The following is a 55192-nucleotide window of genomic DNA, read 5'->3' on the forward strand; positions in this document are numbered from 1 at the left end:
ACTTCGCCAAGCGGCTGCTCGACAAGGGATTCCATGCGCCGACGACCTACTTCCCGTTATTGGTACCGGAGTGTCATCTGATCGAGCCGACGGAGTCCGAAGCGAAAGAGGAGCTCGATCGTTTCATCGCCGCCATGGAGGAAATATTGAAAGAGGCGCGCGCCAATGCCGAGATCGTGAAGGGTGCGCCGCATACGCTGCCGGTAAAACGCCTGGACGACGTGCGCGCGGCGCGTGAACTCGACCTTACATGGAAACGGGCCGGCTGACGCATGACGCTGCTGAAAGATTTGTTGAATTTGGGTCGCATCTGGCGTGCGGCGGGTTATTCCGCCGCCGGGTTCAGGGTGGCGTTGAAAAACGAGGCGGCGTTCCGACAGGAATTGGCGCTGTTGGTAATGCTCGCGCCGCTTGGGCTTTGGCTCGGACGCGACGGGGTGGAGCGGTCACTGCTGGTCGGCAGTCTGATGCTGGTGCTGCTGGTCGAGTTGCTGAATTCGGCGATTGAGGTGGTGGTTAATCGAATCGGCCAGGATCGGCACGAACTGTCCGGGCAGGCCAAGGATCTGGGGTCCGCGGCGGTTTTTGTGGCGCTGTTTCTCGTGGTGGTGGTCTGGGCGCTGGTGCTGGCCGACCGTTATTTCTGATCGATTAAAAATAATTTTATGCTCGACGCTATCCACGGTTTTTTCAATCATCCGCTCGCGCGGAAGATATTTCTCAAACTTCGCTACGTGTTGTTTCTGGGGGTGCTGGCACTGCTGGCGCTCAACGCGGATGTTTCACGGTTGCTCCCCGCCTTTCTGATTTCGCTCTTCGGCGAAGCGATCCAGCTCTGGTCTTTCGCTTCGCTGGTGAAGAACGAACAACTCACGGCGCGCGGACCTTATGTGTTGGTGCGTAATCCGATGTATCTTGGACGGTTCTTCCTGATTCTGGGTATCGTGCTGTTGTTAGGCGATAACTACATCTACATCACCCCCGCCTATGTCGTTTTTTATTACTTTTATATGGTCAACCGCGTGGGCCGCGAAGAAAAACGTCTGGCGGGTTTGCTGGGGCAGCCGTATCGTGATTACTGCGCGCGCGTGAATCGTTTCCTGCCTGCGTTCGGCCGGCTGTTTGATCCCGCCGTGAGGTTTTTTAATTGGAATGTTTTATACCGCAACAATGGCCACTGGAACCTGCTGGCCATGCTGCTGTTTTACGGGGTGTTGGCCGGGTATTTGATTTATTTTCGTTGAAACGGAAAATTCACGGAATTCAGGAACGTTTTTTCTGGCGTTGGTCCAGCCACCAGGCAACCAACGGAAGTGTAAGAGTCGTGAATGGCAGGGCCGCCATCGCCAGATAAAGACTCAGCCGTGAAAGCCGACTCAGTTGTGTACGCAATTCCGCGCGCTCAGCCTTGGTCCATTTCAATCCATTACGTGGCTTCATTAACAGCGCCATCAATCCGGGGATCTGCGCTATTCCCTCGCGGATGCGGATTTTCTCTCTCGATTGAAGCATTCTGGCCGCTGTGAACAAGCGGCGGGCTCTCGGAACGAAGCCAAGACTGGTCGCCGGGGCGACGTCAGCGATAGCGACTTTGGTTGAGGGTTGTGGTTCCATGCGGGGTTACTTGGATAAGAGTAGCTCCCTGAGGAGCTCGCGTGTAAGTGATTGTTTTGCATATTCCATGCCACACGGGCTGCAGAATGACAAAAACAGGTGTAAAGACAGGTCTGTACGTGTGGGTGTTATGCTCAGGAATACTTATTCTCTGACCAGCGCGAAACCTTGCGCCTCCCAGCGGTTGATTCCGCCGGCGAGGCTGTATATTTTTTCAAATCCCATTTCCTGAAGCTTGTCCGCTGACGCGGCGCTGCATGAACCGTCCTGGCTGCAGAGTACCAACGATTTTTGACGTGCCTCGAGCAATCCATCTAACCACGAGCGGTTGGCGTCATCTGTCGCTCTTTCCAGTATTTCGCGTGAAATCTGTAGTGCGCCGGGTATATGTCCGCGACGAAATTCCGCGACTTCGCGCACGTCCAGGATCAGCAGGTCGTCGTGGTTTTCGATCATCTCGTCGAATTCCTCGATGCTGATCTCGCGCACACCGGTACGAGATTCACCCATGAAATTCTCCGGAGGTTATTGCCATCACGCCAATCGTTATTTTAGCGCTGTTTCAAATTCTGCCAGCTCGCTGACTGGCGCGGAGCAGGCATGCCCGGCGCAGACATAGGCCGTGACGACGTTTCGGGCCGTGCGTTCGGCCAGAATACCGGGCAGATTTTCAGCGTTGGCCGGTATCGCCAGCAGCACCCGATGCGGATGATAATGCCCGCTGGCGATGGTCTGCCATGGCCGCATTGCCTCGGCCGTTCCACGCAGCACGACTGTCTGTGGCGGTGAGAGCTGTTCCTCCAGCGCCAGCAGCAGTGCCCCGTGCGTGGAAGGCTGTTGCAGCATGCCCGAATACAGCGCCTCCAGAGTGCGCTCGGCGGCATGCAGATAATTGAAATTGCCGGTCAGGTGACCGAGTCGTCCGAGCACCAGCGCGGCGACACCGTTGCCGGAGGGGATGGCGTCATCCGATACCGGCTTGGGACGGTAGACAAGTTTTTCGTGATCGTCGCCAGTGAAATAAAAACCGCCGTGAATTTCATCCTCGAAGTGTTCGAGCACACTGTCCGCCAGCGCGATGGAAAAATCCAGAACGGAGCGGCGAAAACCGGCCTGCAGTAATTCGAGTGCCGCCGCAATCAAGAACACGTGATCGTCCAGATAGGCGTTGAGATGTGACTTGCCGTCCTTGTGAGTGGCCAGCAGACGCTGGTCGCGCCACAGCTGCGTACGGATGAAATCCATCGCGCGCTCGGCGGAGGCGATAAAATCGGGCCGCTCCAGCGCCCGGCCGGCGTGCGCCATGGACTGGATCATGAGTCCGTTCCAGGAGGTAAGAATTTTTTCATCGCGTCCGGGACGAACGCGCTGTTCGCGCGCGGCGTACAGTTTCTCCCGCGCCGACTCCAGGCGCGCGACCACCTCGTCTTCCGGGCACTGGAAGCGGTCGGCGATGGCGGCATGGTCGGCGCGTACGTTGAGGTGCCATTGGCCCTCGAAATTCGGCGTGTCCGGCAGACCGAAGCGCTGTTCCACCACGTCCCATTCTGCCGGCGTCAGCAATTTCCGGATTTCATCCGCCGTCCAGACGTAAAATTTGCCCTCGTGCCCTTCGGAGTCGGCATCCAGCGCCGAATAGTAACCGCCCTCGGGCGACTGCATTTCCCGCATCACCCATTCGGCGGTTTCGACGGCAATGCGCTGGAACAGTGATTCGCCGGTGGCCAACCAGGCATCGACATAGAGCATCAGCAACTGCGCGTTGTCATACAGCATCTTTTCGAAATGCGGAATTTCCCAGCGCTCGTCCACTGAATAGCGGCAGAAGCCGCCACCGACCTGATCGTAGAGCCCGCCGTGGGCCATGGCCGTCAGCGTGTGCCGCGCCATGTGCAGGGCATCCTTGTCCTCCGCGCCGTTGTGGGTGCTGTGTGCCCAGCGATGCAGGCATAATTCCAACGACGTGGGGTGCGGGAACTTGGGAGCTTTCCCAAATCCTCCGTAGCGTGCGTCGAACTGGTTTTGCAATTCAGCATGGGCCTGATCAAGCACTTCCGGGCCAAGGTGCACGCCGGGCGCGGGTCCCGGTGGTTGCAGACGCCCGAAGATATCGCGCAGGGAAAGGTTCTGTTCGCGGATGGCATCCGGTTTTTTCGCGTAGACCTCGGCCACGTGACGCAGCAGGTCGGTAAAAGCGGGCAAGCCATGCTTGGCTGTCTTGGGGAAATAGGTCCCGCCGAAAAACGGCATCTGGTCGTCGGGCGTGAGGAACATGTTGAGCGGCCAGCCGCCGGGGCGTTGCGCCAGGATCTGGTGCGCGGTCTGATAAATCTTGTCGAGATCGGGACGCTCCTCTCGATCCACCTTGATGCACACGAAAAGCTCGTTCATCACGCGCGCGACTTCTTCGTCCTCGAAGGATTCATGTTCCATCACATGGCACCAGTGACACGCCGAGTAGCCGATGGAAACCAGGATCGGCTTGTTTTCACGCCGCGCCCGCTCCAGCGCTTCCGCGCCCCAGGGGTACCAGTCCACCGGGTTATGCGCGTGTTGCTGGAGATACGGGCTGGTCTCGTGAATCAACCGATTGCCGGGATGATTGGTGTGTGTGGGTGTGCTCATGAAACAACATTCCTGACGCTGACCTTCGACTATATCGAATAGGGCCCGGATTGTCTTATAGTGGGCGCTCTAAGCTCATGGTTATTCGCACGTCTCGATACTGGTCTCATGCCTTCATCTGACCGATAATGCTGCGCCATGCTCGCACCCGATATTGATCCCGTCGCCATTCACCTCGGTCCACTCAAGGTGCACTGGTATGGACTGATGTACCTCATCGGCTTCCTCGGCGCCTGGTGGCTGGGCGTGTATCGTGCGAAGCGCCCCAATTCCGGTTGGCAGCCACAAGAAGTCGCTGATTTCATTTTCTATGGCGCGCTCGGCGTCATTCTGGGTGGCCGGCTCGGCTATGTCCTTTTCTACAATCTTGCCTATTACAGCAACCATCCGCTGGAGGTGTTTTACATCTGGTCCGGTGGCATGTCGTTTCACGGCGGCTTGCTCGGCGTCATCTGTGCCATGTGGTTGTATGCACGTAAAACGCGTCGCACGTTTTTTGTTATCGCTGATTTTGTTGCGCTGCTGACGCCGCTTGGTCTCGGCGCGGGTCGACTCGGCAATTTCATCAACCACGAACTCTGGGGACGTGCCACCGATGTTCCGTGGGGCATGGTGTTTCCCGGCGCCGGGCCACTGCCACGACATCCTTCGCAACTATATGAGTTCATGCTGGAAGGGATCGCACTTTTTGTCATTCTGTGGATTTATGCGCGCAAGCCACGCCCAACGTCCGCTGTTTCAGGATTGTTTCTGCTCTGTTATGGCGGGTTCCGGTTCCTGGTGGAATTTGCCCGCGAACCGGACGCGCACCTGGGCTATCTGGCCTTCGACTGGGTGACCATGGGGCAGGTATTGAGTCTGCCGATGGTATTGTTTGGGTTCTGGCTGATGTGGCGGGCCTACCGTAACAAAGCTTAGGCATGACACCGGTGTAACCATTTTCGGCGCCATCACCTCATGTTTTACGCAATCACCTTGAGAAGTTCAGTCGGTTATTGCTGTCATTGACGTTACCGGGAACGGACGGTATTGTTTGCCCGTAACAATAAGGTGTCTGGCTTCCTGCCCCGCCCAAAAGGGCCGGGGCGGCGCGAGCCCTACAATTCACTTTAAATATATTCTGGAGGAGGAAGAGAATCATGCGTATGCAATTTCTTGCGAAGATCGCGATCGCCGGTTTGGCAATGGCGTATCCGTTCGCATCCATGGCCAACGACTGGTATGCGGGAATCAGCTTGGGCCAGGCTGAAAACAAAACTAGGCAAGCGAAAATTACCGGCTCAAGCTTTTCCGGCACGATTGACAATGAAGATTCAGCCTGGAAGATTTTTGGAGGCTATCGTCTGTGGGATGAGTATGTCGCGGTTGAGGTGTCTTATATTGATCTCGGCACCACGAAGGCAACAGGTACTTCCAGCGGTTCAGCGTACACAGGTACTCATGAGCTCGAGACATTTACCCTGGGGCTCACTGGAAGGATCCCGATTACCGACCCGCTCGGCGTCATTATCCATTTGGGATTTTCCCGGAATGAATCGAAGCTCACAACCACGACGGGCAGTACCGGCACATTCGCCGGCGCGACCGATACTGAGTTTTTTGCTGGCCTCGGTTTGCAGTATGAATTTTCCGATACTATCGGGGCACGTATCGAACTAGAGCAATTTGTGGTGGACGCTTACAAAGTGAACTTTCTTAGCGCGGGAATCATCTACCGGTTCTGAAGCAGAATTAAGTTGTTAGTAATTTAAACGGCCGGGATACCCCGGCCGTTTTATTTTGGTTATCTGATCCAGACAGTTTTCACGTTTACAAATTCGCGCATCCCGTGCACGGATAGTTCGCGCCCGTAGCCGGAGGCCTTTACTCCTCCGAAGGGCAGGCGCGGGTCGCTCTTGACCATGCCATTGACGAAGCTTGACCCGGACTGAATGTGCCGCGCCAGCCGCTCGCCTTTTTTTACATCGCGCGTGAATACGCTCGCTCCCAATCCGTAACGGCTGTCGTTGGCGATGCGTACGGCGTCTTCTTCGTTCTTGGCGCGAATGACAACGGCCACCGGGCCGAATAGTTCTTCCTCGTAGGCGCGCATCCCGGGCCGGACGTGGTCAATGATCGTCGGTTCATAGAAAAATCCCGGTCCTGCCGCCGGCCCGCCGTGAAGCGCGAACGTGGCGCCCGCCGTAACCGAATCGGTCACCTGTTTGTGCAGCTGATCGCGCAGATCGGCGCGTGCCATGGGGCCAATCTGGGTGTCTTCGCGGACCGGGTCGTCCATGCGCAAGCTGTGGGTTTTGTGCTTAAGTTTTTCAATGAAGGTCTCGGCGATCGACTCTACCAGAATAAATCGTTTGGCGGCGATACAGCTCTGACCGCAGTTGAGAAAACGTGACGCGATACCGACATCCGCTGCCTGTTCCAGATCGGCATCGGCGAGCACGATGAAGGCATCCGAGCCACCGAGTTCCAGCACGGTTTTCTTGAGCGCGGCGCCGGCGGCGCTGGCGACTTTCCTGCCAGCCGCCTCGCTGCCGGTCAGCGTCACGGCATGAATGCGCGGGTCGGCGATGATTTTTTCCGCCTGCGCGGCGGATATCATGAGCGTCTGGAAAACTCCTTTGGGACATCCGGCCTTGTGAAAAATCTCCTCGATGGCAAGCGCACACTGCGGAACATTCGAGGCGTGCTTCAGCAGTGCTGTATTGCCCGCCATCAGGCTCGGTGCGGCAAAGCGAAACACCTGCCAGAAGGGGAAATTCCACGGCATGATGGCGAGCACAGTGCCGAGCGGCGGATAGCTGACGTAGCTTGAGCTTGCATCGGTCTGGATAATTTCCTGTCGGAGAAAGGCCTCGGCATGCTCGGCGTAGAACTCGCAGCCCCACGCGCATTTCTCGACCTCGGCGCGTGCCTCTCTGACGACCTTGCCCATTTCGAGGGTGATGATTCCGGCATAGTGTGCGCTGTTATTTCGCAGTTCAGCGGCGACGCTATGGAACAGCCGCGCGCGCTCAGCGAACGACGTTGCCTGCCAGCCCGGGTTGGCCGTCGCCGCACTGGCGAGGGCAGCTTCCACCCGCTGCTCGCTCCATGTGTCGAAGCTTTTCAACCGTTCGCCGGTGGTGGGATTGATCGTTTCCATGATTGATGGCAATAATCTTACCGTTCGGCGCCGCCTATTTCAGTTGTTCTTACCTATAATAAGGTTTCATGCAGAAATACTTCCTCTTTTTTCTGGTTATGTTCGGCCTGTCCGGTGCGATTCATCCCTCTTTTGCTCAGGAAATAACCGAGGAAGAGGAAAACCGCCGCCGCGATTATCTCACCGCGCTGGAGGTTTTGAAGGCCGGACAAACCATCCGTTTCAAGACACTCTACAGCCGACTGGATGGCTACATTCTGCGCGGTTATCTCGAATACGAATCCCTGAAAAACCGCGTGTCATCCACGCCTGCCGCGGACATACGGCATTTCCTCGCGGATAACAGCCAGGCGCCGATCAGCGACACCATTCGCAAGAAATGGCTGCGTGTACTGGCCGGCCGCGGCGATTGGCCCACCTTTCTCATGGAGTACCAGGACATCGAGGACGAGCCGGAATTACAGTGCATGCGACTGTCGCATCTGCTCAAGTCCAGCGAGCAGCAGGCGACACTCATGGCCGAGGCCGAGCAACTCTGGCTCACGGGCAAGCAGTTGCCGCGGGCCTGCGACCCGGTGTTCAGCGCCTGGAAAAAGGCCGGCCACATGACCTCCGAGAAAATCTGGGCGCGTATTCGCCTGGCGATGGAAGCGCGTAATCTGCGACTCGCCGGCGAGATCGCCAGCCATCTCGATCCATCCGAGAGGGTGTGGGCCCGGCGCTGGCAGGACATGCATCGCGATCCGGTGCGTGAGTTGCACAATATTTCCTATCCGGTCGAGACGCCGGTGGCGCGCATGGTGGTCAAGCATGGCATCGTGCGCCTCGCCTACCGCGACCCCGAGGAAGCGATGATCCAGTGGTACTTGCTGAAGGGCAAGTACCAGTTTTTCGGCGAGGACGATAATTATGTCATGCGTCATATCGGCATCCTGGCGGCGCAGGACCAGCTGCCCCAGGCGCTGGTGTGGTTGTCGGAGGTTTCCGCCGATCCCGCGGACGAATCGCTCCACCTGTGGCGGGTGAAAGCGGCACTGCGTGCCGGCCAGTGGGAGACGGCGAAGCGCTTCATCGCGGGGCTGAGCGAGGAGCAGCAGAGCGATAGCCGCTGGCGCTACTGGAGCGCGCGTATCCTTGAGGCCACGGGCAGCAAAAGCGAGGCGCGCAGCCTGTATAAAGGGCTGGCGCGCGACCGCAGTTATTACGGTTTCCTTGCCGCGGATCGCGTTGATGCGGATTACTCGATGCAACACGTCAGCACCGAGGCCAGCCCGGAGGAAATCAGCGCCATGCTGGCGCGTCCGGGCATCCAGATGGCGCAGGAGTTGTATCAGATGGGACAGGTTATCGATGCACGTCGTCAATGGATCTGGACCATGCGACGCATGAACAACCGCGAACTCGCGGTGGCGGCGGTGATTGCGCGCCAGTGGGGGTGGCACGACCGCGCCATCCTCACGGTGGCGAAGAGCGATCATCAGGACGATCTCGAGCTGCGCTTCCCCATTTTGTACCGGGACGCCATCGAGGCCAACGCCTCCGAGGCCGGCATCGATCCCAGCTGGGTCTATGGCGTGGTGCGCCAGGAATCCGCCTTCGTGGTCGATGCCCGTTCCTCCGCCGGGGCGCTCGGCCTGATGCAACTGATGCCGGCCACCGGCCGGCTTACGGGGCGCAAGATCAAAATGCCCATCCACAACAACCGCGCGATCCTGAACGTCGAGAACAATCTGCGCCTCGGCGCGAGCTACCTCAAGGAAGTGCTGGGTCGCAATAATGGCAACCAGGTGCTGGCCACGGCCTCCTACAATGCCGGCCCGAACCGCGTCAACAGTTGGGTGCCGGAGCACAACATGGAGGCTGATATCTGGGTCGAGTTGATTCCGTACAGCGAGACACGCGACTACGTGAAAAACGTCATGTCCTACACTACCGTGTACGACCATCGTCTGGGCAGTCGCCCGGTGCGCCTGCGCCAGCGCATGATGGATATCGAGCCGCGGGATAAATAATCCGTTTTCGCCGCTACACCCCGGAAAAAGCCTGATTTTCCGGCGCCGATCACACACTACAGCCGCCGTTTCCTGATCTACACTTTTCCTACAGGTTGTACTCCATGAATCCGTCCAGACAAGCCGGGGCGGCCCAGGGCAGGGGTCTACATTGAAAAAGGAAAGTCAAATATTTCTGCTGGAAAGCCAGCTACGCGATCGCGAATTCGAGATCGCCATGCTGCGAGAAACCGCCGAGGCCATCAGCGGCGAGCTCAGTCTTGATAATGTGTTTCAAGTGGTCGCCGACCATGCGCGCAAGCTCATCCTCGCCGAGACCGTGCTGATCCCGGTGCTGGACGAGAAACTCGCCCAATACACCTACCGCGCCGGCTGTGGAAAAAACGCCGATGAGATTGTGGGCCAGTCTCTGCCGCTGGACACAGGCGTCTGCGGCTGGGTGTGGCGCAATAAGCGTCCCTGGTGGCACGGCGTACTCAAAGAGCTGAGCGAGGAAGAACGAAACCGGTGGGAGAAAGAGGCGGGCACTATCATTCTTGTGCCGCTCATCGGCAAGCGCCATTTTCTCGGCGGCATCGCCGGCATCAACAAGATCGGCAGCAAGGACTTCACCCAGCGCGACCTCGACCTGCTCACGCTCTTTGCCCACCAGGTCAGTTACACGATCGAGAATGCCGAGCTGTTCGATCAACTGACCAAATCCAAGTTGCAGTCCGACGAATACCAGCGCGAACTGCAGGCCCTCAATACCGAACTGGAGCGGCGCGTCGCCCAGCGTACCACCGCTCTGGCTGACGCCGTGAAGGAGCTCGAGCACTTGGCGATGCACGACATGCTGACGGACCTGCCGAACCGTTCGCTGGTTGAGGACCGCTTGCAACAGGGAATCCATATCGCCAAGCGCGAGAAGAAAGTCATCTCGCTCATGATGATCGACCTCAATCGGTTCAAGGAGGTCAACGACAAGCACGGGCACGACGCGGGGGACAGCCTGTTGAAGCAGGTCGCCATGCGACTGCGGCGCATATTGCGGCAGTCGGACACCGCCGGCCGGCTGGGCGGCGACGAATTCGCTATCGTGCTGCCCTCGACGGACGCGGCCGGCGCCATGAAGGTGGCTGAAAAGTTGCTGAAGGTCATGGAATCGCCTTTCAAGGTCGGCGAAAACTCGCTCAGCATTGCTTGCAGCGTCGGTATCGCCATGTATCCGCAGCACGGGGGGGACGTCGCCGGTCTGTGCCGTAACGCCGACGTGGCCATGTACGCGGCCAAACGCAGCGGACGCGGATATGCCATCTATCGCCCGGGCGATGAAAAAAACATGATGTAATCCAGTTGGTTTTCCCGCCCCAGGAAAGTCAGCAATTCTTTGTAAGAATCCATAACAAAAGAATTCAAACCACGGGGCACGCAGGGAAAGGCAGGTAAAAGGGTAAGAACGTCTTCTGTTTTTCCAATATTTTTCACTCCCCGTGCTCCCCGTGGTTTAAGATTTCATCTTTTTTATTTTGATAAGACTCTATATATCTCGCGCGGACGCGAGCCACTGGTTTTGGCCACCGAGGCAGCGCAGAATGACCCGATGACCCTGCGCAAGATCTGTCTTCTCGGTGGCACCGGTTTTGTCGGTAGGCGTCTCGTCGCGCGCTTGTCCAAGGCCGGACATGACGTCGTCATCCTGACGCGCCACCGGGAGCGGCACCGCGATTTTCTGGTGTTACCCACAGTACGGTTGGTGCAAGGCGACGTGCATGACACGGGTTTTCTGCAACAACAACTCGAAGGCCGTGATACCGTCATCAATCTGGTCGGCATCCTGAACGAGAAGGGACGTTCGGGAAAAGGCTTCGCGCGGGCGCATGCCGAATTGCCGGAAAAAATAGTAATGACGTGCCGCGAAACAGGGGTACAGCGCCTGCTGCACATGAGCGCGCTGCACGCCACGCGTATGGCGCCGAGCCACTACCTGCGCACCAAGGCGCTCGGGGAAGAGGCGGTACTCCGCGCCGAAAGCCCGGATTTTCACGTCACCAGCTTTCGCCCCTCAGTCGTCTTTGGCCCCGGCGACGGTTTTCTGAACCGCTTCGCCGGTCTGCTGCGCCTGATGCCGGGCGCGTTCCCGCTCGCCTGCCCCCATGCGCGCTTCCAGCCGGTGTATGTCGAGGACGTGGTGCAGGCCTTTGTAAAATCGCTCGACAACCACAAAACCTTCGGGCAGCGCTATGACCTGTGCGGCCCGCAGGTCTATACCCTGCGCGAGATCGTGGAATACGTGGCAAGACTGATTAACAAGCGTGTATGCGTTGTAGGTCTTCCCGATGGCCTGTCTTTCCTGCAGGCCGCGATGCTGGAATATGTTCCGGGCAAGCCGTTCTCGCTCGACAACTACCGCTCGCTGCAAATCGACAGTGTGTGTGAAAAAGGTTTCCCCGAGGTTTTTGGAATTACCCCGGCAAGCCTGGAGGAAATCGCGCCTGGTTATTTGCGCCATTAAGGCTTTTCCGGAGTACCGTCGCGCGCTCGGCTTTTGGGAGTTTCGCGATTTCTTCCACTGCACGATAGAATGTTGTTAGATCGCCTTGCTGTTGTGCCAGCAGTTTCTGAAACGCCGTGACATATTTACTGTACATTCCGATCGCCGCGAGATGGGCATTGTTCAGGTCCTGAGAAAACCATTTGTCGTAGTCGGTATAACCGCCCCAGCTTGCTTTCAGTATCGCGTAATCATTTCGCAGTTCTCCGAATACCCGGGTCTTCGCCGCTCGTTTTTCTGTAGCGCTTAAATTTGTAATATAGGTTTCTGTGAGACGGGTTTTGTGTTGCAGTACCAGCGCGGTGAATTGATCGCGCCGCTGAATCTTCTGCCGATAGGCTTGTGCCTGTTGCGACGTACCGTGGCGCTCGAACCAGCGTTTCACGCCTTCCAGTTCCACCACGGTCGCGAAGGATTCGTTAAAGGCAGTGTCGCCGCTGACGTATAGCACCTGATGCGCCAGCTCATGGAACAGCAACCCGGCGAGATCGGCCTCGGAGCGGTGGATGAAGGTATTGAGCAGCGGGTCGTTGAACCAGCCGAGCGTGGAATAGGCTGGCACGCCACCGACATAGATGTCATGTCCTTCCTGTTTCATGTTGGCGGCGAATCTTTCTGCCTTGTCGCGCGCAAAGTAGCCACGGTAAGACACACAGCCGGCGAACACGAAACACCATTGTTTCGGCTCCAGTGACAACTCTGGCGTGGCGAAAACGTTCCAAACCACAAAAGGCCGTTCCAGATCGGCGTAAGTTCGATAACTGCGATTGTCCGGTAGCCCCAGCTCGCTGCTGGCAAAGTCACGCAGGCACTGGACCAGCTTAAGCTGCTGTCGGGTCTGCGGAGTAGTGACCGGGTCATTCAGTACTTCTTCGACCGGCCGGCGCTTGTTGAGGATTTCTATCTGCCCTGATATCGCATGCAAGTAATAGCCCGGATTGGCGCAGCCGGTGACAAAGGCGAGCAGTAATAGAGTGGTTGGCCGGAGGTAATAATTCATAAATCCTGCTTGGCGTCGGTGGCATCAACACATTAGCATGGCATTATGAAAACTTATCTCGTCGGCGGCGCGGTGCGCGACAAGTTGCTGGGCCTGCCGGTCCAGGACCGTGATTATGTCGTGGTCGGTAGCACTCCGGATGAAATGGTGGCCAAGGGCTTCAAGCCCGTGGGCGCCGATTTTCCCGTATTCCTGCATCCGGAAACGAAAGAGGAATACGCGCTGGCGCGTACTGAGCGCAAGTCGGGCCACGGCTACAAGGGCTTCAAGGTGTACGCCGCCCCGGACGTGACGCTGGAAGAGGACTTGCAGCGGCGCGATATCACCATCAATGCCATGGCCGAGGATGGGCAGGGCAATCTGATCGATCCCTTCAGGGGCGCGGAGGATTTGCACAACGGCGTGTTGCGCCATGTCTCGCCCGCCTTCGCCGAAGACCCGGTGCGCATTCTGCGTGTGGCGCGCTTCGCCGCGCGCTTCGCCGCGCGGGGGTTCCATGTTGCGCACGGCACCAACAAGCTCATGCGCGCAATGGTCGACTCGGGCGAAGTCGATCACCTCGTACCCGAGCGCGTGTGGACGGAACTCGAACGTGCTATCGGCGAGGACAAACCCTCGCGCTTCTTCGAAGCGCTGCGTGGTTGCGGAGCATTGGCGCGACTGTTTCCGGAGATCGACGCTCTCTTTGGCGTGCCGCAGCCGGAAATACATCATCCGGAAATCGACACGGGGGTTCACGCGATGCTGGTGCTGGATGCGGCAGCGAAACTCTCGCCCGACACGCGCGTGCGCTTCGCCGCGCTCATGCACGATCTCGGCAAGGGCAGCACGCCAAAACAGGAATGGCCAAAACATATCGGGCACGAAGAACGCGGCGTGGAGCTGGTGAAAAACTTCTGTCAGCGTTTCCGTGTGCCGAACGAACATCGTGACCTGGCCGTACTCACGGCGCGCTACCACGCGCATTGCCACAAGATTGCCGAACTGCGGCCGGCCACGGTGGTCGATACGCTGGAAGGCCTGGATGGGTTCCGTCGCCCGGAGCGGGTGGGACAGTTTGTGTTGGCCTGCGAAGCCGATTTCCGCGGCCGCACCGGCAGTGAAGAGAAGGCCTATCCACAGGCCGAGCTGTTTCGTCGTGCCTTTGAAGCTGCCCGTGCGGTCGACGCCGCCGCGATCGCCGCGCAGGGCGGGAAGGGTCCCGAAATCGGCGCGCGCGTGCGCGAGGCGCGAATCGCGGCGGTCAAAGCGGTATTATGATGCTTGAGTGATCGAATACCGTTGCAGTTCGAAGGAGATTTGTATGAAATTATTTTTTCGATTAATGGCATTTTCCACGGCTTGGTTGCTGGCAAGCGCCGTGATGACCGCCCCGAAGGCGATTGCTACGTCGGTGGCGGATCCGATGGCCAAGGTCGTTTGGCACGTGGATTTCGCCGATTCGCGCCGCCTGAGCGCCATGCTCCAGAACGTCAACAACATGGTGACGACCTACCAGAATAAACTGGAAGATTACGATATCCGTATTGTTTTTCTCGCTGGCGGCATCCGTTTTGTCACTCAAGACCCGCTCAAGGGCACGCCGTTCGTGGAAGATCCCGAATACAAGAAACGCCGGCCGGAGCTGATTCAGCGTTTGAAGCAGTTGCAGGAGATGCACGGCGTCAAGCTGGAACTGTGCGAAATCACGCGCGAAGCCCTCAATCTGGCGAAGGAGAAAATCATTCCCGGTGTGATGCCGGTGCGCTCGGGTGTGGTGCGTATCGCCGAGTTGCAGCATCAGGGCTTCGCCTACCTCAAGATCGAATAAGTCTTATGTCCAAAGCGATTTTATCCCAGTCAGTCACTACGTCCGGACCTGCCGCCATTCCGCGAATCGGTTTCGTCAGCCTCGGTTGCCCCAAGGCGCTGGTGGATTCCGAACGTATCCTGACGCAACTGCGCGCCGAGGGTTACGCCATCTCCCCCGATTACGCCGGCGCTGATCTCGTGGTGGTCAATACCTGCGGTTTTATCGATGCCGCCGTCGAGGAGTCGCTCGATGCCATCGGCGAAGCACTGGCGGAAAATGGGCGCGTGATTGTCACCGGCTGCCTCGGCGCCAAGGGCGATATCGTCAAACAGACACATCCGCAGGTGCTGGCGGTGACCGGTCCGCACGCACTTGAGGAAGTCATGCAATCGGTGCATGCGCACTTGCCGAGACCGCACGACCCCTACACGGATCTCGTACCGCCGGCTGGCATCAAGCTTACGCCGCGCCACTATGCGTATCTGAAAATCGCCGAGGGCTGCAATCACCGTTGCACGTTTTGCATCATCCCATCGATGCGTGGCGATCTCGTGAGCCGCGACATTGGCGAGGTATTGCAGGAGGCGGAAAATCTGGTGCGGTCCGGCGTGAAGGAGTTGCTGGTCATTTCGCAGGACACCAGCGCCTACGGCGTGGACGTGAAATACCGTTCCGGATTTTGGCAAGGCCGGCCTGTCAAAACGCGCATGGTGGAACTGGCACAGGCTTTAGGCAGTCTCGGTGTATGGGTGCGGCTGCATTATGTCTATCCCTACCCGCATGTCGACGAGATCATTCCGCTCATGGCGGACGGCAAAATCCTGCCGTACCTTGACGTGCCGTTTCAGCATGCAAGCCCACGCATTTTGAAACTCATGAAGCGCCCGGCCAGCGCCGAAAACAATCTGGCGCGCATAGAGTCCTGGCGCAAGACCTGTCCGGACATCACGCTGCGTTCGACCTTTATCGTCGGATTTCCCGGCGAGACCGAACCGGAGTTCAACGAGCTGCTCGATTTCCTGCGCGCGGCGCAGCTCGACCGTGTGGGCTGTTTCGCCTACTCACCGGTGGATGGCGCCACGGCTAACGCCCTGCCCGATGCCGTGCCGGAAGAAGTCAAACAGAAACGTTTGGCGCGTTTCATGGAAGTGCAGGCAAAAATTTCCGCGGATAAATTGCAGCACAAGGTCGGCAAGACCCTGACCGTGTTGGTGGACAGCTTTGAAAATGACACGGCGGTGGCTCGTTCCAGCGCCGATGCGCCGGAGATCGATGGCGCGGTTTATATAAAAAACACCAAAAATCTGAAATCCGGTGATTTTTGCCAGATCCGTATCACCCGTGCCGGGGAACATGACTTGTGGGCTGAGTCTGCGTGAAAAGCGGGTCTTTAAAAAGCACAGCATATTTGACTTGATGTGTGCAGGCTGACATGCGGACACCATGCTTGGTGCCGCCATAACTTCCGATATCCGTCTCAACTGTTTCTTTCGGTGTCTTGGTCGGGCGCATCAACTCAGAACTGGTGAATAGTCCTGCTTGGACACTACAACATATTCAATATCAATATTCTGCAACGCTCGCCAATTTTTAATGAAGTCACAGAAAGCCTTATGATGATCCAATTTAAGACAGCTACGAAATAGCTACGTTGAGGAAGTTGTACTCTGCTACTCATCACCCAATAGCTGCTTTCGACCCATAGCGGATGTTCTGCATGGCTTTAGAAAACAGTACCGAACCAAAAAGGCCTGCTCGCTGTGGGCTTTGGAGGAATATTATGCTTGTGCCGCCACGGGGCTATTGACACAGTAAAATTCGCACATAAATATGTGTCTTCCAAAGAAAACAATTAGGCCGTCAAATTCTAGTTAGTATTTATAAGCAAATATATAGCTATAACTCAGTAAAGGTAAGCCCCCGGCTTTGCCGGGGGACTCACCCCGGTTTGACCTATACGACGGTCGCCTATGAATCTCCGATCTCCACCAAGAGAAGGAGATTCATACGTGAAAGAGTATCAAAGTCTGAGTCATACCCGATGGGATTGTAAATATCATGTGGTGTTTATACCGAAACGAAGGAAAAAGAAGGTGTTCGGGGTGTTACGAAGGCACCTCGGTGAGATGCTGCACGAACTCGCCCGGCACAAGGAATCCAAAATCGTCGAAGGGCATCTTATGGCAGATCACGTCCACATGTGCATCAGCATCCCGCCCAAGCACGCCGTCTCGAATGTCGTGGGCTACCTCAAGGGCAAGAGCGCCATCCAGATCGCCCGAAAGTACGGTGGCCGGCGACGCAACTTCACCGGAGAGAATTTCTGGGCCCGCGGTTATTTCGTCTCCACGGTTGGGCTCGACGAGGCGATGGTGCGGGCGTACATTCGAAACCAGGAGGCCGAGGATGAGCGCTACGATCAAATGAAACTCGTGGAGTAGTTGCCGCCTTCAGGCGGCTCACGGTATTATGTGCGCCTTTGAGGCGCTCACAAAATAAGCCCCCGGCTTTGCCGGGGGTCATTTAACTTTAATCATCAATTTGAAGGTGGTATCACCATGAAAAAATCAGCAATTCTATTGTGCTTTATGCTTGGCATAATGCTTGTTGGGTGTGTATCAGCACCTCAGCCATTAACTGAACGTAACTCCCAGCTTACGCAGGGCAATGTGCAAATGAATTTGGTGGTCGGGAAAACCACAAAAGCAGAAGTATTAGAAAACTTTGGTTCGCCAAATGTTACAACAAGAGATGGTGCTGGGCGTGAAGTATGGTCTTATCAACGGGCGGCACAAGTATCTCAATCATCCAGCCAGTCAGGTTACTGGACAATTATTTTTGCTGGGCAGTCAAGCAAGGCATCGGGTTTTGAGAGTAGTTCAAGAATGATCACACTGATAATTAAATTCGATAGCAGTGATATTGTTACTGATTTCAGAAGTAGAACATCTAACTTTTAGGGGAAAAAAATGAAAACTATTAAACTCGCAATAATCTGGTTTTTTATAGTTTTAGCGGGTTGTGTTACCCCGACGGGGCCCACATTAACGCCTTTAGAAATTCAAAGTTTACAAACACGTGAATACGAACATAAAAAAGACGTCGTTTTTCCGAGCGTTATATCAGTGTTCCAAGACCTAGGCTATACAATCAAAAGCGCTGACAAAGCTACTGGGTTCATTACAGCAGAAAGCGCGGCTAAGAGCGATTTCGCCTCAAAATTCTGGCTAGGAGTCTCAAACGTCTCTCAAACATCTGCAACAGCATTTATTGAAGAAATTGGAAAAATAACAAAAGTCCGTTTGAATTTTGTTACTAGCAGTAAAAAATCATCTGCTTATGGTCAATCTGATAGAGATGATACGCCAATCCTTGATGCGGAGATTTATAAAAATGCTTTCGAGCGTGTAGAAAGCGCAATTTTTCTCAGGTCTCCCAACTAAAAAGAATACTGACAAATAGCTCTATTGGAAAACCTAAAGCATAGTTCGCTTCGCACTCTATGCTTTAGTTTTCATGTGAGTAACTTGTTAGATGGCCTTACACTCTGAACGTCTGCTTCTGGCCGATTGCGGACATTCGTTCTGATTCGAGGAGATTCGGAAAAGAGTCCGTACTCAAGTAACACTACAGCCTGTTTAAAAGCACTGAAGCCAAAGCCAAAATCGCCAGCCTTGCCTATACCGGCTCCCGATGAAGAAGTAGCGCTCATCCGAGCTACCAGCCCGACGCGGGATCAAAGGGTAATCCCGTCAAAATTCAGCGCTTCACAGTGAACCGTATTGCGGATGTCTGTTTTTCCGTCACGCAGGAGCAGCACTGTCTGCATGCCCGCTCCGCGGGCGGCATCGAGTTCTTCGGCGATGTCGGATAAAAAAAGAATATTGCCTGCGGGTAACCCGATTTTCTCTGAAATTTTTTGATATGCGCCGATCTCACGCTTGTTGCCGACGGTGGTGTCGAAATAGCCGGAAAAAAGCGGTGTCAGATCGCCGTATTCTGTGTGTGCGAACAGCAGTTTCTGGGCTTGGACCGAACCGGAGGAAAAGACATAAAGCCGCAGGCCGGCCCGCTTCCATTTTTTCAAATGGCGCACGGCGTCTTCGTACATGTGCCCCTTGAAGTGGCCTTTTTTGTAACCGTCTTGCCAAATCATGCCCTGCAGGCTTTTGAGCGGCGTGATTTTCTTGTCCTCGTCAATCCAGCGGATAAGCTGCTCGATGACTTCCATCTCGCTCAGGTTTTTCCCGCTGATTCTTCCAACTTCTTCCAGTTCCCGCTGCACGGTGGGTTCAGTCGCGTGGGTGCGCACGAACTCCGCCATGCGTTCGCGCGCGTACGGGAACAGTACGTCCTTCACGAAGGACAGCGACGACGTGGTTCCCTCGATGTCGGTCAGAATAGCTTTGGTCATTTCATGTACCCTTTTTTATAGTCGTCCGCGCCGATCCTGGAGCGTAAAGCCCGGCAACGATTCGCGCACGCCACGCGCCAGTGCGATTACTTTGTAGAGCTCGCCCATCTCATGCGGAAGCGTGAGTTTTTTGACTTGCTGTGTCAGCGTCAGGTGCGCGCGCGTATCGTTGGGGTCAGATGCGCCCATGATCTGCTCCATCCCGCTGCTGAGAAGAAATGCCGCCTGCGAGGTGTAACCGGCGAGCGCAAGCCCGGCCCCGGTAGCGGCCTCGGCGATGGCGCTGAAATCCACATGCGTAGTGATATCCTGCAAGCCGACAAGTCGCAGTGGGTCGTCATGGGCCTGATGCCGGTAGTGGCACATGAGCGTTCCCTGCGATCGCTGTGGGTGATAAAACTCCGAGCGCGGGAATCCGTAATCGATGAGCAGCATCGTGCCCTGCTTCAGGATGTCGGCGATGCTGCGCACCCAGGCCTCGGCGCACAGATTGATTTCCGAGGTGTAGCCTGCCGCCAATCCAAGCGGCTCAACGCGGGCTCGCACAGAGGCGCTGGCCGGTTTCTCTCGCCACACAAAGTGTTCGTTTTCCCATCCAACGTATAACTCGCTAATGTCGGTTTCCGTGACTTTGAAGCGAGTAACCGGCATGGCATCCAGCAATTCGTTTGCCACCACCATGCCGCGGAATTTGTCGGGAAGTTCGGCGAGCCAGCTGATGCGTCCGAATAGATGCGGTGCCTTTTGCCTTATGGTTTCGATCTGATGCGCGCGCAGGTCGGCGCTGAGTTCCAGAATAAGGTAATGTTTCGGAAGCTGGCCCAATGACTCCAGATCAAGCAGCAGGTCCGCGGCCAGCACGCCACTGCCGGCGCCAACTTCCAGAATATCGCCGCCGCCCAATTGCCTCAGCAAGGCCTGACACGGCCGCGCGAGACAGCGCGCGAACAGCGGGCCCAGTTCCGGCGCGGTCACGAAATCGCCTTGTTTACCGAATTTAGTTTTCCCCGCAGCGTAGTAACCGAGTCCCGGCGCATAGAGCGCCAGTTCCATGAAATGGTCGAAGGAAATTTCGCCGCCCGCTGCCGCAATCTCTTCGCGCAGGCGCTGCGTGATTTTGTCGTGTTGCGCCTGTTCCTCGGCCGTGAGCAACGGTAATCCGGGCGATTCGGGCTTTTTGGATTGACCGTTGTGAGGGGATGAATTCATTTTGAAAGACTATTGGCTCAAAGGCTGGCAACCGGTATTGTGCCGAATTCAGGAACTATACTGGGTTTTATGCCGGACAATCCCCTCGAAGGCAAGGTGGCCCTGATCACGGGCGGTGCGCATCGCATTGGTGCCGCCATCGCACGTCTATTGCACGCCCAGGGCATGAAGTTGGTGATTCACTATCACACCTCCGAAAAGGCCGCCCATGCACTGCAGGCGGAGTTACACAAGATCCGGCCGGAATCGGTAATGCTGGTGCGTGGCGACCTCAATAACGGCGAACGCCTGGCACGCAATCTGATATTTGAAACCGTCGAATCCTTCGACCGGCTGGATGTGCTCATCAACAACGCCTCGCGCTTTTACCCGACGCCCGTGGGCGAAGCCACCGAGTCCCAGTGGGATGATATTGTGGGCACCAACCTCCGCGCGCCGTATCTGCTCGCTCAGGCGGCGGTGCCGCATCTCAAGAAATCCGGCGGGAGCATCATCAACATCGCGGACATTTACGGCGATCGTCCTCTGATCGGTTACCTGATCTACAGCGTCGCCAAGGCCGGCGTGGTCATGCTCACCAAAGCCCTGGCGCGTGAACTGGGCCCGGATATACGGGTCAATGCCATCGCTCCCGGCGTGATTCTCTGGCCTGAGAGCGATCTCGACGAGATGTCCAAGCAACGGATCATCTCGCGTACGCCGCTCAAGCGTTCCGGGGATACTGACGACGTGGCGCGCACGGCGCTCTTTCTTATTCGCGATGCCGGCTTTATCACCGGACAAGTGCTGGCGGTGGACGGCGGGCGCAGTGTGGTGATGTAAGTCCTGTGCTTACTGCTTCGGGTCGAAATCTTTTTTCCCCATCTCTAGTTTTCCCGCATCGAACTGTTGCCACATCCGGGCGCAGGTGAGGCCTGTCTCGGGATGCCTCAACTTCGGCGCGATATCCGCCAGCGGTCGCAGCACAAAGGCATAACGCTGGACATCGGGATGCGGCAGGTTCACCTTGTCGTCGTGTCTTACCGTGTCTCCGTAGAGCAGCAGATCAAGATCGAGCGTGCGTGAACTGGAGCTGTTTTCCTGGCGCACGCGTCCAAGCCGGGCCTCGATCTGGAGAAGCGTTTCTTTGATATGTTCGATGGGATCAACGCTGTCAAAACCCGCCACAAGATTGAAAAAATTCTCGCCCTCGAATCCAATGGCCTTACTTTCATAAACGGGGGAAAGTGTGAGGGAGCCGTAGTGTGTGGCCAACTCGCGCACGGCGCCGCGGATGTTTTCTTCCTTGTTGATATTGCTGCCGATACCGACGTACACCCGTGGCACGGATTTCAGGCCTTGCCGCGTTCGATGATCACGCCCACGTCGGTGGCGCCGCGCACGGCGCCTTTCTTGTTGACGCGCACCCGTACCCACTGAAGCTTGAACTCGGTCAGCAGGATTTCCGCAATCTTTTCGGCCAGGGTTTCCACGAGCTGGAATTGCGAGTTGCCGACGAAATCAATAACACGCTTGGAAACCGCCTTGTAATTGAGCGTATCTTCGATTTTGTCACTGGCGGCCGCGCGGCGAATGTCCGCGGCCATGTCGAGATTGAGAATGATGGTTTGCTTGACGCGGCGTTCCCATTCCCAAATGCCGATGATGCACTCGATCTTGAGGTCGTGGAGGTAGATAATATCCATGGGCCGTCACTATAACGAAAAACTCCGCGTACTTTAAACAATGTGGCTATATTTTCTTCCGTTGCTGGCCTACCTGCTCGGCTCGGTGTCGAGCGCCGTGGTTATCGCCCGTCTCATGGGCCTGCCAGACCCGCGCGAGACCGGTTCCAAGAACCCGGGCGCGACCAACATCCTGCGCTACGGCGGTAAATCGGCGGCCATCCTGACGCTGGCGGGCGACATCCTGAAAGGAGTGATTGCCGTGCTCGTGGCGCAAGCGCTGACAGCGGACGCCATGATCATCACGCTGACTGGTTTTGCCGCGTTCATCGGCCATCTGTTTCCGGTTTTCTTCGGTTTCCGCGGCGGCAAGGGTGTCGCCACGGCGCTCGGTGTCTGGCTCGCGCTCAACCCATGGGTCGGGCTGGCTTTGATCGCTACGTGGGTGCTGGTGGCGCTGTTGTTCCGTTATTCCTCGCTGTCGGCCTTGATGGCGTCGCTGACCGCGCCGCTGTACGTGGCATGGTTGTCACCGAGCGCGCCGTATCTGGCGACCATGATCGTCATGAGCGCGATTTTGATATTCCGCCACCGCTCGAATATCCGCAATCTGATCGCCGGTACCGAGAACAAGATCGGACGTTAGTTCAGAGCCTCTAACAAAATGAAATAGACAGGATTAACAGGATTTTTCAGGATTTATAGGATTAAGGATTTTAAAAATTAAGAAATAATCCTGTAAATCCTGTCTGATTTTTTCTTTTTGTTGTGGGATTCTATGTTTTAACTTAAACCGTACCGATTTCCTCGATGCCCCAGCGCGCCCGCGCACCAAATGACAGTGGCTCATGTTGCCCCCTGGCCAGACGCAAATAGCCGGCGTAGGCGATCATGGCGCCGTTGTCGGTGGAAAATTCCGGACGCGGGAAGTACACGCGCACGCCGAGTTTTTCCGAAAGCTGTTTCAGGCGCTCACGCAGTTTCAGGTTGGCACTGACGCCGCCGGCCACCACCAGTTGTTTCGCGCCGCTCCGTTCCAGTGCCCACTCGCATTTGATGGCCAGCACATCTACCGCGGCCTCCTCGAACGAGGCGGCGATGTCGGCGATAAATGGTGGCGTGAGAGCCTGGTTTTTCACCGCGGTTACCACAGCAGTTTTCAGGCCGCTGAAACTGAAATCGAGCCCCGGATGCGCACCGTGAGTCTTGCGTCGCTCGGTCATGGGGCGCGGAAACGGAAATCGTTCAGGGTTTCCATCGTGCGCCGCCTTTGCAATCGCCGGACCACCCGGATAACCGAGGCCGAGGAGCTTGGCGGTTTTGTCGAAGGCCTCGCCCACGGCATCGTCCACGGATTCACCCAGAATGGTGTAACGCCCCAGCGCCTGCACATCGGCGAGCAACGTGTGTCCGCCGGAGACCAGTAGGGCGGTGAACGGGAACGCCGGCGGGTCCGGCTCCAGCATGGGTGAGAGCAGATGCCCTTCCATGTGATGTACGCCCACGGCCGGGATGTTCCAGGCGTAGGCCAGTGACCGGCCCAAGGCCGCTCCCACCAGCAGCGCTCCGGCCAAGCCCGGACCGGTGGTGTAGGCAATGCCGTTAATCTGGTCTGGGGTAGTTTTTGCTTCCTGCATGACAGCCCGAATCAACGGCAGGACTTTACGAATGTGATCGCGTGAGGCCAGCTCCGGGACCACCCCGCCGTAATCGAGGTGCAGCTCGATCTGGGAAAATAGCCGATGCGCCAGCAGGCCATTTTCGGAATCGTAGAGGGCGATGCCGGTGTCGTCGCAGGACGTTTCAATACCTAGAACCCGCATTATGTTTCCTCAGCTAAGACAGGCAAAATCCACGCGATGTGCAGGATGCACAAGTGCCGCGGGCGCAGGGATGCGCAGGAGCGGCCATAGTGACGATTTTACACGGGCAGGGCCCATAACACGGGCTAAGATGTACAAATCCGGCCGGAATCTATAGAATCGCCGCCTTTCCGTAACAGACCGGCCTGCCGAAAACAGGCCCATTTCAGAGGATACAGATGCCTTCCGTCCGGGTTAAAGACAACGAACCATTCGAAATGGCTCTGCGCCGTTTCCGCCGCTCGTGCGAAAAAGCGGGCGTGTTCACCGAGATGCGCAAGCGCGAGCACTACGAGAAGCCGACTGAAATCCGCAAACGCAAGGCTGCTGCCGCACGTAAGCGCGAGCTCAAGAAGCTCATGCGTCGCACCAATCCGCGTCCTCCCGCGCCCGCTGCCACCACCTCCTCCCGCCCCTGATTTGCTTTCCTCTCTTGGGCGATGAGCCTTAAGGAAAAAATCAAAGACGACATCAAGCAGGCCATGCGCGACAAGAATGAGTCGCGCCTGGGCACGCTGCGTATGCTCAGTGCCGCGATCCAGCGACGCGAAGTGGACGAGCGCATCCAGCTCGACGACACGCAGGTTATCGTCGTGATCGAAAAGCTGGTGAAGCAGGGCCGTGAGTCGATCGAGCAGTACGTCAAAGGTGGGCGTCAGGAACTGGCCGACAAGGAATCCAGCGAGATAGCCTTGTATCAGGCCTATTTGCCGCAGCAATTGAGCGAGGCCGAGGTCGACAAGCTCGTTGTCGAAGCCATTGCCGCCACCGGCGCGAACTCGGTCAAGGACATGGGCAAGGTCATGGGTGTACTCAAGCCCAAGCTCCAGGGTCGCGCCGACATGGGGCAAGTTGGAAGTAAAGTTAAAGCCAGGCTCGGCGCCGCCTGAGCTGCATCGCATTTCCCCCGGTAAAACCGCTCAAAAATTAATTACGTACCCGCGCATTGGCGGCCTGTTTAGAATAGCCGCATGGCCGGTCGCATCCCCAAGCAGTTCATTGATGAGTTACTGACACGTTCTGATATCGTGGATGTTATTGATTCACGCGTGCCGCTGCGCAAGGCCGGCAAGGACTATAAAGCCTGCTGTCCGTTCCATGAGGAAAAAACCCCATCTTTCACGGTGAGCGCCGACAAGCAGTTTTACCACTGTTTCGGCTGCGGAGTGCACGGTTCGGCCATTGGTTTTCTGATGGACTACGATCACATGAGTTTCGTGGAGGCAGTCGAGGAGTTGGCCGCACGCGCGGGTCTCACGGTCCCCAAGGAAGCGGGCGTGGCCTTCGAGAAAGACAAAGACACCGGCGCGGACCTGATTGAGCTGATGCGTGAGGCGGTGCGCTTTTACCGGCAGCAGTTGCGCGAACATCCCCAGGCCGGCCGGGCGGTGGAGTATCTCAAAAAGCGCGGCATCACCGGGGAGATCGCCAATGAATTCAATCTCGGTTTCGCCCCCGATGGCTGGGACAATTTGCTGCGCACCCTGGGCAAGGACGGGGAAAGTAGTCCTACTCGCTCCGCGAGTTCGTCTTTTCATAAGTTTAGTCGCGAGGCGCTGGTGCGCGCCGGCCTCGCCGTGAAAAAGGACAGCGGCGGATACTACGATCGATTCCGCGACCGCGTCATGTTCCCGATCGAAGATCACCGCGGGCGGATTGTCGCTTTTGGCGGGCGCGTGATCGATGATGTACAGGGAAGTACAAATGCCGCGGAAGACGGGATGTCGGGAGCGTCCAAGGGCGGTCCGAAATACCTCAACTCCCCGGAGACGCCACTGTTTCACAAGGGGCGCGAACTCTATGGGCTGTTTCATGCGCGCGACGCCATCAAGCGAGAGAACCGCGTCATGGTGGTCGAGGGCTACATGGATGTTGTGGCGCTCGCCCAGTTCGGCATCGATTTCGCGGTGGCGACACTCGGCACCGCCACCACGCGCGACCATCTCGAGCGCCTGTTCCGGCACGCGCCGGAGGTGATTTTCTGCTTCGACGGTGACCGCGCCGGACGCGAGGCCGCCTGGCGCGCACTGGAGAATGCCCTGCCCGTATTACGCGAGGGGCGCCAGATCAGTTTCCTGTTTCTACCAGATGGCGAGGACCCGGACACGCTCGTGCGCAAAGAGGGCCGTGAGGCGTTCTTGGCGCGCCTCAAGACGGCCCTGCCGTTGCCGGACTACCTTTTCGATAGCCTGTCGCGCCAGGTAGACCTGGGCCGTCTGGACGGACGTGCCCGGTTGGTGGAACTTGCCCGTCCGCTTTTGTCCAAAATGCCGGCTGGAGTGCTGCATCAGATGATGCTGGATCGGTTGGCCGAACTAAGCCGCATGGACCCGGGTAAATTGGCTGTAAGCGCCGGCGCCCCCGAGCTGCATGCTTCGTCCTCGCGTGTATTCCGCCCTGCCAGCAGCGGTCCGCGTGAGCCGCCTTCCGTAGTTCGCCTGGCCATTGCCATGTTGCTGCAGCGCCCCGATTTGGTACGAAATGTGCACAATGCGGATGCCTTGGCTGACCTGGACATGCCGGGGATAGCGTTACTGGTGGAATTGCTGAAGGTGGTAAAAACGACAGCAGAACCAAATACAGCCTCTATAATAGAGAATTTTAGTGATAGTGAGCACAAACAAAATTTGGCGAAGCTGGCATTCTGGCAGCACCCGGCCTTGGAGCAGGATCTTGAAACGGAATTTAGTGGTGTTATGAATCGTCTTGAAGAAGCTTCCGCTTGGCAAAAAACCGAACGGCTTTTACAGAAAAAGCATACCGGTGGGCTGAGTCAGACTGAAATGGATGAATTGGCACGATTATTGAGCCTCAAGAGAGATAATTCCCGCCTATCACCTTCTCGCCATTGAAAAGGTTGGGACAAGTAACCACTTAGGCTATACTTTCGCGTTTTTCGCGAGCTTTTACGTTTCAACACAACGCCTTAGACGGCGACACAGGTTATCAATTCATGGCAATGGATCAGGAAACACAACGTTCACAACTTAAAAAACTGATCATTCAGGGTAAAGCGCAGGGTTTTCTCACTTATCGTGAGATCAACGACCATCTGCCTGAAGATGTTCATGACACCGACCAGATCGAGGCGGTGGTGAACATGATCAACGACATGGGTATCGCGGTTTACGACGAAGCGCCGGACCCGGACACCCTGTTGCTCAAAACCACCGAAACCCCTCCGCCGGCGGAAGACGAAGAAGAAGCCGCGGAAGAGGCGGAGGCGGTTGTCACATCCGCCGTGGACAGCGAATTCGGACGCACCACCGACCCGGTGCGCATGTACATGCGCGAGATGGGCACGGTGGAACTGCTCACGCGCGAAGGCGAGATCGATCTTGCCAAACGTATTGAAGATGGCGTGCGTCAGACGACCGAGGCCATTGCCGCCTGCCCGGCCGCGATCGCCGAAGTGGTGCGCATGATGGATCTAGTCGAGATCGACCAGATGCGCCTGACCGATCTGGTGGTGGATTTCGTCGATCCTAACGCGGTCGACGCGCCCCCGCCCGAGCCCCTGGTTGTGAAGGCCGTGGTCGACGATGACAAGGATGATAAAGATGACGACGAGAGCAGTACCGACAGCGAGGAAGAGACTGGTCCGAACCGGGAAGAGGCGCTGATCCGTTTCGCGCGCATCCGTAAGCTGCACATCAGCCTGCTCAAAGCCATCGATAAAAATGGCGATGACAGCCCCGAGGTCAAGCGGGTTCAGTCCAAAGTCGCCGACGAATTCATGCAGATCAAGTTCGTCGCCAAGCAGATCAATCGCCTGGTTGAGTATGTGCGCTCGCTGGTGGAATTTGCCCGCAGCCAGGAAAAGGCCATTATGGATATTTGCGTCAGCAAGGCACGCATGCCGCGCAAAACCTTCATCAAGATTTTCCCTGGCCACGAAACCAACAAGCGCTGGGTGAAGAAGGCGATCAAGTGTGGTGAGGGCAATTCCTCGGTCATTGAAAACAATACCGACGCTATCCACGCCGCTCAGGACAAGCTCAAGAAGCTCGAAGTTCGTGCCGGCATTCCGATCGCGGCCCTCAAGGAAGTCAACCGCCGCATGTCCATCGGTGAGGCCAAGGCGCGGCGCGCGAAGAAGGAGATGGTCGAGGCCAACCTGCGTCTCGTGATCTCGATCGCCAAGAAGTACACCAATCGCGGCCTGCAGTTCCTGGATCTGATCCAGGAGGGCAATATCGGCCTGATGAAGGCGGTGGACAAGTTCGAATACCGCCGCGGCTACAAGTTCTCGACCTACGCCACCTGGTGGATCCGCCAGGCGATCACGCGTTCGATCGCCGATCAGGCGCGCACCATCCGCATCCCGGTGCACATGATCGAGACCATCAACAAGCTGAACCGCATCAGCCGGCAAATGCTGCAGGAAATGGGCCGTGAGGCCACGCCGGAAGAGCTGGCGAGCCGCATGGACATGCCCGAGGACAAGATCCGCAAGGTGCTCAAAATCGCCAAGGAACCGATCTCGATGGAGACGCCCATCGGCGATGACGAAGATTCGCATCTCGGCGATTTTGTCGAGGATGCCAATTCCATTGCGCCGCCCGATGCCGCGACCGGCAGCGGGCTGAAGTACGCGACCTCGGAAATTCTCGAGACGCTCACGGCGCGCGAGGCCAAGGTGCTGCGTATGCGCTTCGGCATCGGCATGAACACCGACCACACGCTGGAAGAGGTCGGTAAACAGTTCGACGTCACGCGCGAACGCATCCGCCAGATTGAGGCCAAGGCGCTGCGCAAACTGCGCCACCCGAGCCGTTCCGAGCATCTGCGCAGCTTCCTGGACTAATGAGATTTACTCCAACTTCCCCTCCCCCTTGACGGGGGAGGGGAAGGGGTGGAGGTGTGAAGTGCCATCAGCATCACGGGCCGGTATAATCCGGCCCGTTGTCTTTTGGGCCTGTAGCTCAGTTGGTTAGAGCAGGGGACTCATCACAATGGTGCGCTCATATCGAAAGGTATGAGATGAACGGGATGAATTCAGGGAAACCGTAGCAACCCAGTTGCCGGCAACCCTGAGCCAAGCCGGGAGTACACTTCCGGAAGGTGCAGAGACTACCTGAGGGCTTAAGTGCCCTTAATCACAGGCATCGAGCGTCCCGCGCCCGAACGACTCATCTGGATGCTGGTGTGTCGAGGGCGATGAGATAGTCCACTCCTGCTGGAAACAGTGGGGCAGAGTGAATCCCTTGGTCCTAGGTTCGAGTCCTAGCGGGCCCACCATTTTGTTCGGCGTATCCCTGCGCCTCACCCGCGCTTCGCGCGGGTTGTGGGGTGTGTCGGTTAGCGCGTCCGGATCACGGTTCGCGCTGTTCAAAAAAGGTTCGAGCTTCGGTTAAGATGGTCCACCAATTTACTCACAGGATCTGTCATCGCAGGCGGATCTCCATTTTTAATATTAATCGATCTGCATCATGAATCTGCCAAGCAGAAAGATCGTGGTATTCCGGGCGATGCTGCTGACGGCGTTGATCGTGATCACGCATCTCGCCACGACATCGGAGCAATATCCGGTGGTCGAAGACATCAGCGACAAGGCCAATCATATTTTGGCGTTTTACGCGCTGGCCTTATTGCTCGATTTTTCGTTTCCGGACCTGAAATTCGGGCTTGCCAAGGTGTCGGTCTTGCTGGGTTACGGTTTGGCGATCGAATTCATCCAATATTTCCTGCCGTACCGCTCAGCCTCGTTGTTCGACGTGGCGGCCGATGCCGCCGGTCTGTTGGTATACTGGTTTTCCCTGCCTGTCTTGAGGCAGGTTCCCTGGATTCGGACGCGCTGGGATTTTGAAACTGATAAAAACTGAAAAGATTTCACACGACTAATGTTCGCCATACGCATTATTGGAATATTGTTGCTGCTCCTGACGGCGGGATGTGTCGGGGTCGAGCGCGCGCCTCAGCAAACCGGCGCGCTACCGGATGCGCCGGTGACAGCCAAGCCCCCGGTCAGCGAAAGTATCTCCAGAAATGAAGTCCCGGAGACCCAGGCCCCGGTAATTCCTCCTCCATCCCCAGCCGTGGCGCCACAGAAGAAACCGAGTGCCACGACCGCCTCCGTGAAGTCACCCGCGTCGGCACCGGCGCTGGACCTCACGGCGCTGGAAACGCGGCTCAAGGAAACCAAGGCCATCGGCGTGTTCACCAAGATTACGCTTAAGAACCAGGTTGATGACCTGCTGGAACAATTCCGGGGGTATTACCAGGGACGGGTCAAAACCACGCTTTCCGAGTTGCGGCCGCCGTATGACCGGCTGCTCCTCAAGGTGCTTTCGCTATGCCAGGACGGCGATCCGGAGCTGGCCCGCGCAATCGTGGCGTCGCGCGAAGCGATTTGGGGCATCCTGGCCGACCCGGCCAAGTTTGCCACTCTCTAATCTGAAAGCAGGAGAACAGCGATGAAAAAATATATCAAAGCTTGGGCCGTGATGATGGCGATAACGGCGTTTTTCACTGGACCGGCGCGGGCGGCGGAAGACACGGCGCTCCTCAAGGACATGACATCCGTGATTGCGCTCCTGGGCTTGCCTTGCGGCAAGGTCGTCAGCGCCACCAAGCAGGGTGACAATGACCATATCGTGTCCTGTCAGGATGGCAACCGCTACCGGGTATTTCTGAATGCCGAGGGCCGGGTCGTGGCGGAGAAAAAATAAGCGGCTGGCAATAATAATCTGCCATTGCTGCCATGTCCCCGTTCTTCATCCAACACGCTTTGTCGTTTGCCCGGCGGAATTGAGCCGACGTGAAACTGACCCCGCAAGAACTGAATAAAATTTCCGATCTGACGCTTGAGCACTACAACCGCAATGCCGAGGATTTTCACGAAGGCACGCACGATCACGACGTCAGTCAGAATATCGCCGCGCTGTTGCAATACATCGAGGGTGAAGCGCCGTTCACGATACTCGATTTCGGCTGTGGACCGGGGCGCGACCTCAAGGTGTTTACGGGGCTCGGTCACCTCGCGGTAGGTCTGGAAGGCGCCGCGCGCTTCGCCGAGATGGCGCAAGCCCACGGCAGCGGCGAGGTGTGGCGGCAGGATTTCCTCAAGCTCGAATTGCCGGACAAGCATTTCGATGGTGTTTTCGCCAACGCCTCGCTGTTTCATGTTCCCAGCCAGGAGCTGCCGCGCGTGTTGCGCGAATTACACGCCACGCTGAAACCGCGCGGCGTGCTGTTCAGCTCGAACCCGCACGGCCGTAACGAGGAGGGCTGGAACCGAGGTCGCTACGGCGCGTTTTACGATCTGGAAACGTGGCGCCGCTACCTGTCCGCCGCAGGCTTCGAGGAACTGACCCATTACTACCGCCCCACGGGCGTGCCGCGCGAACAGCAGCCGTGGCTGGCGAGTGTCTGGCGCCGTACGAGTTAGCCTGTCAGGCGAACGAGGCTTTTTGCTTGTCGTACACGCACTGCACGGCCGCGTTGGACTTCGCGGTCTGCTCTAGGCCGTGGCACAATCCTTCCAGCGCTTCGCCCGGCACCACGAGCAGCATGTAGCCGTCGGGAATTTCGGTGAAGGTGCGCATGCCGGCGCAGCCGAAGGACAACACCGTCTCGGCGTGATGGTAAGCCAGCGCGAGCGCGCCGCAGGCCGGCCGCCCGGTGGTGCGCAGGCCCTTGCCGGAGTTCCAGTGCGCGCTGCCCATGGCTTCCTGAATCAGCATCACTTGCCGGCCGTCGATCCACAGCAGCACGAGTTCCGGTGTCGTAGCCGCCGCGCTGAGCGGCGTGTAGTGCCAGGCCTTGTGCTCGGGCAGGCGCGGCAGCGCCGGCACTTCTTCGGGCAGGATGTAGGAAACGCCGGTCATGGTTTGCACCAGCGCGCCCAGCGCCTGCATGTCTTCGCCCGCCAGGGAAAATCCCATGACATGCGCGCCCACCTTGCAGTTCGTGTGCGACGCGGCATCGGCGGTGAAGCGCGTCGTCTCGGCGCGCCGCCAGAAGCTACACGCCGATGGCGCGGGCACAAGTCCCGTTGTAACAGATTCGGAATCGCTGGCGCCCGAGACACCCACGGGATCGTGAGCGAGCTGCAATATTTTTTTGAGTTGGCTGTGTTGTTCTGCCGGCGTCATGAATGGTTCCTTGTGTTGGTTGACCGTATCGTGATCCTTGAAATCCGCGCCAAGCTAATCGTTACCGGGGGAAGATTCAACGCCACACTTGATACGCGTTTACTCCGCGGCCTTGGCCTAGGGAGGAATTGACGATGGAGGCGGTCTGACTCCTGGATGTCGCTATAAATAGCTAAAAGTGCCTTAAAAATGGTTAAAAATGATGTGTTGATGCCACACCCCGGGAGTGACTTATAATCGCGCCTGATTCCAATTACCCACGGCGACAACCCCGCCAGATAACCGGGCAAATAAACGCTTATGGCCCCCTCAAGGGTCAGGCCACAAAAATTACCGACACAGGAAAAAACCTCATGCCCATTAAGGATCGTCTCCATCGAAGTGAGCTTGCTGTTCCCGGGAGCAATCCGCGCATGCTCGAGAAGGCGCCCACGCTCGGCGCCGATATCGTTTTCATGGACCTCGAGGACGCCGTGGCGCCGGCCGACAAGGAGCAGGCGCGCAAAAACGTCATCCACGCCCTGCTGCACCACGACTGGTCGCGTTGCGCCGTGTCCGTGCGCATCAACGCGCTCGATACGCATTTCTGTTACCGCGACATCGTCGATCTCGTGGAGCAGGCCGGCAAGCATCTCGACACGCTGCTGGTACCCAAGGTCAACACCCCCGAGGACATCTATTACGTCGCCACCATGCTGTCGCAGATCGAGGCCGCCAAGGGCCTCAAGCCCATCGGCATCCACGCGCTGATCGAAACCGCGCGCGGCATGGCCAACATCGAGGACATCGCCGCATCCTGCCCTGAACGCATGGAAGCGCTGGTCTTTGGCGTGGCTGACTTCGCCGCCTCGACCCAGGCGCGCGTCACGCACATGGGAGGCGCCAATACAGATTATGCCGTGCTCACGCACCCGGAGGGCGGCAAGCGCGAGCGCCACTGGAACGACCAATGGCATTACGCGCAGGCGCGCCTCGTGGTGGCCTGCCGCGCCTACGGCCTGCGCCCGATCGACGGGCCCTTCAGCGACATCCAGGACCCGGACGGTTTCCGCTCCGCGGCACGTTCGGCGGCGGCGCTCGGTATCGAAGGCAAGTGGGCCATCCATCCCTCGCAAATCGCGCTCGCGAACGAAGTCTTCACGCCCACCGAGGCCGAGGTCACGCGCGCCGAGCGGATTATTGCGGCCATGGCCGAGGCCTCCAAGAAAGGCTTGGGGGCGGTGACGCTCGACGGCCGCATGCTCGATGCCGCCTCGATCCGCCAGGCCGAGGTCGTCATGGAGAAGATGCTACGAATCAAAATGGGTCAGGAGCAGCCGGCATGAATATCCATGAATTCCAGGCGAAGGACTTGATGCGTCAATACGGCGTGCCGGTGCCCGCGGGCAGCGTGGCGCACAGCACGGAGCAGGCGGCCGCCGTGGCCGAAGAACTCGGCGTCAGCCGCTTCGTGGTCAAGGCACAGATTCACGCCGGCGGCCGCGGCAAGGGCGGCGGCGTGAAGATCGCCCACTCTGTTGACGAAGTGACCGCGGCCACCGATGCCATGATCGGCCGTCCGCTGATCACCGCCCAGACCAGCCCGCAGGGACAATTCGTGCGCCGCGTGCTGATCGAGCAGGCCGTCGATATCGCGCGCGAGGCCTATTTCGGCATGGTCATTGACCGCGCCAGCCAGCGCATTACCCTCATCGCCTGCGACGGCGGCGGCGTCGAGATCGAAGAGACGGCGCGCAACGAACCGGCGCGCATCCTGCGCGAAGTGGTGGACCCGGCGGTGGGCTTGCTCGACTTCCAGTGCCGCAAGGTTGCCACGCATCTGGGCTTGAGTGGCAAACAGCTGCCGGTCGCGGTGAAAATGATGAAAGCGCTGTACCGTTGTTTTCGCGACAACGACGCCGTGCTGATTGAAGTCAATCCGCTGGCGACCACTCTCGACGGCCGCCTGCTGGCGCTGGACGCGAAAATGCAGTTCGACGACAACGCCATCTACCGCCGGCCGCATATCAGCAACCTGCGCGATTTCGACGAGGAAGACCCCAAGGAAGTCGAGGCCGGCGCGCATGGCCTCAACTACATCGCGCTCGAAGGCAATGTCGGCTGCATCGTCAACGGCGCTGGGCTGGCCATGGCCACCATGGACGCCATCGCCCTGCACGACGGAAAGCCGGCGAATTTTCTCGACGTCGGTGGCGGCGCCTCGCCGGAGAAAGTCACCAACGCGTTTCGGATTGTGTTACTGGATAAAAACGTTAAAGCCGTGCTCGTCAACATCTTCGCCGGCATCAATCGCTGCGACTGGGTGGCCGAAGGCATCGTGCGGGCCATGCGCGAACTCAAGGTCAAAGTGCCGGTGGTGGTGCGCCTTGCCGGCACCAACGTGGAACAGGGGCGCGCGGTCCTGGCCCAGTCCGGTCTGAAATTTCTTACTGCCAACAATCTCGACGACGCCGCGGCCATGGCCGTGCGCGCCACCAGCGGAGCTACTGCCCATGAGCATATTCATAAATAAATCCTCGCGTGTCGTGATCCAGGGCCTGACCGGCCAGCACGGCAGTTTCCACGCCGAGGAATCCATCAAGATCGGCACCAATGTCGTGGCCGGCGTGACCCCCGGCAAGGGCGGCAGCAAGCATCTCGGCATCCCGCTGTTCGACACCGTGCACGAGGCGGTGGCGAAAACTCAAGCCGACGTCGCCGGCATTTTCGTGCCGCCGCCGTTTGCGGCCGACGCCATCATGGAAGCCATCGACACCGGCATCCGCACGATTGTCGTCGTCGCCGACGGCATCCCGGTGCAGGACATGGTGCGCGTCAAGCGTTATTCCGCCGGGCGCGACGTGGTCATCGTCGGCCCCAACACCCCGGGCCTGATCACGCCCAATGAATGCAAGGTCGGCATCATGCCGGCGCATATCTACAAACCCGGAAAGATCGGCGTGGTCTCGCGCTCCGGCACGCTCAATTACGAAGCGGTCGAGCAAATGGCCGAATACAAGCTGGGGCAGTCCACCTGCGTCGGCATCGGCGGCGATACCGTCACCGGGACGGATTTTCTCACCGTCATGCGCGCCTTCAAGGACGACCCCGATACCGAGGCGGTAGTGATGATCGGCGAGATCGGCGGTAGCCAGGAGATCGAGGCCGCCGCCTGGGCCAAGGAACATCTCGGCAAGCCGCTGGTTTGTTTCATTGCGGGGATCACCGCCCCGGCACGGCGACGCATGGGCCACGCCGGCGCTGTGATCGCCGGCCCAGACGACACCGCCTCCGCCAAAATGGAGCGGATTGAAGCGCTCGGTGCTTACGTTGTGCGTAACCCCTCAAAAATCGGCGAGGCCGTGCACCGGGCGGTGCAGTAGCGTCATCACACGATCTATCGAATAACTAGATTGACGGTGCGGGGTCTTGACACCATGATGGTGTAATAAAAGGCACCGTTTAGGGTGTTCAATTTTAGTTAGGCGACCTCGACGGCTCGCATGGAGGATTAACGATGACCGCGACTGAGAAGCTCACCAAACTGCGGCTCGCGATAAATGAAAACCTCCGCGTGCAACGTGGCGGAGCCGACCCGGTTCCCTATATTGACGTTGGCAACGTCCTGAACGACATCGGATCACGGCAAAATCACGCAGTCTTCGCTCGCCGAGGATGCGGAAAAACCCTCTTACTGCACCACTCCAGCCGACGACTCGATTCATCTATCAAGTCGGTTTATCTGAACTGCGAGGACTTCAAACGGCACTCGTTTCCGAATGTGTTGATCGAAATCCTAGACGCCTTGTTTGGAGAGCTGGAGAGCCACCTAACCGGCTGGTTCGGCAAGAAGAAGCAGTCGCAGATCCTCATCGGAGAAATCCGAAAGGAATTCGGTCAACTCCGCACCAGGGCGGATATGCAGGAACAGAATGTCCGTGAATCAGTTGCTCGCGAGCACAACGCGTCAGCCAACGTAGGAGCATCTGTTTCTTCCGCTCCGGCTTCGCTGCGCGCTGGCGCTGGCACGGCCGAGAAGATGAAGGCCGAGACCGAACGAACGTATCGAACCCTAGACAACAAGATTCGAGAGCTCGACACGAATCTCCCGAACCTGAAAGCACAGATCCGCAAGTTCTTTGAACTTTCAACAGCGGTCAAGGGCGTGTTCCTTCAGATCGACGATTTCTACCACCTGAATCGAGTCGATCAACCCCTGGTTATGGATTACATCCATCGTTTGTGTAAAGACCTCCCTCTCTATTTCAAAGTGGCCACTCTCAAGCACGCATCGACCTTGTTCGCAGACCGTGATGGTCAACCGATTGGTGCCCAGGAACGCCATGACTACCAGCCGATCAACATCGACTTCACCTTCAGCGATTTCCGAACGACTAGGGATCAGAATCTGAGGATCTTTCACGAGTTTGGAACTCTCGCCGGAATGACCGCGGCCGAATTCGATACCCTCTTTAAGGGGGAAGGGTTTGTGCGGCTCGTACTTGCTGGTGGTGGAGTGCCGCGTGATTGCCTGTCTATGTTCCTTGAGGTGTTAGAAGCGGTCCAGTCGGCTGGTGGCGATGGTCGCATTGGGAAAGACGAAATTCGAATTCTGAGTCGATCGAACTTCGAACGCCGAATCGAGGAACTAAAGCAAGATTCTGAGGGGCGCGAGCAAGACTCGTTGATTCGAGGAATTTATGTGCTCCGCAAGTTCTGCATCGACCGCCAGACAAACGTCTTCCTCGTCTCCGAACAGATGATGCAGCAGGAAGATCAGATTCGCGGACTGATCTATCGACTCCTTGACTATCGGATTATCCATAGCGCCGGCTCAGCTTTGACCCACAAGTCGCAGGCCGGGACATTTCAGGCCTTTGCAATCGATATTGGTTGTTATGCCCACATGAGAAAACTCCACGGACGCTTCACAGAGCTCGATCTCGCGGATTCCTCCGCGAAGGAAAGAATGCGATCTGCTCCAGTCCTCGACGCTGCACTTTTCGACGAGCTGTGGAGGGGCGCGCCCGCCAACACAGAGAGGGCCTTACTTGAGGAAGATGGGGAAACTGCCTAACAAGCCGATGAAGCCGAGGAAAGATGGGGTCAGCGAGGAAAGATGGGGTCAGGTCTTGCATTAACACATCGATCAAGTCGTCAGAGTTGTTGAAACCTTACGCGCTCACTCCCTGATGTACGGTATTTTCCCGGCGGCCAACACATCCTCGACGCGCCGCGCACTAAGCTTGCTGCATTACGGAACCAGACTCAGGCCGCGCGCCGCAACGGTTTAATCTTCCTGCGCGCTTTTTGTTCCGCCTGCCACAAATCGTAAGTGGCCTGCATCCGCAGCCACGACTCCGCCGATCCGCCCAGCGCGGCTGCCAATCGTAAAGCCATGTCCGCGCTGATTCCGGCCTTGCCGTTTAACACGCGCGACAAAGCCACGCGCGTTACGCCGATGTGCTTGGCGAACTTCGTCACCGTAATCCCGGTGTCGGCGAACACCCCATCTTTCAGTACCTCGCCGGGATGCGGGGGGTTGTGCATTCTATGCATGACATGTCTCCTCAATGGTAATCGCGATAATCCACGAGCACGGCGTCTTCGCCTTCGAAGGCGAAAGTCAGGCGCCAATTCTTGTCTACCCAGACCGCCCAATGACCATTCAGGTCGCCCTTGAGCGCGTGACACTTCCAGCCGGGCAGATTCATGTCGCTGGGCGTCTGCGCTCCATCGAGGCGCGCAAGCTGCAGACGCAAGCGCTGCGCGTGCGCCGGCTGGATTCCAGCTTTACTTCCCGTTCGAAAGAATCGCTCCAATCCTTTATGCCGGAAGCTCCTTAACATGTTGAAAGTGTATAGCGTAGGTATACAAGCGTCAACGCCCAGGATCGTAAGGCGGATTCGGCGCCCCGTGCTCATGGGGTGTCTTTGAAGACTATCAAGGCGTATCTTAAACAAGATTGACGGCGCGCTAAGAACTAGACACCATCCTCACTCCACATCAGCAAGCCCGACCGCCGCCGCATGCACGACCAACCCCTGAAGATTCTGCACAGCGTCTTCGGCTACGAACGCTTCCGCGCGCCGCAAGAAGAGGTGATCGGCACGCTCATGGCCGGTGGCGATGCGCTGGTGCTCATGCCCACCGGCGGCGGCAAGTCGCTGTGCTTCCAGATCCCGGCCATCGCCCGCGCCGGCACCGGCATCGTGGTGTCGCCGCTGATCGCGCTCATGCAGGATCAGGTGGCGGCGCTCACCCAGGCCGGGGTGCGCGCGGCGTTTCTCAATTCCACGCTTGATGCCAGCCAAGCGCGCGCGATCGAAGCCCAGCTGCTGCGCGGCGAGCTCGACCTGCTGTACGTCGCGCCCGAGCGCCTGTTGCTCGATCGCACCCTGGATTTGCTCGCCCACACGAAGCTCGCGCTGTTCGCCATCGACGAGGCGCACTGCGTCTCGCAGTGGGGCCACGACTTCCGTCCCGAATACATGGGGCTCAATGTGCTGCACGAGCGCTTCCCCGACGTGCCGCGTATCGCGCTCACCGCCACCGCCGACGAACCGACGCGCCGCGAAATCATCGCGCGCCTCAAGCTCGAAGATGCGCGCGTCTTTATCAGCAGCTTCGACCGCCCCAACATCCGCTATCGCATCAACCAGTCGGGCAACGGCCCCAGCGCCCGCGACCAACTGCTGCGCTTCATTCGCGACGAGCACGCCAACGACGCCGGCATCGTCTATTGCCTGTCGCGCAAGCGCGTGGACGAAATCGCCGCCTGGCTCGCCGCGCAGGGCCTGGCCGCGCTGCCATATCACGCCGGCCTCGGATCGGAGGTGCGCGCCGCCAACCAGTCGCGTTTCTTGAATGAGGAGGGCGTCATAATAGTTGCCACCATCGCCTTCGGTATGGGCATCGACAAACCGAACGTGCGCTTCGTCGCGCATCTCAACCTGCCGAAGAGCGTCGAGGCCTATTACCAGGAAACCGGCCGCGCCGGTCGCGACGGGTTGCCGGCCGACGCGTGGATGATCTATGGCCTGCAGGATGTCATCACCCTGCGCCAGATGCTCGAAGCCAGCGATTCCGACGATGCCCACAAGCGCGTCGAGCGCCACAAGCTCGACGCCATGCTCGGCCTGTGCGAACTCAGCACTTGCCGCCGCCAGGCGTTGCTCACTTACTTCAGCGAGACGCTGCCCAAACCCTGCGGCAACTGCGACACCTGTCTCGAACCACCCGAAGCCTGGGACGCCACCGTCCCCGCGCAAAAGGCGCTGTCGTGCGTGCACCGCACCGGGCAAAGATTCGGCGTGAATTATTTGATCGACGTGCTCCTCGGCAAGGACGACGACCGCATCAAGCGTTTCGGCCACGACCGGCTCACCACCTCCGGTATCGGCAAGGAGCTTGGCCAGCAAGAATGGCGCGGCGTCTTCCGCCAGCTCATCAGTCGCGGCCTGCTGGCCGTGGACCTTGAAGGCCACGGCGGCCTGCGCCTCACCGACTTGAGCCGCCCGGTGCTGCGCGGCGAAGCGCCCCTGATGCTGCGCCGCGACGCCAAACCCGAAAAGGCGAAAAAAACCAAGACCGCGCGCGCCGCGCGCCGCCCCTTCATCCAGGAATCCGACCGCCGCCTGTGGGAAGCCCTGCGCGCCCGCCGCCTCGAACTCGCGCGCAAACAGGGTGTCCCGCCCTACGTCGTCTTCCATGACGCCACGCTGGCGGAAATGGTCGAGCGTCGCCCCCAGACCTTGAGCGATCTCGCCCACATCTCCGGCGTCGGCGAGCGCAAGCTCGCGGCCTACGGCACGGACTTCATCGCGATTGTCCTGGCACATGGCGCAAGCGTCGGGGAAGCCGAAGCCGTCGGCAACGCCAACTAACGCCAGACGGCGGGGAGCAGATTTTAATAATCCGTACCAGAGAGGATTTAACGCTAATAGTCGAACTGACTAATATCTGAAACAATTCCACTGCATCATCGGGCCAGTGGTTGCTGAAACCTTAAATGCTCACGCCCTTCCACAACGGCATCACCACTACGCGCCGGCGTGCGCGGCACGAAAAATAAATCCGAGGTAATTTGAATCCTTCGGTAATGATTCCCGCTCGCCGCGCGATCCCTTTTGCGATTTCGTACATACGGCGATAAATTTCCCCCATCACGGCTATACCGGTTTCTCTATGCAGCACACAAAAAAAGACCGTCTCGCGACGGTCTTCTTATCTTGCTAGTACTGCCTATGTTTTAAGGGCTAAATGGTTGGCTCCTGTATTACAGCCATGATGCTCTTTCCGTTCTTATGGAACGGTAACGGTTGTCGCATCAAGAACAACCGCCGTCTGAGCCAGCAGCCTGCCGTTGATCGATGCGCTGTTCCCAAAAGTGATCCCTGTGGCGCCCAGTATGACTCCCTCAAAATGGGTGTTCGCTCCAATGGTCACAGCACCGGAGACCTGCCAGAAGATGTTCTGGGGCAGTACGCCACCGCTCAGGATAACGTTCTTGGCAGCAGCCATGTCGAGCGTGCCTGCCACCTTAAGGATAAAGACATCTGTTGCGGTGCCATTGAAAGTGAGATCCGTCGGTATGGTAACGTCGCTCCCCCATTCGTAAACGGTTGCACCACCGGGAATAGCGTTGAAGGTTAAACTGGTAAGCGTTCCACCACCCACGTTGGTCGTTGCAGCCGATGACGCTGTCCGTCCAGCGGCGTCGGTGTACGCGGCTTCCATGTTGAGTACGGCCGTACCGAGATTAGAAGGAGTCGGTACCTCGTAGTCGGCCGCGTATAATTTTCCGGGTGCGACCACTTGAGCGGATGTCGAATAGACATCCGAATTGTCGGGCGCCGCTGTTTCCGACCATCCCGTTAAGCCAACCCTGGCGGTTGGGCTCAATCCAACATTCCCGGTCACTACCGAGTTTGGAACGGTTGAGACGCCCGCTTTTGCCAGAATCGCATAATGGCCGGCTGCTCCAAGGGACACGTTGCCCGCTGCCGTACTGACGGTTCCCGTTGGGCCTTCGACGGCGCTTGGGCCACCAGACCCGCCACCACCACCATCGCCATTGTTACCGCATCCGGCCATCAAACCAGCTAGTGCTAACGCCAGCAACCAGCTCCGTGGTTTTGAATAATTTTCGAATCTGTTCATGTTCAACTCCTGTGTTGTACGATGCCGGAATAGGCATCGACTCGATGTAATCGGATCGATGAATTCGCAGTTCATCTTGCCCTGATTGAAATCGGGTCAATGGGCTGCGAAACCATCCATGATTGAATCACTTCTACTCCCTTCGTCCTTGGCGAACCGTGCGCTGTCGTACATAGGGCAACCTAATTCTGAGCCGCGAGCGACTATATGGCGGGAATTCTCACTGCGAAAAAAAAGCCCTGCATTGCAGAGCGTAAAGGGGATCATTGTTTTGAATCTATTGGGTGGTGCGCGTACTCGACACCTCGATATCTACGCGGCGATTCTCGGCACGGCCTTGCGCGGTCGCGTTATTGGCGAATGGTTGACGCTCGCCTTCGCCTACGGAGTCGATGTGACCACCATCAACGCCCTGGCTGATCAAGTAGGCTTTGACCGCCTCGGCGCGTCGCAGAGAAAGATCAATGTTATATTCAGTGCTGCCGACGCTATCAGTATGGCCTGTGGAAGTAATGAGTCCGAGTTCAGCCCCCGCCAGATTCAGTTTGCGGACAACTTCGTCCAGCGCTTCCTTGCCTTTCGGCTTGATTTCGGACTTGTCGAAATCGAACATCGCATCGGCGTCCATCGAGATCTTCTCGGTCACGGGAGCGGGAGCGACAGCGACAGGGGCCACCGGCACCGGTTCGGCAGGAGCCGCCGCCACCTTGGGCATTAAACCCGGATCACATTGGGCCGTGGCCAGCTCAGGCGTCCAGTGGCCGGTGCGTACACATTCGCCGTTTGAGCTCCTGACCATGTTATTACCCTGGTCTTTCCAATATCCTGCCTGGTCGGCATTTGCATCCATGGCCACCGCACCCAATACCAGCGCTGTCATCAGCGGCAGTGCTCGTTGTTTAAATGTCGTATTCATACATTTACCTCTCTCAAACTCAAGTTAGTGCGGCGCCGTAATCCAGGCTTCCGCTTTAATCACTTGATCCCGAAGAATCGCATGACACCTTTTGTTACACATAAATTCTGGCGGATTAAACATCGGCCCTACTTTTTGATGTTCATTTTATTTTCGACGTTTTTGACACCGTTCACAGAACGGGCGATTTCGATGACGCGCTCTATCTGCGCCTGATCCTCGACAAAACCGCTTAACTGCACGGTACCTTTATGCGTCTCGACCTGCGGATCCAACCCCTTCACCACCGGGTCCGCGAGCAACCCCGATTTGATTTTTGTGGTGATGATGCTGTCATCGATCGTCGTCCCCACGCTCACGTTTGGCGCTGAACCGGCCGTAGTTTCCTTGCGATTGTCGCAGCCGCCGACAAAAAAAACTGCGGCGGCGCTCAAGAGTGAAAGGTTTAGCAAAACCAGTTTGCGGTTAACTCTCATGCTGGTATATCTCCAGGCACTGAATCAGCAGATTCAGACAATTCAAGCCGTCCATGAACGTCGCCATTGTTCCTGATCCGCTTTCTGCCGGTCTGTACGGCTTCGCACATACAGCAATAGGTTCTCTGGCTAAGCTGCCGTAATAATCGTTAAGTCTTGTCAGAATATTCTCTAGCGGGTTTTATAAAAAAGATTTTCCGCGGATAGCGGTAAAACCAGCAGCAACATGAAATCCTGGCGCCCCTGACGATTCTCAAGATTTTATGCTCTCGGTGATTTTCAATACCTCGCAGCCGATACTCCAGGAGCAAGCGTGATTTGTAACTTTCTCGCATCACCAATCGTTATGCAGGCGCACGCCGCAAGCGGCGCGTTCTTCTGCGTCTGTCAGAGCGGGCTTCTTCTCTCACAAAAGACACATACGCGGGGCAGGTGTCGCATAGGTCGCGCCGGCTTCCCCGTGTTTTCATCATGACCGCCCCGCGTTTATCTGAAGTTGATACTGAGTCCAGGAGCAGTACTGAGACCACCGCTCCGGTCATAAAGACAACCACACAAAATCTGCCCCGTGGCTCGCGCAAGAACGTAGCGATCACTGTATTGGCGGTGTTGGCCCTCATTGCGGCGCTTTATCTCGCGCGCGCCTTCTTTGTGCCGTTGCTGATTGGAGTCCTCGGCAGCTACATGTTGCGCCCGGTGGTGGATTGGCTGAAGGCGCTGCACATACCGCGGTCTGTGGCGGCGGCGCTGGTTCTCATCGTGCTCGTCGGCAGCTTTTCCTGGATCGCCTATGCGTTGCGAGACCAGGCCACAACGATGATCGAGCAGCTTCCCGAGGCCGCCCAGAAGCTGCGGAAGACGTTGAACGACGCACGCGACGGTAGCCCGACAGCGTTGCAAAATATGCAAACAGCCGCCAATGAGATTCAAGGGGCTGCCACCGATGCCGGCTTGAAGCCGGGAGCGCGCGTAGTCGCGGCTCGCGAGCCCGAGCCTACCGCCTGGCTGCGCGACTACGCACTCGCGCAGTCAGCGCTGTTGATCGCAGTTATCGCTCAAACACCGATCGTGTTGCTACTCACCTATTTCCTGCTCGCCTCGGGACAGCACTTTCGGCGCAAGCTGGTGCAGTTCGTCGGGCCGAAGCACCAGAATGAGACCGTGAACATCCTCGAAGAGATCAACGTGCAGATTCAGCGCTACTTGCTCGTTACGTTCGTCTCGAACACCTTGATCGGCGTCTGTACCTGGCTGGCTTTTCGTGCGCTGGGAATGGAGCAGGCCGGTGTTTGGGGCTTCGCCGCTGGCGTGCTGCACTTTATACCTTACCTGGGCCCGGTGCTGATCGCGCTCGCCAGCGGTGTAGCCGCGTTTTTGCAATTCGGGTCGCCGCTCAATGCGCTCGCCGTCGCGGGTGTCTCGCTTCTGGTGGCGGTCGCGATAGGAATGGTCTTCATGACCTGGCTGCAGAGCCATTTTGCGCATATGAACGCCGCCGTGCTGTTCATCGCCTTGCTGTTTTTCGGCTGGATGTGGGGTGTATGGGGCCTGCTGCTCAGTGCGCCGCTGGTCACCATCGCCAAGGTGATTTGCGATCGTGTTGAATCGCTCAAACCGGTCGGTGATTTGTTAGGACGCTGACCTGACGACGAAGCAAGCGAACGCCAGCATGTAGCGCGTCTCGGCGATCGCGCGACGGTAAAATAATTCCTCGATACTTTCTGATTTCCCCTGAGCGTTTCCTGCATTAAAAAAATTCAATCTGTGTTCGTCAGCGCACTGAGACGTGTTGCATGTTCAGTTTAGATATCTGCGTCGCCGTCAAGTGGTCGTTTCCGCGCCTGGCGGCGTGAATGGAGCATCGCTGGGAAATGAAGATGGAAACATAACGTGCAGGATGAGGATGCAATGAATACACCAATCCGGGAAACAAGAGCCTCGCGACTAAAACAGTACAGTTTGTTTTTATGTTTGATGACCTTGGTAATGGCGCCAAGTCATGCTGCTACGGTGTCTTTTTATCTGAACGAGTCAAATCGTCTCGCCGATGGCGTTAATTACCTTTCGGTCAATCTTACTGAAAACCTGACGGGGGGTGTAGACGTTCTGGCTAAAACTTTAGGCCCTCTCAATGACCTGCAAAGCTGCGGATTTGGCATTCAAAAATTCGCCTTCAATTTCGATGACGGAACCATGGCCGATGTCACGGGTTTGCCGGATGGCTGGATGGTCAAAAGCGATCGTGGCATGAATGGGTTTGGGAGATTTGATACTGGTCTTTTAGGCTTGAAAAATGCACGTGCTGACACCTTGAGCTTCACGGTCAATGGCGTCGGCATTGATGACTTTGAATCTCTTTTTGCAGTAAAAGTCGGTGGCCTGGATTCCAGATTTGGCCCTTCGAGTGCATTTTTCGCTGGTTCTTTGGAAAATGGTTTCTCCAGTCCTGCCGCAGGTAATACTAACGTGAGTCTGGCTGCGGTGCCGGTGCCACCCGCAGTATGGTTACTGAGTTCCGGTCTCTTGGGACTTATTGGTGTGGCGCGGCGTGGAAACAAAATAACCGCTCCAGGGTAATAGGCGAGCGCCGGCGTGGGATCTTCACCATTGCCGGTTTTCAACACAGACTCTCTTTCACTATCGAAATGCGTATTTCGTGTGCCAACGTACATACACCGCAAGAATTTAATTATAGGGTTCACATCCATCCATCCATCATACAAACTTTTCTAAGGAAGAAATATTTATGAAAAAATTTACTATCACGGCAATTACCGTTGCAGTCGGTCTTACATTCAGCGCCGGCGCGATGGCGGGGACCATGTCAAAGAGCGATTACAAGACCGGCATGAACAGCATTGCGGCCGAGTACAAATCCGACAAGACCATCTGCGAATCATTGTCTGGTAACGCCGAGGATATATGCAAGGCCGAGGCCGAGGGAAAAGAAAAGGTCGCGAAGGCCGATCTCGAAGCCCGCAACAAGAACACCAACGAAGCCCGCTATGATGCGCTCGTCGCCAAAGCGGATGCCGATTACGCGGTCGCCAAGGAAAAGTGCGATGACCAGGCCGGCAACGTCAAGGATGTCTGCTTGAAGCAAGCGAAGGCCGCGGAGACCGCCGCCAAGGCCGACGCCAAATCGCAGATGAAGACCTCGAAGGCGGACAATAAAGCCAACAAGGAATCCGCCGAGGCGCGCAAAGAGGCGCGGGAAACATCCGCCGACGCGCGCCAGGATGCCGCCGCGGATAAACGCGGTGCCGACTACTCGGTAGCCAAGGAAAAATGTGACGCCCTCGCCGGTGGCGCCAAGGACGGCTGCATGAACGAGGCGAAACTGAAATACAGCCGCAAGTAAACATCCAATCCACCCGGCGCCAGACTGACTGACGCCGGGTGGAGTGTGCACAGAACGGTGGAATTGGCGGCATGCCCCGCCGCGCCGGATCTGCCGCACTCCAGGTGGATTTCCCTGTGAACAGATGTATGGCAAAGAGGCATTTCCAATGAAAACGATACATGTATTTTCAATCGGTGCGATTGTCGCCACATTAATGCTCGGCGGCTGTAGCACCATGTCGCCACAACAGAAGGATACGGCGATCGGCGCCGCCGTCGGTGGCGCGGCGGGCAATGTGCTCACGGGCGGCAGTGCCGCCGGAACGATCGGTGGAGCAGCCGTTGGCGGCATCGTGGGACACGAGACCAGCAAATCCAAGAAGTAAATGGATGAGTCAGGCGTCTGGCCTCCCGTTCCCATGACCGGATAAAAAAGTCCGCCGTGGCGTCCATTCCTGGGGGCACTGCGACAGTGAAGCATCGGCCACCGCTGCCGGCGGACATGCCCTGTTTACCACAACATGCCAAGGAGTAACTCTATGGAGCCGTCTACGCTGAAAAATTTGTCGAAGGAACAACCATTGTTGTCCGACATCCAGACCCTGCGCAAGGATGCGCGCCAGCACATCGAAGGCGGTGCTGTCACGTCGGGCTACGCGGCAGACCGCAAGACCGTGATCAAGCTGCTGAATGAAGCGCTGGCAACCGAGATCGTCTGTGTGCTGCGCTACAAACGCCACTACTTCATGGCCACCGGCATCCACGCCGAGCCCGTGGCGGCGGAATTTCTCGAGCATGCCAACGAGGAAATGCAGCACGCCAACCGCATCGCCGAGCGCATTGTGCAGCTCCGCGGCGAGCCGAACTTCTCCCCTGACGGATTGACTGCGCGCAGTCACGCGGAATACGTCGAGGGCGATTCACTCAAGGGAATGATCAAGGAAGACCTGGTCGCCGAACGCGTCGCCATTGAGAGTTATCGCGAGATGATCGCTTATATCGCTGAAAACGATCCGACCACACGTCGTATGCTCGAAGAAATCCTCGCCAGCGAAGAGGAGCATGCCGACGACCTGGCGTCGCTCCATGAGGGGTTGAAAGACTGAAGTTTTCGGTGGCCCGGCATCGCCGGTCCATGATCGTTCTTATACCCCGTCCCTCTGGGCGGGCCTCACACACCTTGGCGACTGTCAGGAGCAATTCACCATGATTCTGGAAACCAGAAAGTTGTCCACTTATCCATTTGTCCTGGAGCCACTGCCCTTCGCCTACGACGCGCTCGAGCCCTACATTGACGCGGCGACCGTGCAGCTTCATCACGGCCAGCATCACCAGGCATATATCACCCACCTGAATGCGGCACTCAAGGATTACCCCGAATTTCATGGCTTCAGCATCGAAGAACTGCTGCGGATGCGCAGCGAGATGCCCGTTGCGATCCGGCAGACGGTGCACGACCAGGGCGGCGGTCACCTCCATCATCAGTTATTGTGGAAGATGTTGAAACCCGGCGCTGCCGGGGCCGAGCCCGACGGCGCGCTGGCGATATCGATCGATCGCGACTTTGGCTCCTTCGATGCATTCAAGGCCAAGTTCGCTGAAACAGGCGTCAAGCATTTCGCCTCCGGCTGGGTATTTCTGGTGGTGAATCCGGCGGATGGAGAGCTGGAAGTGTTTGCCCGCCCCGACCATGACAACGTGCTGCTGGAAAGAAAGCCGGTTCTCCTCATCAACGATCTATGGGAACACGCCTATTACTTGAAATACCAAAGCCGGCGCGCCGACTACCTCAATGCTTTCTGGAACGTCGTCAACTGGAAGTATGTAAGTCAGCGACTGGCCGGCGTGCTGGCCGGCCAGTCGCAGCCCTGGCCGATGACTCAGAAATTCAGCCACTCAGTACGTTAACGCACTGAATGTTTTCAGGAGAGGAGGATAATCGCTCATAACGATGATCGGTCTTTGAAACCATGAACGAGTCAACTCCCGGTTTCGAAGCGATGCGGAAGCTTTCCTGACGCTGATCTCCGCCTCTTTCCTGCTTGGCATCGCTATCAGCGTTTCTCCGGGCTGTACTGCCCGAAAAGGCGGTCAATGTGAACACGCAAAATAAATCTTCGTACCTGCTGATGCGAGTCACCGGCGTCACCGCGATCCTGTTCAGTGTCGCCGGCATCATGGGATGCAATATGGATAACCCGGGCAATAACGCCGCGCCCACCAAGTCCTCGGCTTACTCATCCAGGACGAAATGCACCGATTGCGGCCGGATCGAGTCGGTACAGGAGGTCGTGACGCGTGGCGAAGGATCCGGTCTCGGTGCTGTCGGCGGGGCGGTCGTGGGCGGCGCTGTTGGTCACCAGGTTGGCTCCGGCCGGGGACAGGACCTCGCGACAGTGGCCGGTGCGGTGGGCGGTGCAGTCGCCGGCAACGAGATCGAGAAGCGGGCGAAATCGACCAAGAGTTATGCCATCACCGTCCGCCTTGACGACGGGTCGAGCCGCGTGTTCTACGAAGCCAGTCCGCCGACGTGGCGGCCGGGCGATCAGGTCAAAGTCACCAACGGGGCGATTCAGTCGAACCGGTGAAATCGGTGCTGGTGCGATGAAACGCAGTAATGGCTGTTAAGCGACGCCGCTGTTCTCATTGAACACAGCGTCACCACAAAGAAAAGGAGAATTGTCATGTTATACACGCTCGCTGTTGTTTTGGTCGTCCTGTGGCTCCTGGGGCTTGTCTCCTCCTACACCATGGGCGGTTTTATTCACATCCTGCTGGTACTCGCCATCGTGGTCGTGCTGCTCAATGTCATCGGCGGAAGAAGGGCCCTGTGACCCTCTCGCGGGACCGTGCATGAATATCAGGTAGCAGGAACGACGGCCGGTGCCTCCCTTCCCGCATGCCTTACACAGAGAAGGAGAAGTGTCATGTTGAAAATGAGTATTTTGATCGGCACACCGTCGGCGATCACATATCTGGCGTCGAACAATTCACAGCAGGCAGAGAATATTTTATATATTTTCGTGCTATCCATAGCGGCACTATTGGTGGCGATTTTGTCGCATATCAACGAAAAGTCCAGACCGTAACAATTAAGGAGATTTTCCGATGGACAAGACGATCTCGCTCGCCATTCTGGCCGCAGGAATACTGCTGGTCGTCTTCGGCATCAACGCATCGAATTCAATCAGTTCCGACATTTCCCGGGTTTTCACCGACGCACCGACCGACAAGGCGATATGGATGCTGGTCGGCGGCGTTGTCGTGACGATTATCGGCCTGGCGGGATTGCTGCGTGGTTCGAGAAATTAAGAAGTTCGGCCTGATTTTTCATCTACACCAGTAGTCTCTTGAATAACAGGTTATAACCGAAGAACGAGAGCCTGTCATGAGCGCGCCGTGCGCAAGACTGAAAGTCTTGGCCGGTAAGGCGCTGGTCGGAAAAGGATTATGTCTCAGCGTAATGCGTGCTATCCCGACATCAATGACACCCACCAGACAGTGACAACCCTGCCTGCTCTACACGTACTCCTTCGGAGAGGCCAGATTCGGCGCACTCGCATGGCGCGCCGCTGACGAACTCTCAGTAGATCAACCCATCCGCGACGCATCGCAGGCCGGCGAGCCCAAACGTTAGTACAGCCACCGCGTCACGCGAATATTTCTAAGCCAGAGAGGTTACTCCGATGAATCAGACCGATGCGGTCTTAATCCAATGGATACTCGGTCATGAGAGTCCGATGGTATCGCATACATGAAACAAGCAGGATCCAACGCCATGAAACAAGGGGCGCATCTCTCGATGATCCGCAGCTTCCATCTCGCGGACTGGCTTACGTTGGGGAATGCAAGCTGCGGCGTCGGCGCGCTGTTCTCCGTGATGACCTATTTGCAGACCCCGGATGTGCGGCACCTGTTGTTTGCCTGCGCCTTGGTGGCGCTGGCGTTTGTATTCGATATCCTCGATGGCCGCGTCGCGCGTTGGCGTCAGCAAACCTCGGCACTGGGACAAGAGCTGGATTCCCTGGCTGATGTGATCTCCTTCGGCGTCGCGCCGGCGGCCATCGCCTATGGAATCGGCATGGACGGTCTTTGGGATCGCGTGATTCTGCTTTACTTCGTGGCGTGCGGTGTGAGCCGTCTTGCCCGCTACAACGTTACCGCCGCAACCCTGTCGCAAGGAAGCGACAAGGTAAAATATTTCGAGGGCACACCGATCCCCAGCTCACTGCTGCTTGTCATCGTCATCGCCATTGCCGCCGGGTACGGTGCGATCGGGAATAATCTCTGGCTGGGAATGATCCACATTGGTCCGTGGCAACTTCACCCGCTGGTGTTGATGTTCGCGGTTTCCGGCACATTGATGATCAGCCGGACACTGCACATTCCGAAACTCTGATATCTTTGCTGTCTCGATTCATCCCGTGACATCAACCCGGCTGGAACCCCGTCAAACCTTGTTGATATGCCCGTTCTCATCACCGAGGGCGTATTCCGCGCCAAGAAAATGCGTGGAGGAAGAGGCAGCGAGAGGCTGACGAACCCAGAGTAGTGTTCAGCCTAGCAGGCTGCTGAAAAAGTCATTTCCTTCTCCCTCCGGGAGAAGGTCAGGATGAGGGGGACCTTAAAACAAGTGCTTAAGGAAACTCTGATTAAGGGATTTTTTCACGCGAAGCCGCGAAGGACGCGAAGAAAACCCCTGACGATTCAAACAGAAAGAATTTCGCGAGCTTCGCGTCTTCGCGTGAGAAATGCATTTCAGGAACTTTTTCAGAGCTTCCTCAGCGTAATGCGTGCTATCCCGACATCAATGACACCCACCAGACAGTGACAACCCTCAGCCTGCTCTACACATACTCCTTCGGAGAGACCAGATTCGGCGCACTCGCATGGCACGCTGCTGACAAACCCTGAGCAAGGACTCAGGGCTGTACCCGCAGGCGTCTTGGAGACGACCTGCGCCTATCGGCGGGCGCTTCAAAAACAATAAGCGAGGCCTGCGCTCACATAGTAATTCGATCCGCGCTCTACAAGCGGACTGCGCGCGGCGTCACTGTGCAGGCGTCGCGATTCCATGCTGCCGACCATAACCCAATCCTGGTTCAGGTCGACCGACCAGAGCAATCCGAAACTTGCAAACAACAACCCGCTTCCGGCATTGAACGCCGGTAATCCCGTGGCGGCGGACTGCTGCGGTGAAATGCCGTAGAAAGATCCAGCCGACTTCGCATTCGCCCACGTCGCTTGTGTAAATACCCCTGCCGTAACACGACCGCCGCGGTAGACCCCGGCGCTAAGTCGGAGGTCCATCTGGGCGCCCAGGTCGGAGTCGGTGTGCTGCCGCGTGCGTGCGAGCAGTGTGATCGGCATGGGATCGAAATTGTGATCCCATTCCACTTGCAAGCCGATTGAAGCTCCAGGATTGATGTCCGAAACGTTGTGGTCCTTGAGGAAACCGGATTCACTTGTCTTGCGCCCTGGTTCGTAGGCCAGTTGCGCGCCGGCATGGAGCCCTGGCGCAATCGCCACCCGGACGCCTCCCTCAAGCACGCCCTGGGTCGAGCGCACAAACCAGGGCTGCCCGAAGTATCGGACAACCGGGACCAACTCTATGTGTTGCGCTGCCGAACCATCGTATGCCGGTCGCGTGCGCAGACCGGGGCCCAGCAGGGGATCATTGGAAAGCTCGGCCAAAGCGGCCAGCGGGACAGTTAAACCGAAAGCGAATGTCACGGACCGGATCAGGGCAGGGGACGATCGAAATACAGATAGGTCAGTATTCATAGGAAGATGGATTAAGAATCGAAGCGTTGCAAACAGAAGCTGCCTGCAGTGTCTCGAAGCATTCATGATGCGCTGATAATCCGGATTGTTCAGTACGCCACCGCACAGTATGCGATCAGGCCGTATTGTCTGTGTGCTGGCACGACGTAGCGTGCTGCCAGCCGACAATACGAGATGAAATGATAAAATCCTCAAATGGGTCGTGTTCGATACGGGTGCACGTCGCCTGGTCCAGCGCGATCATTTCCGCTTTGCAGCTACATGCAACACGCCCCTTAGTTCGCCATATCAGGAATACCCCCGATTATTCCGCCTTGCGCTATGTGCGACAGCGAACGGATGCCCTTTAAAGATTGTTGGATAGTCCATGCTCTCTTTACCCTAAAGATAAGGACAAATCATGAAAACCAAACTCGCGACAACCTGTTTCATCATCAGTACCTTGTTGGTTCCCGTTGCGGCCTATGCCGAGGATAAAGACGCGGACCGTATGCATCCCATGACATACGTCAAAGACTCTGCCATAACAGCCAAGATCAAGGCCAAGTTGGCTGGCGAAAAGATGCGCAGTCTGGCGCATGTTAGTGTCGACACCGACAGCAACGGCCAGGTGTATTTAAGCGGAAACGTGAGAACTCAAGCCGATGCAGACAAAGCAGTTGTCATTGCGCACAACACCGAAGGCGTGAATACCGTCACGAGCAAACTGAAGATCAAGAAGGATGATTAAGGCTGGTCAATAGCAGGTACTCAGCTGATTCGGATGCGTCAAACGCGTAGCTCATACCTGCGCGATCCGGCCCCGGTTCCACAGAATCGAGGCCGGTTTTTTCTTTAAACGTTCGAAAACGCGCAAGTTCTTCATACAGCCATTGGTTACTGGTAACCGTTGCGCCGCCATTGCACCTAACCTTATACGGTTGGCCGCTAAAACTGCTTTTCGTTGCAGCCATTTCAATAAAGTCCTCGGCAGTATGGATCAGATTTCTTGCCGCCAGGTATTTGTATTTGTCGCGCAAATGCTCTTGCGCCGCTTTCGAGTCGCGCCACGTGCCATTGCGATAAAACTCACAGGCGGACCCATCGATATAACCAAGCAGAAAATTAACCTCGATTTGCACATTTGTCGGGGGCTCCGCACGCGCCATTGGCGCCAGCGAAAGTCCCAGCATCAGTACCGCACTTAATGTCAATCGTAAGTTCATAGTTCAATTTGCGGTGGCAATAGTGGCGGTAACTTACTCCGTGGACCTGGTTTGTTCGATCTCCGGTTTGACCGTGGTCAGCCCCAGGTTTTCCCAATCCTGCATGCCGCCGCGATACCAGAGGATTTTGTGCGCCGGGTAACCGATTTTCAGCAAGTCCCTGATATTGGTCGGCGACTGTCCGCACCACGAGCCGTTGCAGAACATCACCAGCGTTTTGGCGCCGTCGAAATTCCAGAAGCCATCCTGCCGCTTGACGTTTAGTTGTTTCTCCAGGATTTCCTGCACACCAGTCGAGCCGGACTTGCCAATGTCGAGCTTGTCCCACGGAATATTTATCGTCCCGGGAATAGTTCCCTTTTCCACCCAGTCGGGTGTGCGCGAATCGACTACCATGACCGATGCATCGCCGTCATATAGCTTCCTGAGAAACTGCAACACTTCCAGTTCACCGATGGTTTTCACGCCCGGCGCCAGCTCACCGGGTTGAATGCAGAACGGCGGACATTTGCGCGAAGTCCTGGCGAAATCCGGATTGACCGTGTTGTTCTGATTCTGATGGCGCATGATGGTGACCTTCCGACCACGATGCATCACGTTCACCGACGCCAGAGCGGCGGTAATGTTCACCTCCAAAGCCGGCGACGCGCCCGACTCAATCAACCCGGGCGGCAAAGCGGTTAAAACAGGCTGTTGGCTGTTTTTCATGTGCTACTTCTCCTAGAGTTAACAACAGGTGTTAATGCTCGACATCGATGCGCACAACCACAGCTGTGGAAAAATGAAATTGTAATCGCCCGCACCCAGCTACATGGATGCACGAATCCAAGGATGGTTGAGACGGAACAATGCGCTGTGGTGCGGCTAGCGTCCCAGCATCTCAATTGCGGTAAACGTTACTACCACTGACCTTTAGCGAGATTTTTGATGTTTAGATTGGTATCGCCAACTGATTTTTGTACCTTGCCTTCAATCTGTTTTGCAATGCCTTTGGCTTGCTGCTTGTCGCTGCCTATTGCTTTGCCAACTTTTTGTTGCACTTTACCGGCAGCGTTTTTCAACGTGCCCTTCACTTGATCTTTGTTCATGATAAGTCTCCTCTCGATGAATTAATAATTGCATTATTTAATAAAAAACTACGGCGTACCCATCAGCGTTGATTACAATTGCGTTCATATTTAGGAATTACTTATTGAGAGAATTGATAATCTCACTCATTCCTGCGAACAGTCTGTTCGCTGGCGCTCACAAGTTGGAGCATTCAGGGTCTTACGCCATTATCTGCATACCGGCCAATGCATCTGTCATATCGGCGATGAGCGCGAGGTTCAAAGTTCCGGCCAGGACGCCTCGTTTTTCGTCGGCGCATTGCGCCTGCCCAATCGCCGCGAATTACGCAGTTTGCTGAGTCTGATACCGTTGAATTTCCTGGAATGGGCCGGAGCCACGGCTGTACCACTTAACTCTTTAATCCCAGGCCGGTAGCTCAAAACTGAATGGATATTGGCAGGATATATACCTGGTTTATTGCGTTCTTCAGTTTCGCCCCTTGGTAGCTATCGTGCCCATTCAGACAGCGATTCCACTTTCCCACTGTTCAGATTCAAGGAACCACTTCTTAATGTTACTTAGCGCACAGAGATGGAAATCGGGAGGTTCTATTGTGTGTTAACCGGCTGTATTGATAACCATAATTAAACATTAAAAATTATCTAAAGCATTGTGGGTGCAAGTCTACATAAAACCATATTATTTTAATGTTGCGCTTGTATGTTATTACTCGCATGCCAGCTAGCGCATTTTCATATTTATTTTATAAAAATCAGACGGTAAGCAATCGCATTTTTTAAAAGGAGAAACCTGATGGGAAAATATCTGATTGGCTGGCTGCTGGGTGTCCCTGTAATCGTTTTAGTGATTATTTATATCGTTTTTAACTGACGATCTGTTAACGAAACCGGATAACGACCATTCAGCAACAGAAATGCAAATTGCTTGGTCCGGGATCCCTTTGCAGGAATCGGCATCTTGATCGCGGACGGTTCAGACGGCGCTGTCATCAAGAAGATTAAAAAAGCCGCCACCGATGCGGGCGCCAGCGTGAAGATCGTTGCCCCCAAAGTGGGTGGCGCGAAGCTTGGCGATGGCTCGATGCTGGCGGCGGACGGACAACTGGCTGGTACGCCTTCGGTGCTCTTCGACGCCGTCGCCGTTATCCTTTCCGAGGCAGGCGCCAAGGCACTGTCGATGGAAGGCGCCGCGATTGATTTCGTGCGTGATGCTTTCGGTCATCTCAAGGCCATCGCCGCCGACCCAGGCGGCCAGGCGCTTTTGAAAATAGCCCATGTCGGACAAGACGCGGGCG

General features: G+C 57.0%; 61 protein-coding genes and 1 pseudogene (2 of these 62 running past the window's edge). 42 read left to right on the forward strand and 20 right to left on the reverse strand.

Features of this window, described 5'->3' with window-relative positions; genetic code table 11:
• The 3 genes in view from gcvPB to NUV55_RS04040 are tightly spaced (at most 18 nt apart) and all read left to right on the forward strand, a layout consistent with a single transcriptional unit that may run on beyond the window.
• Window positions 1-269: the 3' portion of an aminomethyl-transferring glycine dehydrogenase subunit GcvPB gene (gcvPB, locus tag NUV55_RS04030; protein WP_296670609.1), read on the forward strand. Its footprint begins 1183 nt before the window's first position; the window shows 269 of its 1452 coding nt (coding positions 1184-1452); the start codon falls outside the window, past its left edge; the stop codon is at window positions 267-269.
• Window positions 270-272: 3 nt separating this feature from the next.
• A complete protein-coding gene (locus NUV55_RS04035) occupies window positions 273-647 on the forward strand; it encodes a diacylglycerol kinase (protein ID WP_296670611.1) in 375 nt (124 codons plus the stop codon).
• A gap of 18 nt (window positions 648-665) precedes the next feature.
• Window positions 666-1244, forward strand: coding sequence for an isoprenylcysteine carboxylmethyltransferase family protein (locus NUV55_RS04040; protein WP_296670612.1), 579 nt, complete (start codon window positions 666-668; stop codon window positions 1242-1244).
• A 19-nt stretch (window positions 1245-1263) separates the two neighbouring features.
• Here the strand turns inward: NUV55_RS04040 and NUV55_RS04045 are convergent, their stop codons facing one another.
• The 3 genes from NUV55_RS04045 to NUV55_RS04055 all read right to left on the reverse strand — a co-directional run bounded on the left by NUV55_RS04045 (window position 1264) and on the right by NUV55_RS04055 (window position 4239).
• Window positions 1264-1614, reverse strand: coding sequence for a hypothetical protein (locus tag NUV55_RS04045; protein ID WP_296670614.1), 351 nt, complete (start codon window positions 1612-1614; stop codon window positions 1264-1266).
• 144 nt (window positions 1615-1758) lie between these two features.
• Window positions 1759-2124, reverse strand: coding sequence for a rhodanese-like domain-containing protein (locus NUV55_RS04050; protein WP_296670615.1), 366 nt, complete (start codon window positions 2122-2124; stop codon window positions 1759-1761).
• Window positions 2125-2160: 36 nt separating this feature from the next.
• Window positions 2161-4239, reverse strand: a complete 2079-nt coding sequence (locus NUV55_RS04055; RefSeq protein WP_296670617.1) for a thioredoxin domain-containing protein — start codon at window positions 4237-4239, stop codon at window positions 2161-2163.
• 138 nt (window positions 4240-4377) lie between these two features.
• On the opposite strand from NUV55_RS04055, the gene lgt reads away from it, so the two are divergent.
• Together lgt and NUV55_RS04065 are read left to right on the forward strand one after the other, a co-directional pair.
• Entirely contained in the window at window positions 4378-5157 is a 780-nt protein-coding gene (lgt, locus tag NUV55_RS04060) for a prolipoprotein diacylglyceryl transferase (RefSeq protein WP_296670619.1), read from the forward strand.
• 221 nt (window positions 5158-5378) lie between these two features.
• Window positions 5379-5963 (forward strand): outer membrane beta-barrel protein, encoded by a 585-nt coding sequence (locus NUV55_RS04065; RefSeq protein ID WP_296670621.1) that lies wholly within the window; start codon window positions 5379-5381, stop codon window positions 5961-5963.
• Window positions 5964-6022: 59 nt separating this feature from the next.
• Here NUV55_RS04065 and NUV55_RS04070 read toward each other — a convergent pair whose 3' ends face one another.
• The gene (locus NUV55_RS04070; protein ID WP_296670623.1) at window positions 6023-7381 is read right to left on the reverse strand and encodes an NAD-dependent succinate-semialdehyde dehydrogenase; all 1359 of its coding nucleotides are present in this window, start codon (window positions 7379-7381) and stop codon (window positions 6023-6025) included.
• Window positions 7382-7449: 68 nt separating this feature from the next.
• Here NUV55_RS04070 and NUV55_RS04075 point away from each other — a divergent pair, with 68 nt between their 5' ends.
• The 3 genes from NUV55_RS04075 (at window position 7450) to NUV55_RS04085 (ending at window position 11887) form a co-directional block, all read left to right on the forward strand.
• Entirely contained in the window at window positions 7450-9393 is a 1944-nt protein-coding gene (locus NUV55_RS04075) for a transglycosylase SLT domain-containing protein (RefSeq protein WP_296670625.1), read from the forward strand.
• 151 nt (window positions 9394-9544) lie between these two features.
• Complete coding sequence (locus tag NUV55_RS04080; RefSeq protein ID WP_296670628.1) at window positions 9545-10723, forward strand: sensor domain-containing diguanylate cyclase; 1179 nt, start codon at window positions 9545-9547, stop codon at window positions 10721-10723.
• Window positions 10724-10945: 222 nt separating this feature from the next.
• A complete protein-coding gene (locus tag NUV55_RS04085; protein WP_296670629.1) occupies window positions 10946-11887 on the forward strand; it encodes a complex I NDUFA9 subunit family protein in 942 nt (313 codons plus the stop codon).
• Here the strand turns inward: NUV55_RS04085 and NUV55_RS04090 are convergent.
• Window positions 11838-12926 (reverse strand): aminopeptidase, encoded by a 1089-nt coding sequence (locus tag NUV55_RS04090; protein WP_296670631.1) that lies wholly within the window; start codon window positions 12924-12926, stop codon window positions 11838-11840. The genes NUV55_RS04085 and NUV55_RS04090 overlap by 50 nt on opposite strands.
• Window positions 12927-12971: 45 nt before the next feature.
• On the opposite strand from NUV55_RS04090, the gene NUV55_RS04095 reads away from it, so the two are divergent.
• From NUV55_RS04095 to NUV55_RS04120, 6 genes are all read left to right on the forward strand, one after another.
• Window positions 12972-14186, forward strand: a complete 1215-nt coding sequence (locus tag NUV55_RS04095; RefSeq protein WP_296670632.1) for a multifunctional CCA addition/repair protein — start codon at window positions 12972-12974, stop codon at window positions 14184-14186.
• 43 nt (window positions 14187-14229) lie between these two features.
• On the forward strand, window positions 14230-14736 hold the full coding sequence (locus NUV55_RS04100) for a DsrE family protein (protein WP_296670634.1): 507 nt from the start codon (window positions 14230-14232) through the stop codon (window positions 14734-14736).
• 5 nt (window positions 14737-14741) lie between these two features.
• On the forward strand, window positions 14742-16097 hold the full coding sequence (gene rimO, locus NUV55_RS04105; RefSeq protein WP_296670635.1) for a 30S ribosomal protein S12 methylthiotransferase RimO: 1356 nt from the start codon (window positions 14742-14744) through the stop codon (window positions 16095-16097).
• Between the two features lie 630 nt (window positions 16098-16727).
• Window positions 16728-17159 carry an IS200/IS605 family transposase gene (tnpA, locus tag NUV55_RS04110; RefSeq protein WP_296670637.1) on the forward strand — a complete coding sequence of 144 codons (432 nt, stop codon included), beginning with the start codon at window positions 16728-16730 and terminating at the stop codon, window positions 17157-17159.
• A gap of 117 nt (window positions 17160-17276) precedes the next feature.
• Window positions 17277-17678, forward strand: a complete 402-nt coding sequence (locus NUV55_RS04115) for a hypothetical protein (RefSeq protein WP_296670638.1) — start codon at window positions 17277-17279, stop codon at window positions 17676-17678.
• 9 nt (window positions 17679-17687) lie between these two features.
• Window positions 17688-18161, forward strand: coding sequence for a hypothetical protein (locus NUV55_RS04120; RefSeq protein WP_296670639.1), 474 nt, complete (start codon window positions 17688-17690; stop codon window positions 18159-18161).
• 293 nt (window positions 18162-18454) lie between these two features.
• Here NUV55_RS04120 and mtnC read toward each other — a convergent pair whose 3' ends face one another.
• Both mtnC and NUV55_RS04130 read right to left on the reverse strand, forming a co-directional pair.
• Window positions 18455-19132, reverse strand: coding sequence for an acireductone synthase (gene mtnC, locus NUV55_RS04125; protein WP_296670640.1), 678 nt, complete (start codon window positions 19130-19132; stop codon window positions 18455-18457).
• A gap of 15 nt (window positions 19133-19147) precedes the next feature.
• Window positions 19148-20341 carry an SAM-dependent methyltransferase gene (locus NUV55_RS04130; RefSeq protein WP_296670642.1) on the reverse strand — a complete coding sequence of 398 codons (1194 nt, stop codon included), beginning with the start codon at window positions 20339-20341 and terminating at the stop codon, window positions 19148-19150.
• A gap of 69 nt (window positions 20342-20410) precedes the next feature.
• Here NUV55_RS04130 and NUV55_RS04135 point away from each other — a divergent pair, with 69 nt between their 5' ends.
• Window positions 20411-21163, forward strand: coding sequence for a pteridine reductase (locus NUV55_RS04135; RefSeq protein ID WP_296670644.1), 753 nt, complete (start codon window positions 20411-20413; stop codon window positions 21161-21163).
• A gap of 9 nt (window positions 21164-21172) precedes the next feature.
• Here NUV55_RS04135 and folK read toward each other — a convergent pair whose 3' ends face one another.
• A complete protein-coding gene (gene folK / locus NUV55_RS04140; protein ID WP_296670645.1) occupies window positions 21173-21667 on the reverse strand; it encodes a 2-amino-4-hydroxy-6-hydroxymethyldihydropteridine diphosphokinase in 495 nt (164 codons plus the stop codon).
• A 5-nt stretch (window positions 21668-21672) separates the two neighbouring features.
• Entirely contained in the window at window positions 21673-22026 is a 354-nt protein-coding gene (folB, locus tag NUV55_RS04145; protein WP_296670647.1) for a dihydroneopterin aldolase, read from the reverse strand.
• Window positions 22027-22066: 40 nt separating this feature from the next.
• Here folB and plsY point away from each other — a divergent pair, with 40 nt between their 5' ends.
• Window positions 22067-22651, forward strand: a complete 585-nt coding sequence (plsY, locus tag NUV55_RS04150; RefSeq protein ID WP_296670648.1) for a glycerol-3-phosphate 1-O-acyltransferase PlsY — start codon at window positions 22067-22069, stop codon at window positions 22649-22651.
• 142 nt (window positions 22652-22793) lie between these two features.
• On the opposite strand, the gene tsaD is transcribed toward plsY, so the two are convergent.
• A complete protein-coding gene (gene tsaD / locus NUV55_RS04155) occupies window positions 22794-23828 on the reverse strand; it encodes a tRNA (adenosine(37)-N6)-threonylcarbamoyltransferase complex transferase subunit TsaD (RefSeq protein WP_296670650.1) in 1035 nt (344 codons plus the stop codon).
• Between the two features lie 218 nt (window positions 23829-24046).
• Between tsaD and rpsU the strand changes: the two genes are divergently transcribed.
• The 8 genes from rpsU to NUV55_RS04195 all read left to right on the forward strand — a co-directional run bounded on the left by rpsU (window position 24047) and on the right by NUV55_RS04195 (window position 31257).
• Window positions 24047-24286 carry a 30S ribosomal protein S21 gene (gene rpsU, locus NUV55_RS04160; RefSeq protein ID WP_296670652.1) on the forward strand — a complete coding sequence of 80 codons (240 nt, stop codon included), beginning with the start codon at window positions 24047-24049 and terminating at the stop codon, window positions 24284-24286.
• Window positions 24287-24307: 21 nt separating this feature from the next.
• Window positions 24308-24757: a GatB/YqeY domain-containing protein gene (locus tag NUV55_RS04165; protein ID WP_296670655.1), complete on the forward strand. Its 450-nt coding sequence runs from the start codon at window positions 24308-24310 to the stop codon at window positions 24755-24757.
• Window positions 24758-24838: 81 nt separating this feature from the next.
• A complete protein-coding gene (dnaG, locus tag NUV55_RS04170; RefSeq protein WP_296670657.1) occupies window positions 24839-26719 on the forward strand; it encodes a DNA primase in 1881 nt (626 codons plus the stop codon).
• A 101-nt stretch (window positions 26720-26820) separates the two neighbouring features.
• Window positions 26821-28674 carry an RNA polymerase sigma factor RpoD gene (gene rpoD / locus NUV55_RS04175; RefSeq protein ID WP_296670658.1) on the forward strand — a complete coding sequence of 618 codons (1854 nt, stop codon included), beginning with the start codon at window positions 26821-26823 and terminating at the stop codon, window positions 28672-28674.
• 625 nt (window positions 28675-29299) lie between these two features.
• The gene (locus tag NUV55_RS04180) at window positions 29300-29692 is read left to right on the forward strand and encodes a VanZ family protein (protein WP_296670660.1); all 393 of its coding nucleotides are present in this window, start codon (window positions 29300-29302) and stop codon (window positions 29690-29692) included.
• An 18-nt stretch (window positions 29693-29710) separates the two neighbouring features.
• Window positions 29711-30262, forward strand: a complete 552-nt coding sequence (locus tag NUV55_RS04185) for a hypothetical protein (RefSeq protein WP_296670662.1) — start codon at window positions 29711-29713, stop codon at window positions 30260-30262.
• A gap of 21 nt (window positions 30263-30283) precedes the next feature.
• On the forward strand, window positions 30284-30538 hold the full coding sequence (locus NUV55_RS04190; RefSeq protein ID WP_296670663.1) for a hypothetical protein: 255 nt from the start codon (window positions 30284-30286) through the stop codon (window positions 30536-30538).
• Window positions 30539-30627: 89 nt separating this feature from the next.
• Complete coding sequence (locus NUV55_RS04195; protein ID WP_296670665.1) at window positions 30628-31257, forward strand: bifunctional 2-polyprenyl-6-hydroxyphenol methylase/3-demethylubiquinol 3-O-methyltransferase UbiG; 630 nt, start codon at window positions 30628-30630, stop codon at window positions 31255-31257.
• Window positions 31258-31261: 4 nt separating this feature from the next.
• Here the strand turns inward: NUV55_RS04195 and NUV55_RS04200 are convergent, their stop codons facing one another.
• The gene (locus NUV55_RS04200; protein ID WP_296670666.1) at window positions 31262-31963 is read right to left on the reverse strand and encodes a DUF169 domain-containing protein; all 702 of its coding nucleotides are present in this window, start codon (window positions 31961-31963) and stop codon (window positions 31262-31264) included.
• A 353-nt stretch (window positions 31964-32316) separates the two neighbouring features.
• Between NUV55_RS04200 and NUV55_RS04205 the strand changes: the two genes are divergently transcribed.
• From NUV55_RS04205 to NUV55_RS04220, 4 genes are all read left to right on the forward strand, one after another.
• Entirely contained in the window at window positions 32317-33288 is a 972-nt protein-coding gene (locus NUV55_RS04205; RefSeq protein WP_296670668.1) for a CoA ester lyase, read from the forward strand.
• Complete coding sequence (sucC, locus tag NUV55_RS04210; protein WP_296670670.1) at window positions 33285-34475, forward strand: ADP-forming succinate--CoA ligase subunit beta; 1191 nt, start codon at window positions 33285-33287, stop codon at window positions 34473-34475. The genes NUV55_RS04205 and sucC overlap by 4 nt, the downstream gene beginning before the upstream one ends.
• Window positions 34456-35325 (forward strand): succinate--CoA ligase subunit alpha, encoded by an 870-nt coding sequence (gene sucD, locus NUV55_RS04215; protein WP_296670672.1) that lies wholly within the window; start codon window positions 34456-34458, stop codon window positions 35323-35325. The genes sucC and sucD overlap by 20 nt, the downstream gene beginning before the upstream one ends.
• Before the next feature lie 134 nt (window positions 35326-35459).
• Window positions 35460-37019: a hypothetical protein gene (locus tag NUV55_RS04220; protein WP_296670674.1), complete on the forward strand. Its 1560-nt coding sequence runs from the start codon at window positions 35460-35462 to the stop codon at window positions 37017-37019.
• Between the two features lie 191 nt (window positions 37020-37210).
• Here NUV55_RS04220 and NUV55_RS04225 read toward each other — a convergent pair whose 3' ends face one another.
• Window positions 37211-37516, reverse strand: a complete 306-nt coding sequence (locus tag NUV55_RS04225; protein WP_367280342.1) for a HigA family addiction module antitoxin — start codon at window positions 37514-37516, stop codon at window positions 37211-37213.
• Window positions 37513-37791, reverse strand: coding sequence for a type II toxin-antitoxin system RelE/ParE family toxin (locus NUV55_RS04230; RefSeq protein ID WP_296670675.1), 279 nt, complete (start codon window positions 37789-37791; stop codon window positions 37513-37515). Before NUV55_RS04230 ends, NUV55_RS04225 begins: the two co-directional genes overlap by 4 nt.
• 180 nt (window positions 37792-37971) lie before the next feature.
• Between NUV55_RS04230 and recQ the strand changes: the two genes are divergently transcribed.
• A complete protein-coding gene (gene recQ, locus NUV55_RS04235; protein WP_296670677.1) occupies window positions 37972-39828 on the forward strand; it encodes a DNA helicase RecQ in 1857 nt (618 codons plus the stop codon).
• Window positions 39829-40246: 418 nt separating this feature from the next.
• Here the strand turns inward: recQ and NUV55_RS04240 are convergent, their stop codons facing one another.
• The 3 genes from NUV55_RS04240 to NUV55_RS04250 form a co-directional block, all read right to left on the reverse strand.
• Window positions 40247-41104 carry an ice-binding family protein gene (locus NUV55_RS04240; RefSeq protein WP_296670679.1) on the reverse strand — a complete coding sequence of 286 codons (858 nt, stop codon included), beginning with the start codon at window positions 41102-41104 and terminating at the stop codon, window positions 40247-40249.
• 277 nt (window positions 41105-41381) lie between these two features.
• Window positions 41382-42020, reverse strand: coding sequence for an OmpA family protein (locus tag NUV55_RS04245; RefSeq protein WP_296670681.1), 639 nt, complete (start codon window positions 42018-42020; stop codon window positions 41382-41384).
• Window positions 42021-42148: 128 nt separating this feature from the next.
• On the reverse strand, window positions 42149-42496 hold the full coding sequence (locus tag NUV55_RS04250; RefSeq protein ID WP_296670682.1) for a BON domain-containing protein: 348 nt from the start codon (window positions 42494-42496) through the stop codon (window positions 42149-42151).
• 606 nt (window positions 42497-43102) lie between these two features.
• Between NUV55_RS04250 and NUV55_RS04255 the strand changes: the two genes are divergently transcribed.
• The 11 genes from NUV55_RS04255 (at window position 43103) to pssA (ending at window position 50237) form a co-directional block, all read left to right on the forward strand.
• Window positions 43103-44137 carry an AI-2E family transporter gene (locus NUV55_RS04255; RefSeq protein WP_296670684.1) on the forward strand — a complete coding sequence of 345 codons (1035 nt, stop codon included), beginning with the start codon at window positions 43103-43105 and terminating at the stop codon, window positions 44135-44137.
• Window positions 44138-44404: 267 nt separating this feature from the next.
• Window positions 44405-45073 carry a hypothetical protein gene (locus tag NUV55_RS04260; protein ID WP_296670686.1) on the forward strand — a complete coding sequence of 223 codons (669 nt, stop codon included), beginning with the start codon at window positions 44405-44407 and terminating at the stop codon, window positions 45071-45073.
• 169 nt (window positions 45074-45242) lie between these two features.
• On the forward strand, window positions 45243-45857 hold the full coding sequence (locus NUV55_RS04265; protein ID WP_296670687.1) for a hypothetical protein: 615 nt from the start codon (window positions 45243-45245) through the stop codon (window positions 45855-45857).
• Window positions 45858-46005: 148 nt separating this feature from the next.
• The gene (locus tag NUV55_RS04270) at window positions 46006-46224 is read left to right on the forward strand and encodes a glycine zipper 2TM domain-containing protein (RefSeq protein ID WP_296670689.1); all 219 of its coding nucleotides are present in this window, start codon (window positions 46006-46008) and stop codon (window positions 46222-46224) included.
• A gap of 153 nt (window positions 46225-46377) precedes the next feature.
• Complete coding sequence (locus NUV55_RS04275; RefSeq protein WP_296670690.1) at window positions 46378-46944, forward strand: ferritin-like domain-containing protein; 567 nt, start codon at window positions 46378-46380, stop codon at window positions 46942-46944.
• A gap of 100 nt (window positions 46945-47044) precedes the next feature.
• Complete coding sequence (locus NUV55_RS04280) at window positions 47045-47746, forward strand: superoxide dismutase (RefSeq protein WP_296670692.1); 702 nt, start codon at window positions 47045-47047, stop codon at window positions 47744-47746.
• A 188-nt stretch (window positions 47747-47934) separates the two neighbouring features.
• Window positions 47935-48426, forward strand: coding sequence for a glycine zipper 2TM domain-containing protein (locus NUV55_RS04285; protein ID WP_296670693.1), 492 nt, complete (start codon window positions 47935-47937; stop codon window positions 48424-48426).
• A 96-nt stretch (window positions 48427-48522) separates the two neighbouring features.
• Complete coding sequence (locus NUV55_RS04290; protein ID WP_296670695.1) at window positions 48523-48672, forward strand: lmo0937 family membrane protein; 150 nt, start codon at window positions 48523-48525, stop codon at window positions 48670-48672.
• 93 nt (window positions 48673-48765) lie between these two features.
• Window positions 48766-48927, forward strand: a complete 162-nt coding sequence (locus NUV55_RS04295) for a hypothetical protein (protein ID WP_296670696.1) — start codon at window positions 48766-48768, stop codon at window positions 48925-48927.
• Between the two features lie 19 nt (window positions 48928-48946).
• The gene (locus NUV55_RS04300; protein ID WP_296670698.1) at window positions 48947-49150 is read left to right on the forward strand and encodes a DUF3185 family protein; all 204 of its coding nucleotides are present in this window, start codon (window positions 48947-48949) and stop codon (window positions 49148-49150) included.
• Between the two features lie 466 nt (window positions 49151-49616).
• Complete coding sequence (pssA, locus tag NUV55_RS04305) at window positions 49617-50237, forward strand: CDP-diacylglycerol--serine O-phosphatidyltransferase (protein WP_367280348.1); 621 nt, start codon at window positions 49617-49619, stop codon at window positions 50235-50237.
• Window positions 50238-50815: 578 nt separating this feature from the next.
• On the opposite strand, the gene NUV55_RS04310 is transcribed toward pssA, so the two are convergent.
• Window positions 50816-51571: a MipA/OmpV family protein gene (locus tag NUV55_RS04310; protein WP_296670701.1), complete on the reverse strand. Its 756-nt coding sequence runs from the start codon at window positions 51569-51571 to the stop codon at window positions 50816-50818.
• Between the two features lie 451 nt (window positions 51572-52022).
• Between NUV55_RS04310 and NUV55_RS04315 the strand changes: the two genes are divergently transcribed.
• Window positions 52023-52352, forward strand: a complete 330-nt coding sequence (locus tag NUV55_RS04315) for a BON domain-containing protein (RefSeq protein WP_296670703.1) — start codon at window positions 52023-52025, stop codon at window positions 52350-52352.
• Here NUV55_RS04315 and NUV55_RS04320 read toward each other — a convergent pair.
• From NUV55_RS04320 to NUV55_RS04330, 3 genes are all read right to left on the reverse strand, one after another.
• Window positions 52336-52827 carry a DUF5329 domain-containing protein gene (locus NUV55_RS04320; protein WP_296670704.1) on the reverse strand — a complete coding sequence of 164 codons (492 nt, stop codon included), beginning with the start codon at window positions 52825-52827 and terminating at the stop codon, window positions 52336-52338. The two genes, NUV55_RS04315 and NUV55_RS04320, sit on opposite strands and share 17 nt — an antisense overlap.
• A 33-nt stretch (window positions 52828-52860) precedes the next feature.
• Window positions 52861-53535 carry a rhodanese-like domain-containing protein gene (locus tag NUV55_RS04325; RefSeq protein WP_296670706.1) on the reverse strand — a complete coding sequence of 225 codons (675 nt, stop codon included), beginning with the start codon at window positions 53533-53535 and terminating at the stop codon, window positions 52861-52863.
• A gap of 191 nt (window positions 53536-53726) precedes the next feature.
• Window positions 53727-53915: a CsbD family protein gene (locus tag NUV55_RS04330; RefSeq protein ID WP_296670707.1), complete on the reverse strand. Its 189-nt coding sequence runs from the start codon at window positions 53913-53915 to the stop codon at window positions 53727-53729.
• A 931-nt stretch (window positions 53916-54846) separates the two neighbouring features.
• On the opposite strand from NUV55_RS04330, the pseudogene NUV55_RS04335 reads away from it, so the two are divergent.
• Window positions 54847-55192: pseudogene (locus NUV55_RS04335) on the forward strand (catalase HPII); its annotated part runs 89 nt beyond the window's last position; the annotation flags it as partial.

The organism is Sulfuricaulis sp. (assembly GCF_024653915.1).
Lineage (GTDB): Bacteria > Pseudomonadota > Gammaproteobacteria > Acidiferrobacterales > Sulfurifustaceae > Sulfuricaulis.

Coding starts and splice junctions, on each gene's coding strand:
- NUV55_RS04035 (WP_296670611.1), top strand. CDS start 273: ATGACGCTGCTGAAAGATTTGTTGAATTTGGGTCGCATCTGGCGTGCG.
- NUV55_RS04040 (WP_296670612.1), top strand. CDS start 666: ATGCTCGACGCTATCCACGGTTTTTTCAATCATCCGCTCGCGCGGAAG.
- NUV55_RS04045 (WP_296670614.1), bottom strand. CDS start 1,614: ATGGAACCACAACCCTCAACCAAAGTCGCTATCGCTGACGTCGCCCCG.
- NUV55_RS04050 (WP_296670615.1), bottom strand. CDS start 2,124: ATGGGTGAATCTCGTACCGGTGTGCGCGAGATCAGCATCGAGGAATTC.
- NUV55_RS04055 (WP_296670617.1), bottom strand. CDS start 4,239: ATGAGCACACCCACACACACCAATCATCCCGGCAATCGGTTGATTCAC.
- lgt (WP_296670619.1), top strand. CDS start 4,378: ATGCTCGCACCCGATATTGATCCCGTCGCCATTCACCTCGGTCCACTC.
- NUV55_RS04065 (WP_296670621.1), top strand. CDS start 5,379: ATGCGTATGCAATTTCTTGCGAAGATCGCGATCGCCGGTTTGGCAATG.
- NUV55_RS04070 (WP_296670623.1), bottom strand. CDS start 7,381: ATGGAAACGATCAATCCCACCACCGGCGAACGGTTGAAAAGCTTCGAC.
- NUV55_RS04075 (WP_296670625.1), top strand. CDS start 7,450: ATGCAGAAATACTTCCTCTTTTTTCTGGTTATGTTCGGCCTGTCCGGT.
- NUV55_RS04090 (WP_296670631.1), bottom strand. CDS start 12,926: ATGAATTATTACCTCCGGCCAACCACTCTATTACTGCTCGCCTTTGTC.
- NUV55_RS04095 (WP_296670632.1), top strand. CDS start 12,972: ATGAAAACTTATCTCGTCGGCGGCGCGGTGCGCGACAAGTTGCTGGGC.
- NUV55_RS04100 (WP_296670634.1), top strand. CDS start 14,230: ATGAAATTATTTTTTCGATTAATGGCATTTTCCACGGCTTGGTTGCTG.
- rimO (WP_296670635.1), top strand. CDS start 14,742: ATGTCCAAAGCGATTTTATCCCAGTCAGTCACTACGTCCGGACCTGCC.
- NUV55_RS04115 (WP_296670638.1), top strand. CDS start 17,277: ATGAAAAAATCAGCAATTCTATTGTGCTTTATGCTTGGCATAATGCTT.
- NUV55_RS04120 (WP_296670639.1), top strand. CDS start 17,688: ATGAAAACTATTAAACTCGCAATAATCTGGTTTTTTATAGTTTTAGCG.
- mtnC (WP_296670640.1), bottom strand. CDS start 19,132: ATGACCAAAGCTATTCTGACCGACATCGAGGGAACCACGTCGTCGCTG.
- NUV55_RS04130 (WP_296670642.1), bottom strand. CDS start 20,341: ATGAATTCATCCCCTCACAACGGTCAATCCAAAAAGCCCGAATCGCCC.
- NUV55_RS04135 (WP_296670644.1), top strand. CDS start 20,411: ATGCCGGACAATCCCCTCGAAGGCAAGGTGGCCCTGATCACGGGCGGT.
- folB (WP_296670647.1), bottom strand. CDS start 22,026: ATGGATATTATCTACCTCCACGACCTCAAGATCGAGTGCATCATCGGC.
- plsY (WP_296670648.1), top strand. CDS start 22,067: ATGTGGCTATATTTTCTTCCGTTGCTGGCCTACCTGCTCGGCTCGGTG.
- tsaD (WP_296670650.1), bottom strand. CDS start 23,828: ATGCGGGTTCTAGGTATTGAAACGTCCTGCGACGACACCGGCATCGCC.
- rpsU (WP_296670652.1), top strand. CDS start 24,047: ATGCCTTCCGTCCGGGTTAAAGACAACGAACCATTCGAAATGGCTCTG.
- NUV55_RS04165 (WP_296670655.1), top strand. CDS start 24,308: ATGAGCCTTAAGGAAAAAATCAAAGACGACATCAAGCAGGCCATGCGC.
- dnaG (WP_296670657.1), top strand. CDS start 24,839: ATGGCCGGTCGCATCCCCAAGCAGTTCATTGATGAGTTACTGACACGT.
- rpoD (WP_296670658.1), top strand. CDS start 26,821: ATGGCAATGGATCAGGAAACACAACGTTCACAACTTAAAAAACTGATC.
- NUV55_RS04180 (WP_296670660.1), top strand. CDS start 29,300: ATGAATCTGCCAAGCAGAAAGATCGTGGTATTCCGGGCGATGCTGCTG.
- NUV55_RS04185 (WP_296670662.1), top strand. CDS start 29,711: ATGTTCGCCATACGCATTATTGGAATATTGTTGCTGCTCCTGACGGCG.
- NUV55_RS04190 (WP_296670663.1), top strand. CDS start 30,284: ATGAAAAAATATATCAAAGCTTGGGCCGTGATGATGGCGATAACGGCG.
- NUV55_RS04200 (WP_296670666.1), bottom strand. CDS start 31,963: ATGACGCCGGCAGAACAACACAGCCAACTCAAAAAAATATTGCAGCTC.
- NUV55_RS04205 (WP_296670668.1), top strand. CDS start 32,317: ATGCCCATTAAGGATCGTCTCCATCGAAGTGAGCTTGCTGTTCCCGGG.
- sucC (WP_296670670.1), top strand. CDS start 33,285: ATGAATATCCATGAATTCCAGGCGAAGGACTTGATGCGTCAATACGGC.
- sucD (WP_296670672.1), top strand. CDS start 34,456: ATGAGCATATTCATAAATAAATCCTCGCGTGTCGTGATCCAGGGCCTG.
- NUV55_RS04220 (WP_296670674.1), top strand. CDS start 35,460: ATGACCGCGACTGAGAAGCTCACCAAACTGCGGCTCGCGATAAATGAA.
- NUV55_RS04230 (WP_296670675.1), bottom strand. CDS start 37,791: ATGTTAAGGAGCTTCCGGCATAAAGGATTGGAGCGATTCTTTCGAACG.
- recQ (WP_296670677.1), top strand. CDS start 37,972: ATGCACGACCAACCCCTGAAGATTCTGCACAGCGTCTTCGGCTACGAA.
- NUV55_RS04240 (WP_296670679.1), bottom strand. CDS start 41,104: ATGAACAGATTCGAAAATTATTCAAAACCACGGAGCTGGTTGCTGGCG.
- NUV55_RS04245 (WP_296670681.1), bottom strand. CDS start 42,020: ATGAATACGACATTTAAACAACGAGCACTGCCGCTGATGACAGCGCTG.
- NUV55_RS04250 (WP_296670682.1), bottom strand. CDS start 42,496: ATGAGAGTTAACCGCAAACTGGTTTTGCTAAACCTTTCACTCTTGAGC.
- NUV55_RS04260 (WP_296670686.1), top strand. CDS start 44,405: ATGAATACACCAATCCGGGAAACAAGAGCCTCGCGACTAAAACAGTAC.
- NUV55_RS04265 (WP_296670687.1), top strand. CDS start 45,243: ATGAAAAAATTTACTATCACGGCAATTACCGTTGCAGTCGGTCTTACA.
- NUV55_RS04270 (WP_296670689.1), top strand. CDS start 46,006: ATGAAAACGATACATGTATTTTCAATCGGTGCGATTGTCGCCACATTA.
- NUV55_RS04275 (WP_296670690.1), top strand. CDS start 46,378: ATGGAGCCGTCTACGCTGAAAAATTTGTCGAAGGAACAACCATTGTTG.
- NUV55_RS04280 (WP_296670692.1), top strand. CDS start 47,045: ATGATTCTGGAAACCAGAAAGTTGTCCACTTATCCATTTGTCCTGGAG.
- NUV55_RS04290 (WP_296670695.1), top strand. CDS start 48,523: ATGTTATACACGCTCGCTGTTGTTTTGGTCGTCCTGTGGCTCCTGGGG.
- NUV55_RS04295 (WP_296670696.1), top strand. CDS start 48,766: ATGTTGAAAATGAGTATTTTGATCGGCACACCGTCGGCGATCACATAT.
- NUV55_RS04300 (WP_296670698.1), top strand. CDS start 48,947: ATGGACAAGACGATCTCGCTCGCCATTCTGGCCGCAGGAATACTGCTG.
- pssA (WP_367280348.1), top strand. CDS start 49,617: ATGAAACAAGGGGCGCATCTCTCGATGATCCGCAGCTTCCATCTCGCG.
- NUV55_RS04315 (WP_296670703.1), top strand. CDS start 52,023: ATGAAAACCAAACTCGCGACAACCTGTTTCATCATCAGTACCTTGTTG.
- NUV55_RS04320 (WP_296670704.1), bottom strand. CDS start 52,827: ATGAACTTACGATTGACATTAAGTGCGGTACTGATGCTGGGACTTTCG.
- NUV55_RS04325 (WP_296670706.1), bottom strand. CDS start 53,535: ATGAAAAACAGCCAACAGCCTGTTTTAACCGCTTTGCCGCCCGGGTTG.
- NUV55_RS04330 (WP_296670707.1), bottom strand. CDS start 53,915: ATGAACAAAGATCAAGTGAAGGGCACGTTGAAAAACGCTGCCGGTAAA.